This is a genomic window from Microcoleus sp. Pol7_A1 (assembly GCF_036701085.1).
Taxonomy (GTDB): domain Bacteria; phylum Cyanobacteriota; class Cyanobacteriia; order Cyanobacteriales; family Microcoleaceae; genus Microcoleus; species Microcoleus asticus.
Window position 1 is genome coordinate 1 of sequence record NZ_JAUBQD010000056.1, and the last position, 51014, is coordinate 51014.

The 51014-nt window shown below is 42.2% G+C and carries 23 protein-coding genes and 1 pseudogene; 22 read left to right on the forward strand and 2 right to left on the reverse strand.

Going from position 1 to position 51014, the window contains the following annotated elements; all coding sequences use genetic code 11:
- Positions 1-540 precede the first annotated feature (540 nt).
- Complete coding sequence (locus QUA20_RS24680) at positions 541-1305, reverse strand: thioesterase II family protein (protein ID WP_333191950.1); 765 nt, start codon at positions 1303-1305, stop codon at positions 541-543.
- Positions 1306-1913: 608 nt separating this feature from the next.
- Between QUA20_RS24680 and QUA20_RS24685 the strand changes: the two genes are divergently transcribed.
- The 22 genes from QUA20_RS24685 (at position 1914) to QUA20_RS32135 (ending at position 50794) form a co-directional block, all read left to right on the forward strand.
- On the forward strand, positions 1914-2162 hold the full coding sequence (locus QUA20_RS24685; protein WP_333191953.1) for an acyl carrier protein: 249 nt from the start codon (positions 1914-1916) through the stop codon (positions 2160-2162).
- Complete coding sequence (locus tag QUA20_RS24690) at positions 2159-3700, forward strand: benzoate-CoA ligase family protein (RefSeq protein WP_333191954.1); 1542 nt, start codon at positions 2159-2161, stop codon at positions 3698-3700. The genes QUA20_RS24685 and QUA20_RS24690 overlap by 4 nt, the downstream gene beginning before the upstream one ends.
- The gene (locus tag QUA20_RS24695; protein WP_333191956.1) at positions 3700-5070 is read left to right on the forward strand and encodes a salicylate synthase; all 1371 of its coding nucleotides are present in this window, start codon (positions 3700-3702) and stop codon (positions 5068-5070) included. Before QUA20_RS24690 ends, QUA20_RS24695 begins: the two co-directional genes overlap by 1 nt.
- Positions 5071-5169: 99 nt before the next feature.
- Positions 5170-6678, forward strand: coding sequence for a 3-oxoacyl-[acyl-carrier-protein] synthase III C-terminal domain-containing protein (locus tag QUA20_RS24700; RefSeq protein WP_333191959.1), 1509 nt, complete (start codon positions 5170-5172; stop codon positions 6676-6678).
- Between the two features lie 61 nt (positions 6679-6739).
- A complete protein-coding gene (locus QUA20_RS24705) occupies positions 6740-10210 on the forward strand; it encodes an amino acid adenylation domain-containing protein (protein ID WP_333191962.1) in 3471 nt (1156 codons plus the stop codon).
- A 129-nt stretch (positions 10211-10339) separates the two neighbouring features.
- A complete protein-coding gene (locus QUA20_RS24710; RefSeq protein WP_333191963.1) occupies positions 10340-15079 on the forward strand; it encodes an SDR family NAD(P)-dependent oxidoreductase in 4740 nt (1579 codons plus the stop codon).
- Positions 15076-19353: an amino acid adenylation domain-containing protein gene (locus tag QUA20_RS24715; protein ID WP_333191964.1), complete on the forward strand. Its 4278-nt coding sequence runs from the start codon at positions 15076-15078 to the stop codon at positions 19351-19353. The genes QUA20_RS24710 and QUA20_RS24715 overlap by 4 nt, the downstream gene beginning before the upstream one ends.
- Positions 19354-19406: 53 nt before the next feature.
- Positions 19407-24083 (forward strand): SDR family oxidoreductase, encoded by a 4677-nt coding sequence (locus tag QUA20_RS24720; RefSeq protein ID WP_333191967.1) that lies wholly within the window; start codon positions 19407-19409, stop codon positions 24081-24083.
- A gap of 28 nt (positions 24084-24111) precedes the next feature.
- The gene (locus QUA20_RS24725) at positions 24112-24969 is read left to right on the forward strand and encodes a 3-hydroxyacyl-CoA dehydrogenase NAD-binding domain-containing protein (protein WP_333191969.1); all 858 of its coding nucleotides are present in this window, start codon (positions 24112-24114) and stop codon (positions 24967-24969) included.
- Positions 24970-24988: 19 nt separating this feature from the next.
- Positions 24989-25240, forward strand: a complete 252-nt coding sequence (locus QUA20_RS24730; RefSeq protein WP_172187958.1) for an acyl carrier protein — start codon at positions 24989-24991, stop codon at positions 25238-25240.
- A gap of 44 nt (positions 25241-25284) precedes the next feature.
- Positions 25285-26469, forward strand: coding sequence for an acyl-CoA dehydrogenase family protein (locus QUA20_RS24735; RefSeq protein ID WP_333191973.1), 1185 nt, complete (start codon positions 25285-25287; stop codon positions 26467-26469).
- Positions 26470-26473: 4 nt separating this feature from the next.
- The gene (locus QUA20_RS24740) at positions 26474-27544 is read left to right on the forward strand and encodes an HAD-IIIC family phosphatase (RefSeq protein ID WP_333191978.1); all 1071 of its coding nucleotides are present in this window, start codon (positions 26474-26476) and stop codon (positions 27542-27544) included.
- A gap of 53 nt (positions 27545-27597) precedes the next feature.
- On the forward strand, positions 27598-30972 hold the full coding sequence (locus QUA20_RS24745) for an amino acid adenylation domain-containing protein (RefSeq protein ID WP_333191981.1): 3375 nt from the start codon (positions 27598-27600) through the stop codon (positions 30970-30972).
- A 32-nt stretch (positions 30973-31004) separates the two neighbouring features.
- The gene (locus tag QUA20_RS24750) at positions 31005-33857 is read left to right on the forward strand and encodes a type I polyketide synthase (protein WP_333191984.1); all 2853 of its coding nucleotides are present in this window, start codon (positions 31005-31007) and stop codon (positions 33855-33857) included.
- Positions 33858-33910: 53 nt separating this feature from the next.
- Positions 33911-39169 carry an amino acid adenylation domain-containing protein gene (locus QUA20_RS24755; RefSeq protein WP_333191987.1) on the forward strand — a complete coding sequence of 1753 codons (5259 nt, stop codon included), beginning with the start codon at positions 33911-33913 and terminating at the stop codon, positions 39167-39169.
- 70 nt (positions 39170-39239) lie between these two features.
- Positions 39240-40910 carry a pyridoxal-dependent aspartate 1-decarboxylase PanP gene (gene panP, locus QUA20_RS24760; RefSeq protein ID WP_333191990.1) on the forward strand — a complete coding sequence of 557 codons (1671 nt, stop codon included), beginning with the start codon at positions 39240-39242 and terminating at the stop codon, positions 40908-40910.
- A 43-nt stretch (positions 40911-40953) separates the two neighbouring features.
- Positions 40954-41736: a class I SAM-dependent methyltransferase gene (locus tag QUA20_RS24765; RefSeq protein WP_333191993.1), complete on the forward strand. Its 783-nt coding sequence runs from the start codon at positions 40954-40956 to the stop codon at positions 41734-41736.
- A gap of 52 nt (positions 41737-41788) precedes the next feature.
- Entirely contained in the window at positions 41789-45061 is a 3273-nt protein-coding gene (locus QUA20_RS24770; RefSeq protein ID WP_333191994.1) for a beta-ketoacyl synthase N-terminal-like domain-containing protein, read from the forward strand.
- Positions 45062-45238: 177 nt separating this feature from the next.
- Positions 45239-49333: an amino acid adenylation domain-containing protein gene (locus QUA20_RS24775; RefSeq protein WP_333191995.1), complete on the forward strand. Its 4095-nt coding sequence runs from the start codon at positions 45239-45241 to the stop codon at positions 49331-49333.
- Positions 49334-49659: 326 nt separating this feature from the next.
- On the forward strand, positions 49660-49959 hold the full coding sequence (locus tag QUA20_RS24780) for a hypothetical protein (RefSeq protein ID WP_333191996.1): 300 nt from the start codon (positions 49660-49662) through the stop codon (positions 49957-49959).
- A gap of 155 nt (positions 49960-50114) precedes the next feature.
- A complete protein-coding gene (locus QUA20_RS24785; protein ID WP_333191999.1) occupies positions 50115-50438 on the forward strand; it encodes an ISAzo13-like element transposase-related protein in 324 nt (107 codons plus the stop codon).
- A 65-nt stretch (positions 50439-50503) separates the two neighbouring features.
- A complete protein-coding gene (locus QUA20_RS32135; protein ID WP_445304710.1) occupies positions 50504-50794 on the forward strand; it encodes an ISAzo13-like element transposase-related protein in 291 nt (96 codons plus the stop codon).
- Here QUA20_RS32135 and QUA20_RS24790 read toward each other — a convergent pair.
- Positions 50739-51014, reverse strand: a pseudogene (locus tag QUA20_RS24790) (hypothetical protein); the annotation flags it as partial. The gene QUA20_RS32135 and the pseudogene QUA20_RS24790 sit on opposite strands and share 56 nt — an antisense overlap.

Genomic DNA, 51014 nt, shown 5'->3' on the forward strand with positions numbered 1-51014 from the left:
TTAGTCAATATTAAGCACTTTAAAAACTGGTTTACAAGCTGCTGCTACTGTACTTCATGAGCCTGGAATCTGCTGTATATAGCCTTTCTCAGTTAGGTTGAGGTGTTCTCGAGCATAGGGCATAGGGCATAATAAGAAGGAGCCCGCGTACCTCACAACGCTTGAGAAACGCTATAGAACCCATTTGATATCTATTGCTGTTGCTGTAAGCCTTATACTAGATGGATTTCAGCTTTTTTGCCACCATCGCCACATGATTTGTCATCTTGTGGCTATTGAGTTATGCGAGACGGCTTGTTTAGCCGCCTTTTTTTTAAGAAAAGATGTCAAATGGGTTCTATAGGGATTGAGACGATCGTCCGATCGATGCGGACTTAAGGACACAGGATGCGGGCGATCGTACTAATTGAAAATGGGGCAATATCTTCAGTTAAACGAAGAAGGTTTAACGATCCAAGCCTTCGAGATTTCAACAGTTTGATGGCTGCTAAGCAGACTCAGCATAGACCTTGACAGGGCTATATGACTGAGCCTACCAGTTCATGGGAGTTCAACTGCTGAAAGTAATTGTGAAAGGCGCTGTAGCAAAAGTGTTTGGGCTGAGTGCAGGTAGAAATGATCTCCGGGAAACATCTCCAGCGAAAAAGCAGAGTTTGTCTGCTTTCGCCATGCTTCTAGGTCTTCGATACCGACTTTCCAATCTTCTAAGCCACCAAAAGCAGCGATCGGACAATCTAACGGCGCTTCAGGAGTGTAGGCGTAAGTTTCAACCACAGCAAAATCGGCTCGCAGAGTAGGAAGTAGCAGTTCCATCAGTTCGGCATTTTCTAGCACCGCTTTGGGAGTACCGTTATAACGGCACAATTGTCGTAAAAATTCTGGTTCTGGTAGAGCATGAATGGGCGGGTCGCGATCGGGAATTTGAGGAGCGCGATGTCCTGATACAAATAGGTGCAGTGGACTTTGGTTGTACTGTTTGCGGAGTAGTCGCGCCAGTTCAAAGCTCACCAATGCGCCCATACTGTGACCGAAGAAAGCAAAAGGTTTGTTAAGGCTGCTCAGGATGGTAAGAGCAAGAGTATCAATTAGAGGCTCGATCTCGGTGAAGGGAGTTTCCAGCAGTCGAAATCCACGTCCGGGAAGTTCGACCGGACAAACCTCTACATCTGACGGTAGGTTCCCTGGAAAAGCACGATAGCTCAAAGCCCCACCCCCGGCATAGTGGAAGCAGAATAGTCGTAACTTGGCTTCAGGATTGGGTTTCGGATAGGTAATCCAGGAGTTTGCAGTTATGGTAGCGTTCATAAATTAATACTGTTGAAAGACTTGACGCAGCAAGGGTTTGAGTTAATCTATCTCAAAAAAGATATGTGCGGGCGATGCCTGCGGCTGACTGCGCCTACGCGACTTTTTCGGGTTTGGATAACCGACAATAAGCAACTCTGGCGATTGCTACCTATAATTATTATCAATAATTCTGTCAAGAAGCTGCGATCCTTCTCAATGTTAAGGAGCCTCAACGCTTGGCTCATCGAGGTGAGAGAGGCGTTGTCACTCCGTCAGCTTGAATAGACATTTCCGAGAAATAATCTCAAACCCTTGCGCTGTATGAATAAAATCTAAATCTGACCGAGGTCTAATACGTAACCGTTTGTTGCTCTTAATAAAACTTTACAAAAATTTCCTGATTAGGGCTTGCCAAGAATCGAGAATAGGTAATACAATTCATCTAGCTTATTGAAATGAGTTCTCAACAATCAAGCAAACGAAGTCAGTGTGGCTGATGTAGGCTGTTCTTGCCGTTAACGATCGGTTCGCTGAAAAAATCGACATTTTTAAGTGAAAGCCAGGAAAATTAAGTCAAAACATCACTACTATTTATTCCATGACAAGTCCAAAGGATCGTTTATTTCATGAGAAGTCAAAAGGCGATGGATACACTGAAGGAAATACTGGCTAATTTAGGTATTCCCGAAGAGTCCCTTCATCAAGACACTTTACTGCGCGAGAATTTACAACTTGACTCTGTTGAAACAGTACAAGTTGCGCTGGAATTGAAACGAAGATTGGGGGTTAACTTGAAACTTGGAACCCGCCAAGATATGACATTAGCTCAAATCTGTAATGAGATCGAAACGGCGATGCCAGCCGAACATAAATGAGTATTTCTGAAAAATTACCTAGCATCTTCAACGTTGCAGCTTACTTCTTGGAAAGCAATCTGGCACAAGAAGGACGTAGCGAGAAAGTAGCGTTTTACCATCAGGATCGGACTTATACTTATGCCCAATTAAACAGCTTTGTCCGCCGTACAGCTAGATTATTCTCCGAATTAGGATTGGCGCGAGAAAACCGGATAGCCATTCTTTTGTCAGACACTCCAGAATCAGTATTTGCTTTCTGGGGAGCAATTTTCCTCGGTGCAGTACCAGTTCCGATCAATACGGCTTGTACGATCGATGACATCCACTATATCCTGCAAGATTCACGCGCCAAAGTCTTAGTGACTAACCAAGAGTGGCAAGAAAAACTGACTCCCATCCAGTCTAAGTTCTTGCAAAATATTCTCCTTGCAGACGGAGAAAAACCATTTTTGTCTTTGCTGACTCAGCAGACAGACGAACAGCTACCTTACGCCGAGACATCTGGAGATGAACCTGCTTTTTGGCTTTACACTTCCGGTAGTACGGGTAAACCCAAAGGTGTAATTCACAACCACCAAAGCATGGTAGTGTGTGCAGAACTGTACGGTAAAGGTAAACTCGGTTTGCATCAAGATGACATCACCTATTCAGTAGCAAAGATGCCTTTTGCCTACGGTTTAGGGAATAGTTTATATATGCCGATGGCAGTTGGTGCAGCGACAATATTATCAGATGCCAATAATGCTTTTGATATTATCGCGGACATCGATCGCTACCGACCGACAATTTTGTTTGGCATACCCAGCATATATGCGAGCATTCTCTCAGTGCATGAAATTGCGCCTCTAAATACTTCATCTTTAAGGTTGTGCTTATCAGCCGCCGAACAACTACCCAAAACCATTTGGTATAAGTGGCGAGACACTTACGGAATTGAGATTTATGAGGGTATTGGTACGACGGAATTGCTGCATATCTTTCTGTCTAATGCAGAGGGAGAATGTCGTCCCGGCAGTTCGGGTCGTCCACTTTCCGGTTATGATGTGCGAGTGGTTGATGAAAAGGGTTTCCCAGTTCCGGCGGGGGAAATTGGCGACCTAGAGGTGAGTGGAGAAAGTCTCATGCTGGGGTATTGGAATCGCCTGCGGGAAACGCGACAAGCTCTTTACGGGAACGCGATGCGAACGGGGGATAAATATCTGCAGGATGCAGATGGTTATTTCTGGTTTATGGGACGTAAGGATGATTTCTTCAAAGTAAATGGGATGTGGGTATCGCCGTTTGAAGTGGAAGATGTCTTACTCCAGCACGAAGGAGTTCTTGATGCGGCGGTAGTGCCAGAATGCGATCGCGGCGAACAATTAACTGAGATTATCGCTTACGTCAGCCTTAAACCAGACTTTGAGAAATCTCCCGATTTAGAAGAGAAAATTCGACAATTAGCTAGGACTAGATTACCCCATTTTAAGGCTCCTAAAAAAATCCACTTTTTGGAAACATTACCGCGCACGCCCACCGGAAAAATTCATCGCAAATCATTGCTGAAAATGCCTTAATGTTTAACTCCCTTCACCCAAAAATTGACCCCATGTATCAGGTAGCGAGCAACTTATTAACTTATCACGAACTATTCATCCCAGGTCAGAGAGATGCTCTGATTCTGTTGCAGAATCTATTAGATGCTGAGGTTTTTTCCAAATACGTAATGTACAAAAGTGAAAACGAAGTACGTATTGCTGGGAATGTTTTAGCGGAAATATCGGTAAGTTCTGACGATGTTTCGCTCGCTTTTATGGGTGAGATTAAGTCAGAACCGATTGTCGATCCGCTCAAGCAAGTAGAATCAGCCTTAGCATCTTTGCCGATCGAGAATTGGACTGCTTATGGTTACATCGGCTTTGATGTGGCTCGCTTCTACTACTCCTACTCCAAGGCAATTGAACAACCTCTGCTCTATTTTTTAGTTCCAGAAATCGAACTTTTTATCGCTCCTAGAGGAGTTCATATCAGAAGCATCAAGTCGCCAACAAAAGTTTTGGAAGCGTTATCAATAAATAGCGAATTGAGAGACTATGTAGCGACACCACCAGTTGTAGATTTCGCCGATCGAGAACAGTATCAAAACCATGTAGGCGAGCTGATTCAAGCCATCCAAAGCGGCGATTTACATAAAGCGATTATTTCCCGATCCGTGAAAGTGAAAGCGGAGATGGATTTGCTGGGAACTTATGCTTTAGGAGCGAAAAACAACAACTCAGCGCGATCGTATTGTTTGCACGCTGGCGAAGTAAGTGCGGTAGGCTTCAGTCCTGAAATTTTAATGGAAGTTAATGCTGATGGCTTTGTAGTTACTAATCCATTGGCGGGAACTAGACCGAGATCGGAAAATTTGGAAGAAGATTTACAATTGGAAAGTGAGTTATTTACTGATGCTAAAGAGGTAAAGGAACACGCGCTTTCGATCTGGCTGGCGCAAAGTGAGATGGCTGACGTTTGTCTACCAGAAACTCTTCGGATTTTTGACTTCATGCAGGTGAAGCAATACAGGTGCGTGCAGCATCTATCATCGCGAATTGGCGGTCAGCTAAAAGGAGAAAAAACTTTATGGGATGCTTTGAAAGTGTTATTTCCGGGTGTCACCGTATCCGGGATTGACAAACACAAAGCTCTCCAATGGATTGAGCGACTGGAAAAAGAACCGAGAGGAATTTATGCTGGGGGTATCGGTTGGGTTAATAGCAATGGCATGGCAGATATCGCGATCGCAATTCGCTCGGCTTATCAATATGGCGATTGGGTTTACTTAAATGCTGGTGCAGGAATTGTGGCAGAATCTATTCCTGAAAACGAGTATGTGGAGTCTGTTAACAAGATGAATACGATGTTAACAAATCTGGTTTTTAAATCTGCAAGCAAAGGTACTTAGTTGCGCTTCAGCGCTTCGGGAGGGCTAAAGCCCAACTACTTATCTAAGAGGGCTGAAGCCCAACTACGTACCTAAAAATTACTCCTAGTTTTAATGGTTATGATGAATCCTTCAGTCGGTATTCGATCGCTTGCACTCAGTTTTCCCAGCCTCATTCGGACTAATGATTATTGGTTGGAAAAGTTCCCTCATTTGTTTGCTGTAACTTCGCCAAGAAGAACGAGGTTATCTCAGTCTAATGAATTCACCTCCGACGATGATGGATTCGCTATTTGGTCGCAAGAAGTAGCACCATATTTATCAGACCCTTTTCGGGGTAATGTCGAGCGACGGGTGCTGGGTGCAGGCGAATCGTCGCTGATGCTGGAATGTCGCGCTGCTAGGGAGGCGCTGGATGCAGCAAAACTTTCTACTGATCAAGTGGAATTGGCGATCGTTGCTTCTATTTTCCCCGAACAACTGGTTCCTGGCAATGCCTCTTATCTCGCAGGTGAATTGCAATTGCAATGTCCGGCGTGGAATCTGGAATCGACTTGTTCGAGTGCGTTAGTTGCGCTGCAAAATGCGCGTGCGTTGGTGCAAACGGGAGAGTATCGCAATGTTTTGGTGGTTGTTTCTCACATTGAGTCTAACTCTGTAGATGAGGAAGATACTTTATCGTGGTCTATGGGAGACGCTGCTGGAGCTTTTGTGGTGGATTCGCTCAAACCCGATCGAGGAGTTTTGGGCACTAAAATAATTAACACTGCTGCTACTTGTGGTGCGTATTTACACGAACTGATAACAGACGCGCAAGGTAAGCCTGGAATGCGTACTCGGACAGGTGAGAACGCCAGCAGCTTCGCCGAAACAAGTGTGGAGTTCGTTCGTACTTGCTGTGAGGGCGCTGTGGCGGCGGCTGGCGTGACTCTCGAACAAATTGACTTTTTTGCCTTCAATACTCCGACAGCGTGGTATGCGAGGCTTTGTGCTAGGGCATTGGGCATCGATCCAGAACGCACCATCGATCTTTATCCTTGGTATGCAAATATCGGTTCTGTATTTGCGATCGCTAATTTATATCATGCTGCTCTTGCAGGTAAAATTCGCGAAAATGATTTAGTTCTCGTTTACACCAACGGCGCGGCTGCAACTGCGGCTGCAACGGTAATGCGCTGGGGTGATGTAGCGCTAGGAACTGCTCCTGCTCCCCCAATTAATGTTAATCGAGAAGAAGAGAAGAGCGCAGTTAATCTTTTCGATGTCCAAAAAGCTGTTCTATCCAAGGAAAAACTATTCGCCGCTGCACCGAGAGAACAGCAGCAAATATTGGAAACTTATCTAATAGAATGGCTCACCAATTCTTTACAAGTGCCTTTCGATAGTCTAACTCCCCAGCATTCTCTGGCTTTACTGCTTGATTCCTTAATGGCTTTTGAACTAAGGAGTCGAATCGAGACGGATCTACAAGTGCGAGTGCCAATAGAAAGATTCTTTGGGGACAACAACATAACTCAATTAGCCGAACTCGTACTTAATCAATTAGCTTTAGCGAACTTAACGGCATCAGAATCGGGTTTTGTTACCGAATTCAAAGCAGAGGAAGAAAGGGAAGTATTAAGTATTTGATTTGAACATCTAAGAAACAAACGATTGTCAATTGGTGCAATACTAACTTCAAGCTAAAAATATGAATTTACATTTACTTTTAAACACTTTATCTAACCAAGGCGTAAAACTTTCTAGCAATGGAAGTTCGCTAGAAATTGATGCGCCGAAAGGAGCAATTACTCCCGAATTGCGTAACTCATTAATTGAACATAAAGCAGAACTTATCCTGTTATTGCGCCAGAACAGCATGAGTGCGAGTTCTACTTCTTTACCAATAATTAAGCCAGCACCAGATTTGCGCTACGAACCTTTTCCCTTGACTGATATGCAGCACGCATTTTGGGTGGGTCGTAGTGGGGTATTAGACTTAGGAAATGTCGCAAATCACGGTTACTACGAGATTGAATGTCACGCCTTAGACGTGGAAAGATTGAACGCGGCGTTGCCCAAATTAATCGATCGCCACGATATGCTGAGGGCAATAGTATTGCCGGATGGCCAGCAACAAGTTCTCAAACAAGTTCCTACATATCAAATGGAGGTTTTGGATCTGAGGGGACAGGAGAAAGAAGTTGTAACCTCTGAGATTGAAGCAATTCGCGATCGCCTATCCCATCAAGTTTTACCTGCTGACCAATGGCCTTTATTTGAGTTTAGAGCAACGCGGTTAAATGGGGATGTAGTTCGGCTGCATATCAGCTACGATTTGCAAGTATTTGATGCTTGGAGTTTGTTTCGGTTATTTGATGAGTGGTTTCAACTGTATCAAAATCCTGATGCGATATTGCCACCGTTAGAAATAACATTTCGAGATTATGTTTTGGCAGAACAAGCATTGCAAGATACGGAATTATATAAGCGATCGCACGAATATTGGTTGAGTCGTCTGGATACTCTATCTCTAGCACCGGACTTACCTCTCGCCAAAAATCCTAAAGAACTCAAAGAGCATCGCAACAGGCGCTACGAAAGCGGACTGGAACGAACTGATTGGCAACAGTTAAAGTTGCGATCGGCGCAAGCGGGTGTGACTCCTTCTGGGCTATTACTGGCAGCTTTTGCTGAAATTATCGCGCTTTGGAGTCAAAGCCAAAAATTTACAATTAATCTGGCTTTATTTAATCGTTTACCGCTACATCCTCAAGTTCATGACATCTTAGGAGACTTTACCTCCGTCACTCTTTTAGCAGTAAATAATTCCGCTTGTGAGTCGTTTATCGATCGAGCCATTCGCCTTCAGAAACAACTGTGGCAAGATTTAGAACATCGCTATTTTAGTGGAGTCAGTGTGACGCGGGAATTGGCTCGCCGCAGAGGAACAACTCCTAGCGCGATGCCAATTGTTTTTACGAGCACTCTCGGCTTCCGTTCTCTGGGACAAGAAACTTTAACGTTCAGTCATTTTGGGGAATTGGTATATGGAATTAGTCAAGCATCCCAAGCTTGGATGGATATTCAAGTTTGGGAAGAAAAAGAAGCATTGACATTTAATTGGGACGTAGTTGAAGAACTTTTCCCGGAAGGTGCGATCGCAGATATGTTTGAGGCATATTGCCGTTTTCTCAAGCAACTTGCTAAGTCTGAATCTGCCTGGGTGGAAACGAATCGGCAACTTTTACCTCCGGCGCAATTAGCGCAAAGAAATGCGATTAATTCTACAGACGCAGCGATTCCAGATGATTTACTGCATAGTTTATTTGCCGCGCAAGTCCGGGAAAGAGGAGGTGAAAAGGCGGTCATTTCATCCGCACGAACATTAACTTATCAGGAATTATTCGATCGATCGAATCAAGTCGGTCATCGATTGCGCCAATTAGGGGTTATTCCCAATCAGCTAGTCGCTATAGTAATGGAGAAAGGATGGGAACAAATTGTCGCAGTTATGGGTATTTTGGCTGCAGGTGCTGCTTACCTCCCCATCGATCCAGGATTACCTGAAGAACGCTTATTTTATCTGTTAGAAAATAGCGAAGTTCAGATAGTTTTAACTCAATCTCGGTTGAAAGAAAAGCTTACTTGGCGCTCGGTAATTCAACTAATATGCGTAGATAATGAAGACTTAGCCGGAGAAAGCAAGCAAGCATTAAATCCCGTTCAAACACCAGACGATTTAGCTTATGTTATCTATACTTCTGGGTCTACAGGATTGCCAAAAGGGGTGATGATTACTCATCGCAATGTGGCGAATGTTGTTGTTTATACGAATCAGCGTTTTAATGTTAGTTCGCAAGACCGAATTTTAGCTTTGACCGCTCTCAATCACGATTTGTCCGTTTACGATATCTTCGGTCTTTTGAGTGCTGGCGGCGCGATCGTTTTGCCGGATGCTGTTGCTGTGAAAGATCCCCGTCATTGGGTAGATTTAATGATAAGAGAAGGGGTAACATTATGGAACTCAGTTCCGGCGATGATGGAGATGTTGGTAGATTACATGGAGGGTGAATCTGGAGCGATACTAAAAAGTTTGCGACTGGCAATTTTAGGAGGAGATTGGCTGCCGATTTCTTTACCAACTCGCATAAAATCCCTAGTACCAAATACCCAAATTCTCAGCATTGGCGGCCCGACTGAAACTACTATTTGGAATATTGGCTATCTCATTGAAAAAGTCGATCCAAATTGCAAGAGCATTCCCTACGGTCAACCGATGGCGAACTCGAAATATTATATTTTGAACGACGCTTTAGAAGACTGTCCGATGTGGGTTACGGGACAAATGTACTGTGCTGGGGTGCAGTTGGCAAAAGGCTATTGGCGCAATGAAGAAAAGACTGGCGACAGTTTTATTACTCATCCGCGCACGGGAGAACGTCTGTATCGGACAGGAGATTTAGGTTGTTATCATCCTGATGGCAACATTGAATTTTTAGGACGAGTTGATTTCCAGATTAAGATTCGGGGACACCGCATTGAAGTCGGAGAAATTGAGGCGGCTTTGACACAGCATCCTAATGTGAAAGCTTCGGTAGTGGCAGCAATTGGGGAACAGCATAAACAGCAGTTGGTAGCATACCTTATTTCCGACAGAAAACCAAATCCTACTATTGAAGAAGTTAGCGAATTTCTTAAAAAGAAGTTACCCGATTACATGATGCCATCAGCTTTTACATTTCTTGATGCTTTACCCCTTTCTGCTAATGGGAAAGTAGACCGTCGTGATCTGCTTATTCAAGATAGTTTTTTCCAAAAAGTAGAAGTTGCTTACGTTCCCCCAAAAAGCGAAGTTGAACAAACAATTGCTACTGCTGTAAGAGAGATTTTGGAACTAGAGAAGGTAGGCATTAACGATAATTTCTTTGACTTGGGTGGCAATTCATTACTAATCACAAAATTTTACAGGAGGCTGCGAGATTTGCTGCCAGACATGGTACAATATATTGCATTGACTGATTTGTTTAAATACTCAACAATTAGTGCTTTAGCAAAGCACTTAAACCAAAAATCTGTCTCCTTATTGCACGAGCCCAAAGCTGAAGCGGAAGAGAAAATCCAACAAGGAAAAAATCGCCTCCAGCAAAGATTTCAAAAATCCCGGCTTATGAATCTTTGAAAGTTATTTACTCCACTTTAGGAGTATAAAGATAAGCATTAACTTTATTTGTGGTTATGGATATTACATAAGTGCCGGGTTAAATTTTTACGACAGATGAACATAGATATTGAGAGGAAATAGAAGCCGATGAGTTACGAAAAAAATGGATTAGAAATTGCGATCGTAGGTATGTCTGGAAGATTTCCAGGAAGTAAAAGCATTGATGACTTTTGGGAGAATTTGAAAGCTGGGGTAAATTTAACTTCAACCTTTCCAAATCCAAGACCAAATAAATTAGCCGATGGCACAACAAAAGTAGGCTCTATTCTCGATAATATAGAACTATTCGATGCTTCTTTCTTTGGCTTTAATCCTAGAGAAGCAGAAACGATGGATCCCCAACACAAAATGTTTTTAGAGTGTGCTTGGGAAGCGCTGGAAAATGCTGGCTATGACTCTGAAATCGAACAAAGACCGATCGGAGTTTATGCGGGAACGGGAATTAGCACTTACTTGCTTTATAACCTTCATCCCAACCGAGAATTGATGGATTCAATGAGTTTCTTGCAAACTCTGGTTGGAGTCGATAAGGATTACGTTCCTACTCGCGTCTCCTACAAATTGAATCTGAAAGGGCCGAGTGTTAGTGTAGGAACAGCTTGTTCTAGTTCATTAGTGGCAGTTCATTTAGCTTGTCAAAGCTTATTAAGTGGCGAATGCGATATGGCTTTGGCGGCTGGTGTTGCTGTCAAAGTTCCTCAAAACGAACTAACACTATCGCCAGAAGGAATTATTTCTCCTGATGGCAAGTGCAGAGCTTTTGATGCCAAAGCAAACGGTACAATTGGCGGTAATGGAATTGGTGTTGTTGTTCTCAAGCGGTTGGATGATGCGATCGCAGAGCGAGATTGCATTTATGCTGTTATTAAAGGATCGGCTATTAATAATGATGGTGGATTAAAAGTTGGCTATACTGCTCCCAGTGAAGAGGGTCAATCGAGGGTAATTCGCTCGGCTCAAATTATGGCGGAAGTTGAGCCAGAAACAATCAGTTATATAGAAGCTCACGGAACCGGAACTCCTTTAGGCGATCCGATCGAAATCGCGGCGCTGACACAAGCTTTTCGAGCAAATTCTGATAAGAAAGGTTACTGTGCGATCGGCTCGGTCAAAACAAATGTAGGGCATTTAGATGCGGCCGCTGGAATTGTAGGTTTAATTAAAACTATTTTGGCACTGCATCACAAATTACTGCCTCCCAGTATAAATTTTGAGACACCAAATCCGCAGATAGACTTTGAAAATAGTCCGTTTTATGTCAACAGTAAACTTTCAAAATGGAAAGCTAACGGTAATCCTCGCCGTGCTGGAGTGAGCTCTTTTGGGATTGGCGGTACTAATGCTCATCTAATTCTCGAAGAAGCTCCTACATCAGAAGCGTCTAGTCCTTCTCGCGCCCAACAATTATTAATACTGTCAGCTAAAACTAATTCGGGATTAGAAACAGCTACAACTAATTTAGTTAACTATTTAGAGAAGTATTCCGATGTCAATCTTGCCGATGTAGCTTACACCCTGCAAGTCGGTCGTCGAGCATTCAATTATCGCCGGACGATCGTAGCAGAGAACGTTGAGGATGCAGTAAAAACTCTCACATCGAACAATCCCCAGCGAGTATTTACTAATTTTATCGAATCAAGCGATCGCGCCGTCGTTTTCATGTTTACAGGACAAGGCTCGCAATATGTCAATATGGCGCGGGAACTTTATCAGAGCGAATTAATATTTCGAGAAGAGTGCGATCGGTGTTTTAAATTACTTCAACCTCATTTAGGGTTAGATTTGGGTATGTTGATTTACCCCAGTAAGGAAGAAACCGAAAAAACAACGCAACAATTACAGCAAACTGCTATTACTCAACCCGCGCTATTTGTTATTGAATACGCGCTCGCCAAATTATTGATATCCTGGGGAATACAGCCCCAATCGATCATCGGTCACAGTATTGGCGAATATGTAGCAGCTTGTATCGGTGGCGTGTTCTCTTTAGAAGATGCTTTGTTGCTGGTAGCTACTCGCGGAAAAATGATGCAACAGTTACCTGGCGGGGGGATGATTTCCGTAAGTTTATCTGCGGAAAAAGTTCAATTATTTTTGAATGAAAACCTCTCTTTAGCCGCCAGTAATAGTCCATCTTTGAGCGTGGTTTCAGGAACGATAGAAGCGGTAGAAAACCTCGAACGTCAACTAGCAGAAAAGGGGATAGAATATCGCCACTTGCATACCTCTCATGCGTTTCATTCCGCAATGATGGATTCGATTATCGAACCGTTTGTGCTAGCACTTAAAAAAGTAAAATTCACTCCTCCTCAAATTCCCTTTATCTCCAATTTTACTGGTACTTGGATTACCGCTGCTGAAGCTATCGATCCGAATTATTGGGCGCGACATTTGCGGGAAACCGTGCGATTTTCTGAAGGAATTGCCGAGTTAATTAAAGATTCTCAACTCATTTTCCTCGAAGTTGGGCCGGGAAGAACATTAACTACGCTGGCTAAACAGCAAGCATCTGGACGAATCGTACTTTCTTCGCTTCCTCATCCCAAGGATAAAGAGTCAGATTCAGGATTTTTACTGAATACTCTGGGTAAACTTTGGCTAGCAGGAGTGCGGGTAGATTGGTCGGGATTTTATGCAAGTGAAAAACGCGATCGCATCCCCCTACCAACTTATCCTTTTGAGCGCCAACGTTATTGGATAGATCCACCAGCAGAATCAGCTACTAATCCTCAAGTAAAGTTGGATAGAAAACCAGATATTGCAGATTGGTTTTATATTCCCTCGTGGAAACGTTCTCTTCTCTCAACGCATAAATCGAATACCGTGCAAGTTCAGTCATGCTATCTGGTATTTATCGATGAATGCGGTTTGGGTGTTGAATTTTTGAAACGATTGGAGCGGCAAAATCAAGAAGTAATTACAGTCAAAATTGGGTCAGAATTTGCCAAATTTGGGGAAGATGTATATACTATCAATCCTCAACAACCCCAGGACTACAAGGCTTTGGTTAAAGCACTTTTTGACAGAGAGAATATTCCCAAAACGATCGCGCATTTGTGGACTGTGACGGGCGAAACTCAACAATCGGGCTGGGAATGGATTGACAGAGCGCAAGAAACAGGATTTTATAGTCTACTATTTCTAGCGCAAGCTTTGGGGGATGAGAATTTAACTAATGAGTTGCAAATTGTGGTTTTTTCTAATAACCTACAGGAAGTAACTGGAGATGAATTGCTCTGTCCAGAAAAAGCAACTTTGCTGGGAACTGTGAAAGCGATCGCGCAAGAATATCCAAATATCAATTGTCGCAGCATTGATGTTGTGCTTCCATCTTCGGGAAGTTGGCAAGAAAAACTCCTAGACCAACTATTGACAGAGATCGTAGCTGACAACCCCAAATCTAATGATGCGATCGTTGCTTATCGGGGCAATAATCGCTGGTTACAAAGTTTTGAGCCAGTTCAACTAAATGAAGCACTAGAAGAAACACCAGTTTTGAGGGAAGGAGGAGTTTATTTAATTACAGGTGGACTGGGGGGAATTGGTCTTGTTTTAGCAGAGAATTTGGCGAAAACAGTCAGAGCAAAACTGGTTTTAGTAGGACGTTCTGCGTTTCCCGATCGCAACGAGCGCTCGCAATGGTTAGCTACTCACGATGACCAAGATAACATTAGTCGCAAGATTCGCAAATTACTCGAATTTGAAGAGTCTGGTGCAGAGGTTTTGGTAGCTACCGCTGATGTTACTAATTTAGAACAAATGCAGGTTGCGATCGAGATTGCTCAAAAACAATTCGGTCATATCGATGGCGTGATTCACGCTGCTGGGGTTCCTGGAGGCGGTATAATTCAACGCAAAACGCGGGAGGAAGCTGAACGTATTTTAGCTCCTAAAGTAAAAGGTACTTTGGTGCTCGATCTTCTACTCAAAGATGTCGAGTTAGATTTCTTTGTTTTGTTCTCTTCTCTCGCTTCGGTGATAGGCGGAGTTGGACAGGTGGATTATGCTGGAGCTAATGCTTTTATGGATGCTTTTTCTCACTATAAAAACTCCACAAATGGCACGTTCACCACTTGTATTAACTGGGATGCTTGGCAAGAAGTGGGAATGGCTGCTGAAGAGGTGAAACAGTTCGAGCGAAATCAAGTATTTCCAATTTCGGAAATAGTTGGCGCCTTTGAATACATGACAGCAGCCAAAGATATTAGCAAAATTGCGCTCCCCTGGCATGAGAAAAGGGAAGCGGAAGAGGTAAAATATAATGTATTAGCTTCTCCCAATCTCCAGTTTCCTGCAAAAGGATTGCCAACAAAATTTACCGAAGATGGATTATTACCGTCAGAAGGTATTAACGTTTTTCGACGAATTTTAGAGAGGAAATTGCCCCAAGTTTTAGTATCGACCCGCGATTTGATGACCTTAATCGCTCGGCATAATTCGGATAGCATACTAAGTTTTTCAGAAACCGGAGAAACGACTAATTTATCCCAACCAAGACACCCTCGACCCGAATTAAGCAATGCTTATATTGCTCCCCTCAACGAGCTCGAAGAAACGATCGCTAACATTTGGCAAAAGTTTCTAGGTGTTAAGCAAGTAGGTATCCATGACAACTTTTTTGAATTAGGCGGACATTCCTTATTAGCCACCCAAGTTATTGCTCAGATGCGCCTAGCCATCAAGATGGATTTGCCGTTAAGCATCCTCTTTGATGCACCCACTGTAGCCGATATTTCCCAGTACATCGAGAAGATTCGTTTGACTACTGAAAAATTCCAAGCGCCTATTAATACTGAATTAGATGACAGAATGGAGATCGAATTATGAAACAATCAATTGACGAATTTTTATTCAACCTCAGCGAACTCGGTATCAAACTTTGGGTAGATAACGATCGCCTGCGCTGCAATGCTCCGAAGGAAATTTTGACACCTGCGTTGCGCGAACAATTGACCGATCGCAAAACTGAAATCCTGACATTTCTAAATAAATTTAGCGAACATTCCAGCATTCAAGACCAAACATTGCCTTTGATTTCACCAGACCTAAAAAATCGGTATCAGCCTTTCCCGCTCAACGATATGCAGCAGGCTTACTGGATCGGTAGAACGGATTCTTTTGATATGGGGAATGTGTCGATCCACAGCTATACAGAAATCGAGATCGTCGATCTAAATATAGACCGATTAAATTTAGCTTGGCAGCAGTTAATTAACCGTCACGATATGCTGCGAGCGATCGTTTTGCCGGATGGACAGCAGCAAATTTTGCCGCAAGTACCGCCTTATGAAATTCAGGTATTAGATCTGCGGGGAAAAGACGCTGAGGCTGTAGCTTTTCAAATAGAAATGATTCGCGATCGCCTCTCGCACCAAATGTTACCTCTCGAACAGTGGCCTCAATTTGAAATCGTCGCATCTCAATTAGATGAAAATAGCAGCAGGCTTCATATCAGCATCGATGGCTGGTGTCTTGATGGTAGGAGTTTACAGCTTTTATTCCGAGAGTTAAAAGAACTCTACGAAGCTCCCGATCGCTTCCCCTCAACCCTAGAACTTTCATTCCGAGACTACGTTTTAGCTGTGATAGATCTCGAAAATTCACCCCTCTATCAAAAATCTTTAAAATATTGGCTATCTCGTATCCCCACGTTACCACCAGCACCGGAATTACCCCTAGCACAAAATCCCAGCAATCTCAAAAACCCTCGATTTGTTAGTCTCAAATACAAAATAGAATCTCAAGCGGTACAAAGACTAACAAATCGAGCTGCTAAAGGAAGTTTAACCTTAGCTGGAACATTGCTTGCTGTCTACGCGGAAGTGATAGGACGGTGGACTAAAAACCAGAGATTTACTATCAACGTGCCGCGATTCAATCGCCTACCATTGCATCCTCAAGTCTACGATATTATGGGAGAATTGGTATCATTTACTCTCCTAGAAATAGACAACTCAGGAAATGAATCATTTGAAGTGCGATCGCAGCGCATTCAGTCGCAACTTTGGCAGGATTTAGAACACGACTATGTAACTGGCGTGCGAGTCCTGCGGGAATTAGCTAAGGTTCAAGGCAAGGCGGGAGGAGTCGCAATGCCGATCGTATTTACGACTACTCCTCAAGATGTGGATGGTAATAATGCGATCGGAGATATTCCTCTGGGAAAAGTGGTTTATAACGTCTACCAAACCCCGCAAATTTGGATAGATAATATCTATTTCGTGGAGTCGGATGGCTCTCTAACCTACACTTGGCAAGTTGTAGACGAACTATTCCCAGAAGGGATGATCGATGATATGTTCGACGCAGCTTGTAGTCTCCTGCAACGCTTAGCTGATGAAGAAAACACTTGGCAAGAAACAGCGCCGCAATTAATACCACCCGCACAATTAGAACAACGCGCAGCTATCAACAATACTGCGGCTGAAGTATCAGATACGTTACTCCACAGTTTGTTTTCAACTCAAGTTAAACAGCGACCAGAAAAAACGGCTGTGGTAACTTCCACTAGCAGCTTAACCTATCAGGAATTATTCGAGAGATCGAATCAAGTCGGTCATCAACTGCGGCAATTAGGAGTTCTTCCCGGTCGGTTAGTCGCCATAGTAATGGAGAAAGGATGGGAACAAATTGTTGCAGTTATGGGCATTTTAGCTGCCGGTGCTGCTTACGTACCCATCGACCCCGGATTGCCGGAAGAACGCTTGTTTTATCTCTTAGAAAACAGCCAAGTTGAAATTGTTTTGACTCAATCGAGGTTAAAAGAAAAACTTACTGGGCGTGAAGGAATTCAACTACTCTGTTTAGACAATGAAGACTTAGCAAAAGAAAGCAAACAAGCATTAGATCCAGTTCAAAAACCAGACGATTTAGCTTATGTAATTTACACCTCGGGTTCCACAGGCAAACCCAAAGGAGTAATGATTACTCATCGCAACGTGGTGAATGTGGTTGTCCACACTAATAGACGCTTTAATGTCAGTTACCAAGACTCTATCCTAGCTGTAACCGCGCTCAATCACGACTTATCTGTTTACGACATTTTTGGTCTTTTAAGTGCTGGAGGTAGCATTGTCATGCCAGATGCTGAAGCGGTCAAAGATCCATCGCGCTGGGTAGATTTAATGGTGCGAGAAAAAGTGACTTTATGGAATTCAGTCCCGGCGATGATGGAGATGTTAGTTAGTTATGTCGAACAGCAATCGGCAACTATTCCTTTAAGTTTGCGTTTGGCAATTTTGGGTGGAGATTGGCTACCGATTTCTTTGCCAGAACGACTAAAATCTTTACTGTCAAGTATCCAAATCCTTAGTATTGGTGGTCCGACTGAAACTACAATTTGGAACATCGGTTATCTCATCGAAAAAGAAGACCCAAACTGGAAAAGTATTCCCTACGGTCAACCGATGGCTAACGCCAAATATTACATTTTGAACGAATCTTTAGAAGATTGTCCGGTGTGGGTTCCGGGTCAAATGTACTGCGCTGGCGTACAATTAGCAAAAGGTTACTGGCAGGACGAAGAAAAGACTAAAACTAATTTCATCACTCATCCGCGCACGGGAGAACGGATTTATCGCACGGGAGATTTAGGTCGCTATTTACCAGATAGCAACATCGAGTTTTTAGGACGAGTAGATTTCCAGATCAAGATTCGAGGACAGCGCATTGAGACCGGAGAAATCGAAGCGGCTTTAACCCAACATCCCAATGTAAAAGCTTCTGTAGTTACAGTTGTGGGTAACGAGTCTAACCAACAGCGCTTGGTGGCTTACATCGTCCCCAAACAGAAAATTTCTACCGAAAATAAGCTGGCTGAAGCTTATGAGCCGGGTCAACTTGAAGGAGTATTAATCGATCCGGCAGAACGCATTGAATTTAAGTTCAAACAACTAGGACTGCGACAGCTTCAACCCACTCAACCCAGTATTGAGTTGCCAAAACCTGAGTTTGATGAAATTATGAACCAGGCTTATTTGCAGCGTCAAAGTTATCGGCAATTTTTAGATAAAGCCATTTCTTTGAAACAGTTAGGTGAGTTTTTAAGTTGCCTGCTACCAATAACGCTGGATAGTTCCCCTTTACCTAAATATCGCTATGCTTCCGCTGGTGGGCTCTACCCCGTGCAGGCATATTTGTATGTTAAACCCAACCGAGTGGAAGGGTTAGAAAGTGGATTTTACTATTACAATCCTACTTACCACCGTTTGGTATTTGTGAGTGCTGCTAGTAATATTAACAGCAGGATCTATCAAAAAAATCAGCTAATTTTTGAGGAATCGGCTTTTTCTCTATTTTTGATCGGGCAACTGAGTGCGAGCGCGCCGATGTATGGAGAAGTGACGCGAGATTTTTGTATGTTGGAGGCGGGTTATATCAGTCAGTTACTGATGGAAACCGCGCCAAAATATGAAATTGGTTTGTGTCCTATTGGTTCGATAGAATTTGACCAATTGCGAGATTTATTGGCACTCGAATCCAGTCAAATTTTACTTCACAATATGGTAGGCGGAGGAATAGATCCAAGTTGGACTAAGCAGTGGTTGGAGGAAAAACCTGCAACATTTCAGAACGATCGATCAGAATCATTAACTGATGAATTACGCGATTTCTTGCAGCAGAAACTTCCCGAATATATGGTACCTTCTGGTTATGTGCTACTAGACGACTTACCATTAACACGGAATGGTAAAGTCGATCGCCTCGCCTTGTCTGCGCTAGAGAGTCTGCTTCCCCAGCAGAGTGCGGCTTACGTTGAGCCAGTAACTGATTCCGAACAACTAATTGCAGGGGTTTGGCAACAGCTACTTCAACTCGAAAAAGTGGGAATTCATGACAATTTCTTTGAGTTGGGGGGTAATTCGTTACTCATGGTCAAGACTCAACTCAAATTGCAAGAAATATTGGGTAAAAAAATACCGATAGTTGATATGTTTAAAGCCCCAACTATTTCTTCTTTGCTCAAATATTTAAATCAAAATGAAACTACAAAAACCTCGACCGAACAAGGTCAAGAGCGAGGCTCAATACGGAGCGATCGCCAAACTTTACGAGGTCAACAACAACAATCCAGACAGAAGCATCGGGGGAGGATAAATTAGATTTTGGAGTTGCGATTTTAAATTATCAATGATAAATAAGAAAGGAGGTTAAGATGAGTGAAGTGCATTTACAGAATGATATGAATGGGTCGGAAATAGCCATTATCGGAATGGCAGGTCGTTTCCCTGGTGCAAAAGATATCGATGTTTTCTGGCAGAATCTGCGAGACGGTGTAGAGTCAATTGCATTTTTTTCAGATGAAGAACTACTCTCTTCAGGTGTAGACTCAACTTTGCTGAACAACCCTAATTACGTTAAAGCTAATGCTGTCCTGGCAGGCGTTGAAGGATTTGATGCTGAGTTTTTCGGCTTCAGTCCGAAAGAAGCTGAAATTTTAGATCCCCAACATAGATTATTTATGGAATCTGCTTGGGAAGCACTAGAAAATGCAGGTTACAATTCGGAAACTTACCAAGGTTCGATCGGTGTTTACGCAGGTTCAGAAACTAACACTTACCTGCTCAACAATATCTATCCTAATTTTGGTCTATCAGATTTACAAACGCTGCTAGGAAATGATAAAGATTATCTATCTTCCAGAGTTTCTTATAAATTGAACCTCAAAGGGCCGAGTGTCAGCGTTCAAACCGCCTGTTCTACTTCACTGGTGGCTATTCATATCGCTTGCCAAAGTTTATTGAATGGCGAATGCGATATATCTTTGGCTGGTGGCGTTGCAGTTCGCGTTCCACAGAAGGTTGGGTATTTGTCTCAAGAGGGATTTGCTTCTCCCGACGGACATTGCCGAAGTTTTGATGCTAAAGCGCGGGGAAGTATTTTCGGTAGCGGTGTAGGAGTTGTGGTTCTCAAGCGGTTAGATGATGCGATCGCAGATGGAGATTCCATTCACGCAATTATCAAAGGTTCGGCAATTAATAATGACGGCGCGTTGAAAGCTGGCTATACTGCTCCGAGTCCAGATGGTCAATCAGCAGTGATTTCCGAAGCTCAAGCGATCGCGGGAATTGAACCGGAAACAATAAATTATATTGAAGCTCACGGAAGCGGAACACCTTTAGGAGATCCGATCGAAATTGCTGCGCTAACCCAAGTTTTTCAAAATCGTACTACACAAAAAGCTTTCTGTGCAGTTGGTTCCGTTAAAACTAATTTCGGACATCTCGGTGCTGCTGCTGGCGTAGCAGGTTTAATTAAAACAGTTTTAGCCATCGAACATCAGTTAATTCCACCAAGTTTGCATTTTGAAGAACCCAATTCCAAGATTGATTTTGCTAACAGTCCGTTTTACGTCAACACCAAACTTTCACAGTGGGAAACGCACCAAAATCCTTGCCGTGCTGGGGTTAGTTCTTTAGGAATTGGAGGTACAAATGCTCACGTAATTCTCGAAGAAGCGCCGCCTGCTCAAACTTCTGAAACATCTCGTACTTGGCAATTACTAATGTTATCTGCCAAAACTAACTCAGCTTTGGAAACGGCGACGGCAAATTTAGCCGAACACTTAAAACAGCATCCTGACCTCAACTTAGCTGATGTCGCTTACACCTTGCAAGTAGGTCGTCGATCTTTTGAGCATCGGCGAACGGTGGTTTGCAAAGATATTCAAGATGCGATCGCAGCACTTCAAAATCCCAAACGAGTTCTCAATAATATTCAGGATGGAATCGAACGTCCAGTCGCTTTTATGTTTACAGGACTGGGAACTCAATATGTCAACATGGGTTGGGAATTATACCAAGTTGAACCGACATTTCAAGAGACAGTCGATCGCTGTTGCGAATTTCTAATACCTCTGCTTGGTTTGGATTTACGAGATGTAATGTATCGCGATCGCAACGAGCAGAAAACCACCTCTCCATCAGGTTTCGATCTGCGAAAAATGCTCGGTCGCGGCGAACAAAAGGTAGATGAAACTACTCAAAAACTAAATGAAACTCGTCTCACTCAACCCGCTATTTTTGTTGCCGAATATGCTTTAGCTCAGTTGTGGATTTCCTGGGGAATTCATCCTGTGGCAACGATCGGTTACAGCATCGGTGAATATGTCGCCGCCACGCTAGCAGAAGTGTTATCTCTAGAAGATGCTCTTACTCTCGTCGCCAAAAGAGCGCAGATGATTCAAGAGTTACCAAATGGAGCGATGTTGGCGGTTCCTTTGGGTGAGGAAAAGGTACGTCCTTTGCTGAATAAAAACCTTTCTTTATCGGCAATTAATGGTTCTGCTTTTTGCGTAGTAGCGGGAACTACAAACGCTATAGATGAATTGGCTGCTCAACTAACTGAAAAAGGTTTAGCTTGTCGGCGCTTGCAAAGTTCCCATGCTTTCCATTCTCAGATGATGGAAGCGATCGCTCAACCATTCACCGAATTAGTGAAAACCGTCAATCTTCAAGCACCAAAAATTCCTTATATATCAAACGTCACCGGAACTTGGATTACCGCAGAACTTGCTACCGATCCTAATTATTGGACTCAGCATTTGTGTCAACCCGTGTTATTTGCTGATGGGATGCAAGAGTTGTGGAAAAAACACAAACCGATTCTATTAGAAGTCGGGCCGGGACAGACGCTGTGCAGCTTGGCGTTACAGTGTTTAGAAAATGTGGCGATCGCGGATAAAGTCGCGTTACCCTCGCTGCGAGATGCTTACAATCAACAGTCAGATTTGGCTTTCTTGTTCAATACTTTGGGTCAGCTTTGGCTTTCAGGAGTCAAGATAGATTGGTCGGGATTTTATACTAGCGATCGCCGTTCTCGAATTCCATTACCGACTTATCCGTTCGAGCGTCAACGTTACTGGATCGAACCTCCCAAAAATACGCCAAATCTCCATCATGTTCGGAAAGATTTAGAACACAAACTTGATATTTCCGATTGGTTTTACATTCCATATTGGAAACAATCTCCGTTATCGATATCGTTGCAAACCGATAAATTAATTGCTCAAAAACAATCGTGGCTGGTGTTTATCGATCGCTGTGGGGTAGGCTCTCAACTCGTAGAAAGACTTGAGCGCCAGAATCAAGATGTAATAGTGGTGAGAAGTGGTGAGCAATTCGATAAGATAGGCGATCGCGAATACGCGATTAACCCTGAAAAGAAAGAAGATTATGATACTTTATTGAATGAGATTCAAAGCTTGGGTGAACTTCCGCAAATTATTGCCCATTTGTGGAACGTAACACCGAGCGATCGCATCCCTAAAAGACTTGATGATTTTGATAAATTTCAACAGCTTGGTTTCTATAGTTTACTGTTTTTGGCAAAAGCACTGGGAGAACGTAATCTGACTGACTCTCTGCAACTTTGTGCGATTTCCAATAATATGCAGGAGGTATTTGACGAAGAGGAGTTGTATCCAGAAAAAGCCACGATTTTAGGAATATGCAAGGTAATTTCCCAGGAATATTCAAACCTTGCCTGTCGTAGCATTGACATCGCGCTTCCACGAACGGAAACTCGGAAATGGCAGCAATTAATAAACCAATTGTTAGTAGAATTGACTGCGGAAACTCCCGATCGTGTTATCGCTTATCGCGGCAATCATCGCTGGGTACAAGACTTTAAAACTTTGCCCATGAAAGGTCAAACTCTACCTACGACTAGATTACGGAAAGGAGGAGTATATGTAATCACAGGAGGATTGGGGAAACTCGGACTAATTGTGGCAGAATACTTAGCAAAAACAGCCCAAGCTAAGTTAGTATTAATTGGCCAATCTGGATTACCCTCAAAAGCTGAATGGCAACATGACGAACAAAACAGATTGAAGGTTGAAAAAGTTAAGTTTTTAGAAGATTTGGGCGCAGAAATTCTCACCGTCAAAGCAGATGTTTCCAACTTTGAACAAATGCAAGCGATGGTGAATCAGGTACGCGATCGATTTGGTAAAATTAATGGAGTAATTCACGCCGCCGGAACGGCCAGTGCCAGTTTTATTCAGCAGAAAGATCCCGAAGCAGCCAAAAGTGTTTTTGCACCTAAAGTGAAAGGAACATTGGTAATAAATGAGGTATTGAAGGATGAAAAGCTAGATTTTTTCGTTCTATTTTCTTCAATTTCTTCAATTGTCGGTGGATTAGGTCAGGCAGATTACTGTGCAGCAAGTTCTTTTCTCGATGCCTTTGCCCATTATAATTTCTTCAGGCACGAAATGCTGACAGTTTCTATTAATTGGGATGGCTGGCAAGAAAACAACTTGCAAGATGAATGGCTTTCATCATTGCCTCCAGAAGTACAAGTTCAGATTAAGCAGGCGCGAGAGAAATACAGCATTACCTCTCAAGAAGGTGTAAAAGCGTTAGACTATATCTTGTCTAATACATTTCCTCAAGTCATTGTCTCAACGCGAAATCTCCAAACTGTCATCGAACACGACCAGATTTCTACGCTAGCAAATGTACTGGAAAATTTAGAAACTTCTAGTACCAAATCAACCCACAAACGACCGATTCTAAAAACTGCATATGTCGCACCTAGCAATGATACTGAGTACAGAATTGCTGGCATTTATCAAGAGTTGCTGGGAATCGATGGCGTAGGCATAAATGACAGCTTTTTTGACTTGGGAGGAAACTCTTTGATCGGGATTCAGTTAATTTCTCGGCTTCGCCAAGACTTCCAGATAGAACTATCTATTCCTTCCCTTTTTCAGTCACCATCTGTAGCTGAATTAGCTTTTGTTATTGAGGAAATCATCATCAACGAATTAGAAAGATTAACTGAAGATGAAGTTAGCGAACTTGTACCAGTTAACTCCATGATATGACCAATGACCAATGACCAAAGGATTAAGTATGAACATTCAAACAGTCGGTGTAATCGGAGCAGGTGTTATGGGAGTTGGGGTAGCGCAAAATCTAGCCCAAACCGGACATCATGCGGTGCTTTTAGATATTTCGGATGATATTCTGGAACGAGCGAAACAGGAAATCAAAAATAATATCCGTTTTCAAGGGTTTTTCAACAAAAATGAGAAAGCCGATAGTCCAAATGACATTTTGGATAAAATTACTTTTTCCACTAACTATCAGTTCCTAGAAAAAGCGGAATTCGTAGTTGAAAATGTTACTGAAAAATGGGATATTAAAAAGGAGGTATACAGTAAAATAGACGCAATTTGCCCGGAAGAAACTATTTTTGCCGCCAACACATCGGCCATTTCCATTACTCGGATCGCTTCCGCTACCAAGAGGGCCGATCGAGTTATTGGCATTCATTTCATGAACCCCGTACCGATGAAGCCGATGGTGGAAATGATTCGCGGCTATCATACTTCTGAGCCGACGATCGAAACCGCCACAAAATTATTAGCGAAGATGGGGAAAGAATCTATCTTAGTTAATGATTCGCCTGGTTTTGTTTCCAATCGGGTGCTAATGTTAACCGTTAATGAAGCAATTTTTCTGTTGCAAGAGGAAGTAGCTTCAGCCGAACAGGTTGATAAAATTTTTAAATCTTGTTTCGGTCACAAAATGGGACCATTAGAAACAGCAGATTTAATCGGATTAGATACAATTCTTTTATCGATCGAAGTATTGTACGAAAGCTTCAATGACAGTAAATATCGCCCCTGTCCTTTACTCAAAAAAATGGTAGATGCTGGATTGCACGGGCGAAAAAGCGGAAAAGGTTTCTATACCTACAATCATTAGTCATTAGAAATTACAGAACATGAAAGCAGCTAAAGACAAAATCAAAAAATTCCTTTCTCAGTTTTTCGGCAACCATGACTTGCAGGATGATGAAGACATCTTTGCTTTGGGATTCGTCAATTCCATGTTTGCCATGCAATTGGTGTTGTTTATAGAAAAAGAGTTTGAAGTGACGATCGAAAACGAAGACCTGGAATTTGCCAACTTCAGGAGTATCAACTCGATGGCGGCGTTACTAGAACGGAAAACTACCGTACTGGCGAGAGAGTAAAAAATGTGATTTAATGTTGACCTTTGGAGGAATTAAGTGATACAATGAAAATAGAATTAAGTTTTCAGCAAAAAGAAAAACACTCCACTTTTAGAGCTTTCGTAGATGAAGAAATAGTTCCTCATGCCGCTCGCATCGATCGCGAAGAAAGAACGCCGCCCGAAATCATCCAAAAGTTAGCTCAAAAAGGATATTTAGGAGCCATATTACCCGAAGACTGGGGCGGCATTGGCATGGATGCGATCGCCTACGGTCTCCTAAACGAGGAAATCGGACGGGGATGTTCTTCGCTAAGGTGTTTGCTAACAGTTCATTCTATGGTCGCTCATGCTATTCTCAAATGGGGAAGTAAATTTCAAAAAGAGCATTGGCTGACTAAATTAGCATCCGGCGATGCGATCGCAGCTTTCGCATTGAGCGAACCTAACGTAGGTAGCGATGCCAAAGCCGTAGAGACGACAGCAACACTTTCTGGCGACTCTTATATCTTAAACGGGCAAAAAAAATGGATTACTTACGGACAAATTGCCGATGTTTTCTTAGTTTTTGCCAAGTGGGAAGGTAAACCCTCTGCTTTTTTAGTGGAAAAAAACAGTCCGGGACTCTCCATTAAACCAATTTTTGGAATGTTAGGTGTCAGAGGTTCGATGTTAGCAGAACTGCACCTAAATAATTGTCGAATTCCCCAAGAAAATCTCGTGTGCAGACAAGGTTTTGGTTTCTCGCACGTAGCATCTTCTGCACTTGATTTGGGACGATACAGTGTCGCGTGCGGTTGTGTAGGAATCGCTCAAGCTTGCTTAGAAGCCTGCATTGAATATACAAGTAAACGCAAGCAATTTGATGTTTATCTCAAAGAGCATCAACTAATTCGACAAATGATTACTGAGGCGCTCGCGAATATCAAAGCCGCCCGATTACTATGTTATCAAGCAGGTTATCTCAAAGATATTGGCGACCCCAACTCAATTATGGAAACCTCGATCGCCAAATATTTTGCTTCTACGATCGCAACCAAAGTAGCCAATGATGCCGTCCAAATTCACGGCGGAAATGGTTGCAGCAGCGAATACCCAGTTCAACGGTATTTACGGGATGCAAAAATCATGGAAATCATCGAAGGTAGTACCCAAATTCAAGAAATTACCATCGCTGAGTACGGTTATCAAGAATATAAATTCTCACAAAATCGCAGTTCGATAGCTCAAGAATTAGTAGCAAGGACGTGAAAAAATGATTAGTTTAAATTCTGCGCCAACAGACAACAAACAAGAAAAAACACGCTCCATCAAATGTGTCGTTTGGGATTTAGATAACACCATATGGAACGGCATATTGTTAGAAGGAGATCGAGTTTGCTTGCGACCCGATATACTCGACATCATCAAAACTTTGGATTGTCGAGGAATCTTACAATCCATCGCTAGCAAAAATGAATATAGTAGTGCGAGCGAGAAACTTGAAGAACTAGGATTGCACGAGTATTTTATCTATCCTCAGATCCATTGGAATTCTAAGGTTTCTTCGATTAAAGAAATTGCTAAATTAATTAATATCGGTACGGATGCGATCGCTTTTGTTGACGACCAAATTTTTGAACTCGAAGAAGTAAAATTTTCACTCCCTGAAGTCCTTTGTATTAATGTCGATCGCCTAGAATATCTACTAGAAATGCCAGAAATGAATCCTCGTTTTATCACAGAGGATTCCCAAAAAAGAAGGCAGATGTATATCAGCGATATCCAGCGAAATCAAGCTGAATCAGAATTCATCGGTTCGCAAGAAGAATTCTTAGCTACCCTAAATATGCACTTGACGATTTCTGCAGCTAAAGAAGAAGATTTACAGCGAGCCGAAGAACTAACAGTACGCACCAATCAACTAAATACAACAGGTTACACATATTCCTATGACGAACTGAATATGTTTAGTCGATCGGATAACCACAAACTGCTGATCGCCAGTTTAAATGATAAGTATGGAAATTATGGGAAAATCGGCTTAGCTCTCCTCGAATATTCCGAGAGCTTCTGGACTATAAAACTCTTCCTGATGTCCTGTCGCGTCATGTCTAGAGGTGTCGGCACAGTTATGCTAAATTATCTGCTCGAACTCGCTAAAGACAATAACGTTCGATTGCGTGCAGAATTCCTTTCAAACAATCGAAATCGGATGATGTACATCGCTTATAAATTTTCCGGATTCAAAGAAATTGACAACAACGGCGCTCTGGTAATTCTCGAAAACGATCTAAAAACAATTCAACCTTACCCCAAATATATGAACATCGAAATCATCAATTAGAAAAATCTACAATCATCTGCGATCGAAAAAACTTACCAGGAGATTATAAAAAAATGGACATAAACAAACAACAAATACTAGCAAGACGCCATCAACTTTCCCCCAGCAAACAAGCACTTCTCGCCAAACGCTTGCGGGGTGAAATTCAGTCTGATTTCCCCATAAACCTTATTCCCAAACGCGATCGTACAGACCCTGCGCCGCTATCCTTTGCTCAACAAAGACTGTGGTTACTCCAACAAATCGATCGCACCAATTCTTCCTACAACGAACACGGAGCAATCCAACTCAAAGGTTCGCTCAATATACCAGCACTAGAGCGCAGTCTCAACGAAATTATAGAACGCCACGAATCCCTGCGAACTACTTTCACAATGATGGAAGGACAACCAGTCCAAATCATTTCTCCATCTCTAACTATAAAGTTGCCAATAATCAATTTATCAGATTTATCAATAGCAGAACAAACAAAACAAATTCAGCAACTCGCGATCGAACAAAGCCAATCCCCTTTTGACTTAGATCGAGGGCCATTATTGCGTTGGATGCTGTTACAAATCGGCGAACAAGATTACGTGCTGCTAGTTACCATGCACCACATTATTTATGATGGCTGGTCTTATGGCGTACTGATGCGCGAATTAGCAGCACTTTACGAAGCATTTTTTAATAGCAAATCATCCCCTCTTAGCGAACTACCCATCCAGTATGCCGACTTTGCTTTATGGCAGCAACAGTCCCTAAAAGGAGAGGCGCTGGAAACACAAATCGCTTATTGGAAGCAGCAGTTGGGTAAAACTCCTCCCGTGCTACAATTACCAACAGATTATCCTCGACCAGCCGTACAAACCTTCCGAGGTGCGAGAAAAACCTTCTCTCTGACGGCGGAATTAACTAAAGCACTCAAGGCGCTAAGTCAGAACGAAGATGCGACTTTTTTCATGACCTTGTTAGCCGCTTTCAAAATCTTGTTGTATCGCTACACGGGAATTGAAGATGTCGCGATCGGTTCCCCCATTGCTAACCGGAACATGAGCGAAATAGAACAATTAATTGGCTGTTTTGTCAATACTTTAGTGTTGCGAACTGACTTATCTGGCCATCCTACTTTTCGGGAGTTGTTAAGTCGAGTACGTCAAGCGTGTGTAGGAGCATACGCTCATTGCGATGTGCCATTTGAAAAGTTGGTAGAGACACTGCAACCGCAACGCTCTTTGAGTTATACGCCTTTATTTCAGGTGATGTTCACACTTCAAAATACTCCCATGCCAGCGTTAGAGTTATCGGGGTTGACGGTGAGTAGTCTGGATAGCGATAGAGGTACTGCGAAATTCGATTTGAGTTTGTATATCGAAGAAAGAGGGGAGGAATTCATGGCAACTATAGAATATAATACCGACATATTCGAGGCAGCTACGATCGCCAGAACGAGCGAGCATTTTCAGCAGTTACTCGCAGGAATTGTCGCCAATCCCGCTCTGCGTCTTAATGAATTACCACTATTAACATCATCTGAAAAACAGCAGTTGTTAGATTGGAATAGCACTCAAGCAGATTACCCCAAAGATGCTTGTATTCACCAGCTATTTGAAGCGCAAGTACAAAAAACGCCAGATGCAGTTGCGATCGTATTTGAATATCGACAGCTAACGTATCAAGAATTAAATCAACAAGCCGATCGCTTGGCGGATTATCTGAGAAAATTAGGAGTGCGATCGGAAGTTTTGGTAGGGATTTGTGTAGAGCGATCGATCGAAATGGTAGTCGGACTTTTAGGCATTCTCAAGGCTGGTGGAGCTTATGTACCGTTAGATCCCGCCTATCCCCAAGAGCGTCTGGCTTTCATATTATCTGATGCTCAAGTTTCAGTATTATTAACTCGGGAATCTTTAATTAAAAAACTACCAGCTTTGAGTGCAAACGTAACTCCAGTAGTTGTTTATTTCGATCGCGAATGGGACACGATATCTAATCCCAAATCCCAAATCCCAAATCCCAAATTGTCTGACCAGCTCGCCTACGTCCTCTACACTTCAGGTTCTACCGGGACACCCAAAGGCGTACTCGGTCGCCATCGCAGCGCGGTCAATCGCTTGAATTGGAATCCTTATCCTTTTGAACAAGGAGAGATTTGCTGTCAGAAAACATCATTAAATTTTATAGATTCAGTTTGGGAAATTTTTGCCCCATTGCTGCACGGACTGAAAACTGTCATCATTTCCGATGAAATAGTAAAAGACCCTTATCGGTTGGTTCAAACTTTATCTCAGCAACAGGTTACGCGCCTTGTTTTAGTGCCATCATTGTTGCGCGTCTTATTAGAAACTTTTCCAGATTTACAAAGCAGACTTCCCAAACTCAAGTATTGGGTTAGCAGTGGAGAAACTTTATCCGTGGAACTATGTCAGCGCTTCCAAGAAAGGATGGCTCAAAGTATTTTAATTAACCTTTATGGCTCCTCCGAAGTATCCGCAGATGTGACTTGGTACGACACGAGCAAAAACCAATCTCTTTCTTCAATTCCGATCGGTCGTCCCATTTCTAATATGCAAGTATACGTGCTGGACGCGCACCTGCAACCCGTTCCGATCGGCGTTCCGGGTGAACTGTGTATTGGCGGCGATGGTTTAGCGCGAGGTTATCTCAATCGCCCAGAACTAACAGCAGAAAAGTTTATCCCTAATCCTTTTAGCAGTGAAGAGGGCGCTTATCTTTATCGAAGTGGAGACATCGGTCGTTATCGATTTAATGGGGAAATCGAGTATTTGGGACGTAGCGATCGCCAAATCAAACTTCGCGGTTTTCGCATTGAATTAGGGGAGGTTGAAAAGGTACTTACCCAACATCCAGCAGTAAAACAAGCTGTGGTTCTTCTCAGAGAAGATGAAGTAGATAACAAGCGCTTAGTTGCTTATATTGTCTCAGATAATATTAGCCTAGAACTACGCAGCTTTGTAGCAGAAAAGTTACCGGATTATATGGTGCCATCCGTTGTCGTACAGTTGGAGGCATTACCTTTAACACCTAACGGTAAAGTAGACTATCTCGCCCTACCAGTACCGGAAAATCGCCGGGATTTGAAACGGGATGATGCGATGCCTAAAACTGAAGCAGAGCGACTGATTACTGAGGTTTGGCAAGAGATATTGCAATTGGAAAAAGTGGGGATTAATGATAATTTTTTTGAAATTGGCGGGCATTCTTTACTTTTGGTCAAAGTTCAAGCAAAATTGCATAAGGTTTTAGATCGAAATATTTCTGCTATCGACTTATTTAAGTATCCTACTATAAAGATGTTTGCGGAATATTTGAGTCAAAAACAGGATGGGGAGCAACCAATGTTTGAAGAAGTTAATAGCTATGTCAGGAAGCAAGAACAAGCGGCAGCCAGACAAAAAGAACTGTTTAAACAAGCTAGGAATCGGTAAGAAAATTAAGATATTTTTTAGGAGAGGTCGCAATGGATAACTGGGAAGGAGAGGGTATGTTGGAACCAATTGCTATTATTGGGATGGCGGGTCGTTTTCCTGGCGCTAAAAATGTCGATGAATTTTGGCTAAATTTGTGTGATGGAGTGGAGTCGATTTCATTGTTTAGTGATGAAGAGTTAAGGGATGGGGGAGTAGAAAAGAGTTGGCTGAATGACTCGAATTATGTGAAAGCTGGGTTTGTCTTGGATGATATCGAAATGTTTGATGCTTCGTTTTTTGGTATGCTGGCAAAAGAAGCTGAAATTACAGATCCGCAACATCGTCTTTTTTTAGAGTGTGCTTGGGAAGCTTTGGAAAATGCGGGGTATGACCCGGAACAATACGAAGGTTTGGCTGGTGTTTATGCAGGTGCTAACCAGAGTACATACCTGCTGAATAATATTATTTCAAATCGCGATTTATTGCAATCAATGGGTTATTTGCCGCTGGGAATTGGCAATAACCAAGACTTTTTAGCTACTAGAATTTCTTATAAGTTGAATTTGAAAGGACCGAGTATTAATGTTAATACGGCTTGTTCTACATCATTAGTTGCCGTTCATTCGGCTTGTCGGGGATTGTTGAGTTACGAATGCGATTTAGCTCTAGCTGGTGGTGTTTCAATTCAAGTTCCCCAAAAACAAGGTTATTTTTATCAAGAAAGTGGGATATTTTCTACCGACGCTCGCACTCGCGCTTTTGATGCAAAAGCAGGAGGAACTACTTTTGGCAATGGGGTGGGTATTGTTGTACTTAAGAGATTAGAAGATGCTTTGGCGGATGGCGATCGCATTTATGCGTTAATTAAAGGTTCAGCTATTAATAATGATGGTTCTGCGAAAGTTAGTTATACAGCACCCAGTGTTTCGGGTCAAGCTAAGGTAATTGCTCAGGCGCAAGCGATCGCTCGTTTCGCTCCTGAAACTATCACTTATATAGAAACTCACGGAACAGGTACTTCTTTGGGAGATCCCATCGAAATTAGAGCGCTGCAAGAAGTTTTTGAATCGCAAACTAAGAAGAAAGGTTTTTGTGCGCTCGGCTCTGTAAAAACTAATGTCAGTCATTTGAATACAGCCGCCGGAATAACGGGATTAATCAAAACTGTTTTGGCGCTCAAACATCAGAAAATACCAGCCAGTTTGCACTTTGAAAAACCAAATCCCGAAATTGATTTTGCCAAGAGTCCGTTTTATGTCAATACAACCCTCCGTGAATGGAAAACAGACGGAATGCCTCGTCGTGCGGGCGTCAGTTCTTTCGGCATTGGCGGTACTAATGCTCATGTCGTTTTGGAAGAAGCTCCAAATCAAGAGCGTGGGAGAAAGGTAGGAGGGGACAAAGGGAGAAAGTATCAATTGTTGATACTTTCTGCTAAAACAAGTTCGGCTTTGGAAACAGCAATGGGAAATTTAGCGACACATTTAAAACAACATCCAGACCTAAATTTAGCTGATGTGGCTTACACCCTGCAAGTGGGTCGTAAAGTATTCGATTATCGCCGAATGTTGGTATGTCAAAATATTGACGATGCTGTACAATTGCTGACTCTAGAAAGTGAGCAAAAAGAAAATACAAAAATATTAATTTCCGATATTTCCCACTCCCATCACGAGGATTCTGGTAATCGTCCTGTCGTGTTTATGTTTTCCGGTCAAGGGGTGCAGTACGCGAACATGGCGCGGGAACTTTACCAGACTGAATCTACTTTTACTCGTGCTATTGATGATTGTTGCGAACTCCTAATACCGCACTTGGGAATAGACTTGCGTACCGTTTTGTATCCAAGTGAAGTAGGGGAAGAAGAAGCCGCACAACAACTGAAAAAAACTTATATTACTCAGCCAGTATTATTTATAATTGAATACGCTTTAGCTCAGTTGTGGATGTCGTGGGGCGTGCTTCCTGAAGCTGCGATCGGTCACAGTATTGGAGAGTACGTTGCAGCAACTCTTGCTGGTGTGTTTTCCCTGGAAGATGCGTTGATATTAGTTGCTACTCGCGGGAGATTGATGCAGCAACTTCCTGCTGGTGCAATGCTGGCTGTACCTCTATCGGAAAAGGAAATTGAACTAAGTGAAGAACTTTCTCTGGCTGTAATTAATACACCATCTTTGTGTGTAGTTTCTGGTTCTATAAAAGCTGTTGACGAGCTGCAAAATCGTTTGATTGAGCTCGGTTTAGATTGTCGTCGTTTGCATACTTCTCATGCTTTTCATTCTGATATGATGGAACCCATTCTCGAGCATTTCATCGCCGAACTTAGAAAAGTCAAACTAAAGGCTCCTCAAATTCCTTTCATGTCCAATGTAACTGGCACTTGGATTACTGAAATCGAAGCAACAGACCCGAATTATTGGGGGAAACATCTACGCCAAACGGTGCGTTTTGCTGACGGGATTGCTGAGTTGCTAAAAGAACCAAAGCGAATCCTGTTGGAAGTTGGCCCTGGACGCACTTTGAGTACCTTTGCTAGAGATTGTTTGGAAGAAAATACTCAAACAATTGTACTTTCTTCGCTGCGTCATCCGAAAGATCGAAAGTCAGATATAGCATTCTTGCTGAACGCATTGGGAAAACTTTGGTTAGCTGGCGGATCGGTCAATTGGTCGGAATTTTATCGCCACGAGCGACGAGATCGCATTCCTTTACCCACTTATCCTTTTGAGCGAAAAAGATATTGGATTGAACCTTCTAATCCAGCAGTTCATGACCATAAATTCACAGAAGTAGATCGTACAATCGAGGAGGAAAATGTAGGCGATCGCGAGATTGAAGAAATAATGGCTCAACAAGTTGAGATCATGTCTCAACAACTGGAGATACTGAGAATGTATGGCTAGCATTCATGCTTCATCGTTCATCTGACTAATGACTAATAATTAAGGAAATTCCAATGTCTGACTCCCAACTCAACCTAAAACTAAATTCATCAATACATCCCTCGCCAACTGACAAAATCCTGTCAGTATTAAAAGAAATTGTCGGTAAAGCAATGGGAGTAAGCTCATCTGAAATTGACGAGCGGACTAATTTTCTCGAACTCGGTTTTGAGTCCCTGCAATTACTCCAAATAAATGGCGCAATTAAAAAAGCATTTGGTGTCAATATTTCTTTAAAATTATTAATTGAAAATAGCTCTACGATTAACGAATTAGCCGTCTACATATCTCAGCAAATCCCGTCGATAGAGCCAACATTAACGCCCGATCGGCCCGAAACAAATAACTCAAAACCAAAGAAAAAAGAATCGCTATTGCCAGAAAAGCATCTCGATCGACAAACCGATAATACAGCTATCAAACGTTTGATGGCGCAGCAACTTGAGGTAATGTCCAAACAACTGGACTTTCTGCGCGAAAACATTTCACCAAAGAAGAAACAACCTACACGCATACCTACCGAAACTATCGAACAGGAACGCCCGAGTGAAATTCCAATCCAAAATCCAAAATCCCAAATCCAAAAATCCCCCAGTTCCGCCAATTTAACTCCACGCCAACAAGAACATTTAGACGCATTAATGGCACGGGTGATCGAACGCACTCAAGCATCGAAAAACTTGACGCAAAACGATCGCGTTCATCATGCTAATTCCAGATCTGTATTGGGATTTCGTCCCTCAATCAAAGAAATGGTATATCCCATCTATCCCCAAAGAAGTTCGGGTGCGAGAATTTGGGATATTGATGGGAATGAATATATAGATATGTCAATGGGATTTGGCGCACTTTTATTCGGTCATTCTCCATCTTTTATTATTAATGCAATTCAAGATTATGTTCACCAAGGAATACAACATGGCCCACAATCAGCAATTGCCGGTAAAGCTGCTCAGTTAGTTTGCGAATTAACAGGTCAAGAAAGGGCTTGTTTTTGTAATGACGGCAGCGAAGCGGTAATGGGAGCAATTCGCATCGCTCGCGCCATTACAGGGCGCGAAAAAATTGCTTTTTTTGGAGGTTCCTATCACGGAACTTTGGATGAAGTTTTGGTCGCCGGAGTACCGAGTGAAGAGGGAAATTTGCGTTCGATCGCGATCGCTCCTGGTATTCCGCAACATAAAGTCGAACAAGTAATAGTTCTAGATTACGGAAATCCCAAATCGCTAGATATTATCAGAGCTCACGCCAGTGAATTAGCTGCTGTTTTGGTAGAGCCAATCCAAAGCGCCAAACCGGATTTGCAACCTAAAGAATTTTTGCATGAATTGAGACAATTAACCCAAGAAACGGGAATAGTTTTAATTTTTGATGAAGTGATTACTGGATTTCGGATGCACCCAGGCGGGATACAAGCGTTGTGGAATATTCGAGCCGATATCACAACCTATGGTAAAGCAATTGGTGGTGGGATGCCGATCGGAGTAATTGCTGGTAAGGCTGCTTTTATGGACGCATTAGATGGTGGATTTTGGAGTTATGGAGATGCGTCTTATCCTGAAGTCGAAATTACTCACTTTGCAGGTACTTTTTTCAAGCATCCTCTCGTGATGGCGGCTACTTTGGCTGCACTCACCCACCTTAAAAATAGCGGCGCAAAACTGCAAGAAGAGTTAAATGCGAAAACCCTAAAATTAGCCAACACGCTCAATACTTACTTCGAGCAAAAACAGTTACCGATTCAGGTAGTTCATTTTGGTTCTCTATTCCGCTTTGCTTATTCTCCCACCCTCAATTGGATGGATTTATTTTTCTATCACCTGCTCGAAAAGGGAGTTTTTGCTTTAGAAAACCGGAGACTTTTCTTATCTACCGCTCATACTGATGCAGATATCGATCTGATGATTCAAGCAGTCAAGGAAAGTATAAGCGAAATGCAAGAAGGTGGATTTTTACCAGGGGAATCGGGAGTGGGGACTGGGAAAAAATCTTCCCGATCGCCGATCGCCAATCGCCAGTCTTTAATCCCCTTAACAGAAGCGCAAAAAGAACTTTGGGTAATGGCAAAAATGGGAGAAAATGTCTCCCGTGCTTATAACCAATCAACGACAATTCATCTGCGCGGTTCGTTCAATTTGGCAGCAGCGCGTAAAGCAATTCAAGAAGTAGTCGATCGCCACGAAGCATTGCGAGCAACCTTTCGTCCGTCAGGAGATTGTCAACAAATTAATTCTACTCTGACTATCAACATTCCGGTAGTGGATTTCTCGACTTTAGATAACAGCGAGCGCGAAACACATTTAGAGGAATTTTTAGCAACAGAAGCACGACAAACTTTTAATCTTGAAACTGGGCCTTTAGTCCGCACCCAAATCGTCAAATTAGAAGAACAACATCATCTTTTAGTTCTTACAGTTCATCATATTATTGCTGATGGTTGGTCGTTGGGAGTTTTCCAACAAGAACTAACAGCAATTTACACAGCAGAATGTCAAGCGATAGAGCATCAACTCCCACAACCAATGCAGTTAAGCGAATACGTTGAATGGGAAGCAAGCCAGCAGGAAAGTCCAGAAATGGCAAAAGCGGAGGCTTATTGGTTGCAGCAATTTTCCAGTTCAGTTCCGGTATTAGAATTGCCAACCGATCGCCCTCGACCATCACTTAATCGCTACGTCGGTACTCGACAAACTTTCACGCTGGATAAAAATTTTTATGGCGCTTTGAAACACGAAAGTATCAAGTTTAAAAGCACCTTATTTACAACAGTTTTGGCTGGATTTTTGGCGTTACTTCACCGATTGACAGGTCAAGACGATATCGTTATTGGTATCCCTTCAGCCGGACAATTATCTGTTGAAGGTGAATATCTTGTCGGTCACTACGTAAATTTATTGCCAATCCGCAGTCAAGTTGTGGAAAACCAGACATTCACGGAATATTTAAGTTCATTAAAACAGGTGTTATCCGATGCTTATGACCATCAAATTTATCCGTTTATTAGGTTGGTTAAAAAACTAAATCTGTCAAGAGATACAAGTCGTCCACCTTTAGTGACAATACTGTTTAATTTAGACAGACCTCTGGCTACCTCAGAGTCTTTTAGCAGAAAATTCGAGTTTGTCAGAAATCCTACCAATTCTTCCATCTCGGATATTTTTTTGGATATTCACCAACAAAATGACCAACTTGTAGTCGATTGTGAATACAACACCGACTTATTTGACTCGCAAACTATTGAACGGTGGATGAAACATTGGCAAACTTTGTTAGAAAGCATTGTTGCTAATCCAGAACAGCGAGTTGGGGATTTACCTTTACTGAAGCCAGCCGAACTAAAAGAGTTGTTGGTGGAATGGAATGATACCGAAACTGACTATCCTCAGCACCAGTGCATTCACGAACTTTTTGAAGCGCAAGTGGAACGCACGCCTGATGCTGTGGCGGTAATGTTTGGAAACCAAAGTTTGACCTATGGTGAATTGAATGTTAAGGCTAATCAACTAGCACATCACCTGCAAAAATTGGGGGTAAATTCAGAAGTAATGGTGGGGATTTGTTTAGATAGATCCCTCGATCAGATTGTCGGAATTCTGGGTATTCTCAAAGCAGGTGGCGCATACCTACCTCTCGATCCGAATTATCCCCAAGAACGACTGGCTTTCATGTTGTCGGATAGTCAATTGTCTGCGGTGATTACTCATTCGTCATTAGTTAAAAACTTTGCCAAAATGACTGTCATCTGCTTGGATACTGACTGGGAAATTATCCAGCAAGAAAGTCGAGAAAATCCTGTCAGTCGTTCTACAATTGATAATGTGGCTTATGTCATTTATACCTCTGGTTCGACGGGGAAACCTAAAGGAGTTTTAGGTTTGCATAGAGGCGCTGTCAATCGTTTTCATTGGATGTGGCAAACTTATCCTTTTAAAGGAGAAGATGTTTGCTGTCAGAAAACATCGTTAAACTTTGTAGATTCTGTTTGGGAGATTTTCGGACCGTTACTGCAAGGAATACCGACGATTATTGTAAGCGATAGCATTCTCAAAGACCCTCACCAGTTCGTAGAAACTCTCGCTAACAATAAAGTGACGCGACTTGTCTTGGTTCCTTCTTTACTGCGGTTACTTTTAGATACGTTTGCTGACTTGCAAAAACGGCTACCAAAATTGAATTTTTGGGTAACGAGTGGAGAGGCACTTTCGGTAGAATTATTGCAAAAGTTTCGGCAGATTTTACCTGAGAGTACGCTGTTAAATCTTTACGGTTCCTCGGAAGTTTCTGCTGATGTCACTTGCTACAGTATCAGTCCGCAAGATCGAGCTAATTCGCACGTTTCTATCGGCCGTGCGATCGCGAACACCCAAATCTACGTCCTCGACCGAAACTTACAACCTGTTCCCATTGGCGTACCTGGTGAACTGTATGTCGGTGGCGCAGGATTGGCGCGAGGTTATCTCAATCGTCCCGAATTAACATCGGAGAGATTCATTCCTAATCCATTAGCGCTCGTTCACGATCAACGATCGAAACTATACAAAAGTGGCGATCGGGTTCGCTATTTACCAGATGGCAATTTGGAATTTCTCGGACGCATCGATAACCAAGTCAAAATTCGCGGTTTCCGGATAGAATTAGGAGAAATTGAAGCGGTACTAGCTCAACATCCATCTGTGCGACAGGTAATCGTTTTGGCTAGGGAAAATGAAACCGATAATCAGCAATTGGTGGCTTATATCATATCCGATCCAGAACAGCCGATCGCAGTCAGCGAACTTCATCGCCTGCTGCAAGAAAAGCTGCCTAACTATATGATACCATCTGCTTTCGTGATGTTAGAAAATCTGCCATTACTACCCAATGGTAAAGTAGACCGTCGAGCGCTACCAGCACCAGAACAAGCACGTCCTAAATTGGAAGCAGCCTATCAATCACCCCGAACAGAAATAGAACAAAAAATTGCGGCTATTTGGCAAGAATTCCTTCATTTGGAGGAAGTAGGTATTCACGATAACTTCTTCGATTTGGGCGGTGATTCATTGCTCTTAGTTCGTGTTCACAGCCAAATGCAAAAAATATTTCAGCGAGAGTTCTCTTTAGTTGGAATGTTTCAATATCCAACGATCGGCTACTTAGCTGAATATTTAATTCAGGAGGAAAACAAACCGCGATCGCCTGCAAATAATTCTCAACCATCTATAACGCCAACAGATTCCATCAACCGCCGCCGACAAGTTAGACAAGAACATCGAGCAGCAAGACAAAGCAGATAGCAGTCTTAAAAGCTAATTTTAGATGTCGAATTTCCAATACCTTTCAACCCAAATAAAGTAGGAAAAAGTGATGTTAAACCAACAAAAAATGCTGAAAATCAAAACCTCCTTTGACACCGAAAACACGAGCCAATACAATGTCAAACAAAAAACGATCGAACTATTTGCTCCATCCACGCTTACTGCCTCTATAGAAGAAACGATCGAGATGCAAATTAACGCTGTAACTCGCGATTTCTTAGCCGACATCAAAACTAACAGCGATATTGATTTGCAAGCGTTAACACAAAACTTTTGCGATCCTCAAATTCCCATTGAGCCAGCTAATTTTGAAAGCTACCTGGAATATTTATCCAGCAACGTAATTAACCATTCAATCCACACATCATCGCCGCGATTTATCGGTCACATGACTGCCGCACTTCCCCATTTCGTGCAGCCTCTAGCTAAACTGATGACGGCGATGAATCAAAACGCCGTAAAAATAGAAACTGCTAAAGCTTTCAGTCCTTATGAACGTCAAGCTTTGGCGATGATTCATCAACTGATTTACAACTTGGGCGATCGCTTTTACGCCCAGCATATTCAAAACAGCGAGAGTACATTAGGAATTTTGCTTTCTGGAGGTACTACAGCGAATATCACCGCACTTTGGTGCGCCAGAAATAGTTCTTTAGGGCCAAAAGATGACTTTCCCGGTATAGAAAAGGAAGGTTTAACAGCCGCCTTAGATTATTATGGCTACAAAGGTGCGGTAGTAATCGGTTCGGATTTAATGCACTACTCGTTTGAAAAAGCCACCGACTTGTTAGGTATCGGTACGAGAGGTTTGATTAAAATTAAGAGCGATCGCAACAATCGGATTGACATCGAAGCGCTTCGTCAAGCCGTTGCAGATTGTCGCAACCAAAACAAACATATTATCGCGATCGTGGGCATTGCTGGCACTACAGACTCAGGTGGAGTCGATTCTCTTTCCGATATGGCGGAGATTGCGCGAGAAGCTAAAGTTCACTTCCACGTAGATGCCGCTTGGGGTGGGCCAGTGATTTTTTCCCAACAGCATCGGCATAAACTTATTGGGATCGAACGGGCTGATTCGGTGACGATTGATGGACATAAACAAATGTACTTGCCAATGGGTATTGGGATGGTCTTTTTGCGCGATCCGATCGTGGCACAAGCGATCGAAAAAAATGCCAGTTATACCATGCGTAAAGGTTCATTCGATTTAGGTAAACGCGCTTTGGAAGGTTCTCGACCGGCAATGGCATTATTTCTTCATGCTGGGCTAAACTTAATTGGGGTAAAAGGATATGAATTTTTGATTGATGAAGGAATTCGCAAGACTCAATATATGGCAGATCGCATCCGCGGTCTAGCTGAATTTGAGTTGTTAGCAGCACCGGATATTAACCTTTTAATTTACCGTTATATACCGGAGTCATTGCGAGAGAGTGCGGCTAAAAATCAGTTAACTGAAAGTGAAAATCAGCTAATCAATCGATTTAACGAACGACTTCAAAAAGCCCAGCGCCAAGCAGGTCGTACTTTTATTTCGCGGACAACTAAAACCACCATATGTTCTGGAAAAGAAATTCCGATGATCGCATTGAGGGCGGTGATTGCTAATCCACTTACCACTGAAGATGATATCGATGCTGTTTTAAACGACCAGATCGAGATTGCTTTAGAGATTTCGATGTCTAATTCTGTAGAAACTACAGAAAATATAGCCTAGAAATTGTTTGAAAATTTATTCCAAATAGAACACCAATCAACTTATGTATTCAGCAAATTCACCTTTGGCAGAAAATTCTCGCTCTCTTTATAATAATTGGGCTTTTGCTTACCCAGTAAGCAAAGAGGGGATAGAACTTTGGCTAGATTTTATGCAGGAACATATCCTCAAGCATCTTCCAAAGGAAGCGCACATTTTAGACATTGGCTGTGGAAAGGGAGAAATAGTAAAAAGTCTGATTGAAAAAGGTTATCAAGTAACCGGATTAGATATCTCCGAGGAAATGTTACGTTATGCTAGCGAGAATGTACCTAATGGTACATTTATCCGAGATGACATCCGCTTCTGTAAATTGCCTCCTAACTTTGATGCAGTTCTTTCATCAAATAATGTTTTCAGCTATATATTGAGTTTGGAGGATTTGACAAAGGCTTTCCAAAACGTTTATTCGGCACTTGGAAAAAACGGTTGGTTCGGGTTCGATTTGAGTGAGGGAGAACAAGCTTCAGATTCTAGCAATTCAATTGAAGCTCCTGAAGATAATTTTTTTGGTGACATAGCAGATGATTATGTTTGGCTTCAGCATTCCAGTCATTCTCCAGATGGTAAATCATGCCAAGTCAAGCACGTAACATTCCAATTGCTGAATGGAAGCTGGCAACGTTCAGAGGTCAATTTTGCACAACAAGGCTATTCCCGATCGGAAGTTCAATCTGCTCTAGAAAAGGTAGGGTTTGAAAAAGTTACAATCTACGATCTAACCAAAGACTTTCCAATAAATGTAGTCGAAGACTCAAGGATAATATACGTTTTTCGCAAGCCCTAGTTTCAGAGCGTCTTTTTTTATTTACCTGGGATAATGAGGAGCAGTAATATCGATGAATAATTCAACTGAAATCAATCGTTTTGATGGCAAAGATGAAATCGCAATCGTCGGCATGGCAGGTCGTTTCCCTGGTGCAAAAGATGTCGAGATTTTTTGGCAAAACCTGCGTGACGGCGTGGAATCAATTTCTTTTTTCACAGATGAAGAACTCATATCTACAGGTACAGACCCAGCCGTATTCAATGATCCCAAATATGTCAAAGCAGGCACCGTACTGGAAGATATAGAACTATTTGACGCGGCATTTTTCGGCTTTACACCTAGAGAAGCTGAAATAGCAGATCCCCAACAACGTCTGTTCCTAGAATGTGCCTGGGAAGCGCTAGAAAATTCTGGCTACAATTCAGACACTTACCCCGGTCAAATCGGTTTGTTTGCGGGTGTAACTCTGAGTAGTTACTTATTTTCCAATCTATATCCCCATCGAGATTTAATAGGCTCGGTAGATTTATTCCAAGTATTGATAGGAAATGATAAAGATCACATAGCCACGCAAACTTCTTACAAATTAAACCTTAAAGGGCCGAGCATTAATATTCAAACCACCTGTTCCACCTCATTAGTTGCTGTTCACTTAGCTTGCCAAAGTTTGCTGAATGGCGAAAGCGATATCGCGTTGGCTGGTGGTGTTTCAATTCAAGTCCCACAAAAAACAGGTTATCGCTATCAAGAAGGAGGAATTAATTCTCCTGATGGACATTGCCGAGCCTTCGATGCAAATGCTGGAGGAACTATTTTTGGTAGCGGTTTGGGTATTGTAGTATTGAAACAATTAGAAGCTGCTGTAGCCGACGGGGATTGTATTCACGCGGTCATTAAAGGTTCCGCAATTAATAATGACGGTTCTTTAAAAGTTGGTTACACAGCCCCCAGTGTAGAAGGTCAAAGGGAGGTGATTTTAGAAGCACTTGCTTTAGCTGGAGTGGAGTCCGAAACTATTAGTTATATTGAGGCGCATGGAACGGGAACAGCCTTGGGAGATCCGATCGAAATTGCAGCTCTCACCCAAGCTTTTCGTACCAACACTGCTCGGAATAGTTTTTGTGCGATCGGTTCGGTTAAAACTAATGTCGGGCATTTGAATACGGCTGCTGGCATAACAGGTTTAATCAAAAGTATCCAAGCACTTAAACACAAACAAATACCTGCCAGTTTGCATTTCCAAGAACCAAATCCTCAGATAGATTTTGCCAACAGTCCCTTTTACGTTAATACTACGTTGTCGGAATGGAAAACTAACGGCAATCCGCGTCGTGCTGGAGTCAGTTCTTTCGGAATTGGTGGAACAAATGCTCATATAATTTTAGAAGAAACTCCTGCCCTTGAAGCTTCTAGTTCCTCACGTCCTTGGCAGTTATTGCTACTATCAGCAAAAACCAATACAGCATTAGAGACTGCAACTGCGAATTTAGCCAAACATTTACAACACCATCCCGACTTAAATATTGCTGATGTTGCCTACACATTGCAAGTCGGTCGTCGGACTTTTGAACATAACCGAATGGTAGTTTGTCACGATATTGAAGATGCCCTGAATGCGCTAACTAATGTAGATACGCAACGAGTTTTCACGCACTACCAAAAGCCCTCTCACCGTCCGATCGTATTCATGTTTTCTGGACAAGGCGCACAATATGTAAATATGGGGCGAGAACTTTACGAAGTTGAGCCGACATTTAGAGAACAAATAGAGATCTGTGCGGAAATTCTCAAACCTCATTTAGGTATCGATCTGCGTTCAATTCTATATCCCAGCGAAGCACAAATCGCAGAAGCTTCTCAGCAATTACAACAAACTGCAATTACCCAACCCGCTATGTTTGTTGTTGAATACGCGATCGCCAAGTTATGGATAGAATGGGGAGTGAATCCCGTAGCGCTAATTGGACACAGTATTGGCGAATATGTAGCTGCTACTTTAGCAGGGGTTTTCTCCCTAGAAGATGCCTTATTTCTAGTAGCAATTAGAGGTAAATTGATGCAGAAATTGCCGTCTGGAAGTATGCTCGCCGTGCCACTTCCAGAACATGAGGTTCAGCCATTCTTGAGCAAAGAACTTTCTTTAGCAGCAATTAACGCGCCATCCTCGTGCGTCGTTTCAGGCTCGACAGAAGCGATCGAAATATTGCAAAAGCAGTTAAATTCCCAAGCTATAGACTGTCGCCGTCTACATACATCTCATGCCTTTCATTCTGAGATGATGCAACCGATTGTGGAACAGTTTGCACTTGCTATTAAAAAAGTGAAGCTCAATCCGCCCCAAATTCCCTTTATTTCCAACGTCACTGGCACCTGGATTACAGAAAATGAAGTCAAAAATCCCAGCTATTGGAGCAAACATCTGCGCCAAACAGTGAGATTTTCTGCCGGAATTTCCGAGTTGTTGAAACAGCCGGAAGCAGTATTTTTGGAAGTAGGGCCGGGACGGACGTTAAGCTCGTTAACTAAGCGGCATTTAGAACCTGATGCCAAACATCTGGTGGTAACTTCCTTACGCCATCCTCAAGAACAACAATCCGATGTTGCCCTATTATTAAACGCATTAGGTCGGCTTTGGATGGCAGGTGTAAAGATAGATTGGTCGGGTTTTTCCACCCACGAATCGCGTTATCGTCTTCCCCTACCGACCTATCCTTTCGAGCGCCAACGTTACTGGATCGATGCCAAATCGCCATCCTTATCTGGGACTAACAACTCAACAACATCCGACCAAAAAGATCGATGGTTAGTGTTTGTTGATGAATCTGGTGCAGGTTCCCAATTACTTAATAAATTGGAACAAAAAGGTCAAAATGTAATTACGTTAAAGTTAGGAGAACAATTTGCTAAACTCAGCGAAGGAATTTATACCATTAATCCCCAAAAGCAAGACGATATTGATGCTTTACTTGCAGAACTAATACCGGATACAAAACCATCTCAACAAACAGATTCCTCCCCACGCTATTTAAGACCCAGCCTTGGTAATTCGTATGTTCCTCCTACTAACGACTTAGAACAACAAATTGCCGAAATGTGGCAAGAAGTTCTCGGTATTAAACAAGTCGGTATTCACGATAATTTCTTCGAGTTAGGAGGAGATTCACTCATCGCCACCCAATTAGTTTCGCGATTGCGATCGAACTTCCCAGTCGAACTACCACTGCGCGACCTTTTACTTCAAGCATCCACTGTCGCCAAACAAGCAGAAACGATCGACCAACTTCTCCTAGAAAAAATTGCCGAATTATCTGACGAAGAAGTTGAAGCTCTTTTGGCTAATTGATAAAAGTCTATACAGCCCTTCTCAGGTATATAAGGTATGACTGGTAAATTGGTAATTAGAGTTGTGAGGCGCTTACCTCATTTACTACATGAACACGATAAGAGGGCTAAAGCCCAACTACGTACCTTTCTAAACATCTGCGTTCATCTATTCTTCATCTACGCTTAAATAAAAATCATGGAAAACCAAACCTCTAATCTATCAGCAACCAAAAAAGCCCTTCTGGAAAAGTGGAAGACAGGAAAATCTAAAAGTTCTGCTATTCCTAAGCGATCGGACTCTAATCGTATTCCCTTATCTTTTGCCCAGCAAAGACTCTGGTTTATCGATCGACTTTATCAAGGAAGTTCCTTCTATAATATTCCGACAGCCATTCATTTAAAGGGAATGCTTGATGTGACGGCGCTTAAGCAAAGTCTTAACGAAATTATGAAGCGTCACGAAGCTTGGAGGACGAGTTTTGTAATAGTAGATAAGCAACCATTTCAGGCTATCGCATCTGAATCAACCTGGGAATTACCTATCGTCAACCTCGAACATTTATCTGGCAAAAATTGGGATGTTGAAGTTCAAAAAGTAGCGATAGAGGAAGCTAAAAAACCCTTTAATTTATCCCAAGCGCCTCTGGTACGGGCAACTTTGCTGCGTCTAGGGGAAGCAGAACATATTTTCCTTTTGACGATGCACCACATCGTCTCCGATGGATGGTCTATATCAGTTTTCGCGGGGGAATTGGCAGCGCTGTACGCGGCGTTCTCAACAGGTCAATCTCCGTCATTACAGGAACTCCCTATCCAGTATGCAGATTTTGCAATTTGGCAGCGCGATCGCTTGCAAGGTGAAATACTCGCTACCCAACTCAATTACTGGAAGCAACAACTAGGCGGTGATTTACCTGTATTGCAATTGCCTGTCGATCGTTCCAGACCTACTATTACCACCTTTAATGGTACAAAGCAATACTTTACTTTTTCCAAAACACTAACAGAGGCCCTAAGTAAATTAAGTCAGCAAGAAGAAGTCACTTTATTTATGACTTTGCTAGCGGGATTTAATACTTTACTTTACCGCTATACAGAGCAAGAAGATATCCTCATAGGTTCTTCAATTGCTAATCGCAATCAAGCCGAGTTAGAAGGAATACTGGGCTTATTTGTAAATACATTGGTAATGCGAAATGACCTCAGCGGCGACCCAAGTTTTCGCACGCTTTTGAGTCGGGTACGCGGGGTAACTCTCGACGCTTACGCACATCAGGATTTGCCTTTCGAGAAGCTAGTAGAGGAATTGCAACCAGATCGAGATTTAAGCCGAAATCCTTTGTTTCAAGTCATGTTTGTGCTGCAAAATACGCCGAAGTCCGAGCAAGAGATTGCTGGGTTAACTTTGCGTAGTTTAGAGTTCGATAGTGGCACGTCTCAGTTTGACATTTTTCTATCGCTCGGCGAATCTAAAGAAGGATTAACTGGATTTTTAGAGTACAGTACCGACTTATTTGATGCGGCAACAATTACAGGACTAATCGACAATTTTCAAACCTTACTGGAAAGCATCGTTGCTAATCCCGACCGCCAAATTTCTGAATTACCAATCCTAACTGCAAAACAGCGAGAACAACTGTTATTGGAGTGGAATAACACTCGAACGACTTATCCGCAAGATGCCTCTCTCCATCAATTATTTGAACGGCAAGTAGAGCATTTTCCCGATAGTTTAGCATTAATCGATCGCTCGGAAAAAGTAACCTATCGACAACTGAACCAAAAGGTCAATCAACTTGCCCATTATTTACAAAAATTGGGAGTAACAACCGAAACTTGCGTCGGCATTTGTCTGGACAGATCGGTGGAAATGATAGTTGGAATTCTGGCAATTTTGAAAGCGGGTGGTGCTTACATTCCTCTCGATCCAAATTATCCAGTCGATCGTCTTTCTTTCATGGTTTCTGATTCCCCAGTTTCATTAGTCATCAGTCATTCATCATTAATAGATCGCTTTCAACAAATACAAGTTATCTGTCTAGATAATGACTGGGAAATTATCAATAGAGAAAGTCAAGCAAATCCTGCCACCACATCTAGAAGTGACAATCTTGCTTACGTAATCTACACTTCTGGTTCGACTGGAACTCCCAAAGGCGTTCTCGGTACTCACCGAGGTACAGTTAATGGGTTAGACTGGTTGTGGAAAACTTATCCGTTTGAAAGTGAAGAGATTTGTTGTCAGAAAACAGCTATTAGTTTCGTAGATTCAGTCTGGGAAATTTTTGCTCCCTTACTCCAAGGAATTCCAACCCTTATCATTCCCGATCCCATTGTCAAAGACACTAAACTATTCCTAGAAACGCTCGATCACTATCACGTTACGCGAGTCATACTTGTTCCTTCCTTGCTGCGGTTAATTTTAGATACTTACGGTAATTTAACCAAGAAATTGTCGAACTTGAAACTTTGGATAACCAGTGGAGAAGCACTACCTCTCAACTTAGCGCGATCGTTCCAAAAATTGCTCCCATCAGCCAAATTGATTAACTTTTACGGTTCATCTGAAGTTTCTGCCAACGCTACTTACTACGATACGAGTTTATTACCAGAAAAAGCAACTAGCATTCCCATAGGGTGTCCAATTGATAACACTCAAGTTTACATATTCGATCGTCATTTACAACCAACTCCAGTAGGAGTCTGCGGTGAATTGTACGTCGGTGGCGATGGATTGGCGAAAGGTTATTTGAATCGTCCCGAACTAACCGAGGAACGGTTTATTTTAACTCCCAATTCAAAACTATATAAAACTGGCGATCTAGCGCGTTATTTGCACGATGGCAATCTCGAATATTTAGGTCGCCGTGACGAACAAGTAAAAATCAGAGGTTTCCGAGTTGAATTGGCCGAAATTGAAAGTGCGATCTTGCAACATCCAGATATTCGAGAATCTGTTGTCATTATTCGGGAAGATACACAAGGCGATAAACATTTGATTGCTTACATAGTAACAGATGAACCAGACTTAGTGCCACAAATAAGCAGCTACTTGCAAGAAAAACTACCGGATTACATGATACCATCTGCTTTTGTGGTGCTAGATGCGATACCGCTAACACCAAATGGCAAAATAGATAAGCGATCGCTTCCAACTGATAATCTGATCCGATCGAACTCCACAAAATCCTTCGTTTCGCCCAGAAATATTTCCGAATTAGGTTTGGTAAAAATTTGGGAAAATCTTCTAGCTATTAACTCAATTGGAGTTACAGATAACTTCTTCGAGTTGGGAGGTCACTCCTTTTTAGCTGTACGCTTAATGGCTCAAATTTACGAGCGATTTGGACACAACCTTCCCCTATCTATTTTGTTTGAAAACCCAACAATTGAAAAACTCGCTAAAATTGTCAGCCAGCCAACAAATTTGAGTTCTGGTTCCCCGCTTGTAGCCCTTAATTCTTCCGGTTCGAGGACTCCTTTCTTTTGCGTACACGCCGCCGGAGGAGACATCCTTGCTTACCTGAACTTGGCAGACCAAATCGGTGGAGAGCAACCATTTTACGCTTTAGAACAGTCCCCCACCTCGCTCGAAGTTGAAGCTAAATCAGTAGAAGAAACAGCAGCTTATTACCTCCAAGAAATTCGTTCACTGCAACCGGAAGGGCCATATCTTTTAGGAGGTTGGTGTTTTGGTGGTGTGGTTGCTTTTGAAATGGCACAACAACTACAAAAACAAGGTCAAAAAATAGACTTGCTAGTGGTAATTGACGCGATATTGCCAGAAACAGTTATTAAATCAACAAAAGATGATGACGCTAAATTTTTAATCCGGTTAGCTGAGTCAATTAAAAACTGGTTCGGCATCGATTTTTCAGTCTCCTACGACGAAATGCGATCGCTATCGTTGGATGAGCAATTTCAGCTATTGAATAGGAAGGCAAACTTCATCGTGAGCGACACGGAGATGGCGCAGTATATTCGCGATTACAAGGTTTTTAAATCTCACGTTCAAGCCATGCGAGATTACCTTCCCCAGGTTTATCCCCACAAAATTACACTGTTTCGAGCTAGCGATAAAATTGCTCATGATTTTGAGAGTACAGAGTTTCATAGCGATGACTTATTGTTAGGTTGGGGCAAATGTTCCCAGCAAGCGATCGAAGTTATTGAAGTTCCGGGCAATCATTTCTCCATGTTTACTGAACCTCACATACAAAAATTATCCCAACATTTGAAATGTTGTTTCGATCAAATGGTTAATGGCGAAATTAACTTGAATGGGACTTAAAAAAATGCTGTATAAAGCTATGATTTTTTTAGGCTTGCTATAAAAAATCCACTGACGGGGTGACAACCCCGTTAGAAGCCCCACCAGTGGCGGATTTACCGAACTCGCAGCTCTCAAAAGATGGGTCAAAATTGTTAAGCTGCCACGCAGCTAAACCATACAAACAGCATTACTTGTATTTTTAATTTTTCTGTACCCGTTAATAATAAGGAATGAAAAATGAATAAGTTGATCAATTATCGGTTATACCGAAAAAAGTGCTAGATTGCAATTTTAACTCCTACAGAGATTAACTTTCAACGGATTTTTATACTCAACTACTCTAATTGGCATTTAAACCCATGTTTTATCCTAATTCAATTGAGTCAGAAATGAAAAAATTTTATAAATTCTTATCAAAAAAGGATAAAAAAAGGTATGGAGCTAGAGAATCTCAAAAATTAGGATGGGGTCGAATTAGCTATGTAATGCAACTTTTGGGATGCAGTCGAAATACCCTTATTAAGGGATTGGAAGATTTAGAAAAAATCGACGAACAGACACTAAATAGTTCCAGGAGCAGAAAGAAACGAGGGGAAGAAAAAGTATTCTGTCTACTAAAATCGGCATTAATGCAGCATTTCTAGAAGTTTTAAAAAATCACACAGTCGGATCCCCAATGAATGAATGAGTTAATCAAATAAACTAATTTGACGCATAAAGAAATAGCTTCTGGACTACGAGCGGCAGGTTTTACCATTAGTTCCCCTTAGTTGCAAAATTTTAAAAAAAGCATGGATATGTGATACGAAAAGCTGAAAAAAAACAAACAATAGGAATTAATGAAAATCTGGACGCTCAATTTAAAAACATGGCGAGACTTGATACAGAGTATAAAGAAGCAAACAATCCTATTATTAGCTTTGACACCAAAAAGAAAGAAGTTTTAGGAAATCTGTATCGTCCGGGAACTCTCTATACAAAGGAACCTGTCACCACTTTCGATCGTAATTTTTGGAGTTTAGGTCACGGAAAATTGAGCCCACATGGGGTTTATGATTTTAAACAAAACCGAGAATATATAACATTAATAAACAGTAAAGATACCAGTGAATTTGCGTGTTAGGCTTTAACAAACTGGTGAAATAATTATTGTAAAGCCACCTACCCTACCCTAACGCTAATTCTATATTGGCTAAATGTGATGGTGGAGGTAGTAATAATGCTAATCATTATATTTTCACAGATAATTTGCACAAATTAGTTAATGAAATAGGAATTGAGATCGGAATTGCTCATTACCATCGTTATACATCTAAATATAATCCCAGAGAAAATCGACTTTTTCCTCATATTACTAGGTCTTGTCAAGGAGTAATTTTTACAAGTTTAGAATTAGTCAAAGCTATCGTGGAAAAAACTCAAACTAAAAGGGAGCATCCCAGTTTGGCAGAAACACTCTTATCGCGAGTAAACCATTGAGGTAAGCACAACGATTTGAAAGCACCTGATTTACACTCTCTGCGTTCCACGCTCGCCCCAGAGATTTTAATCCTTGCTCCAATCTGCTTAATTGCCGACTCGACTGCTCCTGAACCAATTGAACATAGTTGCTCAGCTTGGTAATATAGCAATCCTAAATGATTTATGAGATAATAGCCAAAATCACTACATAATTTATCTATGTTAGAAGAATTAACGG

What these genes read in the sequence shown, in the direction of transcription:
- QUA20_RS24690 (WP_333191954.1), top strand. Translation starts at nt 2,159, where the DNA reads ATGAGTATTTCTGAAAAATTACCTAGCATCTTCAACGTTGCAGCTTAC.
- QUA20_RS24740 (WP_333191978.1), top strand. Translation starts at nt 26,474, where the DNA reads ATGATTAGTTTAAATTCTGCGCCAACAGACAACAAACAAGAAAAAACA.
- QUA20_RS24685 (WP_333191953.1), top strand. Translation starts at nt 1,914, where the DNA reads ATGAGAAGTCAAAAGGCGATGGATACACTGAAGGAAATACTGGCTAAT.
- QUA20_RS24755 (WP_333191987.1), top strand. Translation starts at nt 33,911, where the DNA reads ATGTCTGACTCCCAACTCAACCTAAAACTAAATTCATCAATACATCCC.
- QUA20_RS24730 (WP_172187958.1), top strand. Translation starts at nt 24,989, where the DNA reads ATGAAAGCAGCTAAAGACAAAATCAAAAAATTCCTTTCTCAGTTTTTC.
- QUA20_RS24770 (WP_333191994.1), top strand. Translation starts at nt 41,789, where the DNA reads ATGAATAATTCAACTGAAATCAATCGTTTTGATGGCAAAGATGAAATC.
- QUA20_RS24735 (WP_333191973.1), top strand. Translation starts at nt 25,285, where the DNA reads ATGAAAATAGAATTAAGTTTTCAGCAAAAAGAAAAACACTCCACTTTT.
- QUA20_RS24695 (WP_333191956.1), top strand. Translation starts at nt 3,700, where the DNA reads ATGTTTAACTCCCTTCACCCAAAAATTGACCCCATGTATCAGGTAGCG.
- QUA20_RS24715 (WP_333191964.1), top strand. Translation starts at nt 15,076, where the DNA reads ATGAAACAATCAATTGACGAATTTTTATTCAACCTCAGCGAACTCGGT.
- panP (WP_333191990.1), top strand. Translation starts at nt 39,240, where the DNA reads ATGTTAAACCAACAAAAAATGCTGAAAATCAAAACCTCCTTTGACACC.
- QUA20_RS24700 (WP_333191959.1), top strand. Translation starts at nt 5,170, where the DNA reads ATGATGAATCCTTCAGTCGGTATTCGATCGCTTGCACTCAGTTTTCCC.
- QUA20_RS24725 (WP_333191969.1), top strand. Translation starts at nt 24,112, where the DNA reads ATGAACATTCAAACAGTCGGTGTAATCGGAGCAGGTGTTATGGGAGTT.
- QUA20_RS24680 (WP_333191950.1), bottom strand. Translation starts at nt 1,305, where the DNA reads ATGAACGCTACCATAACTGCAAACTCCTGGATTACCTATCCGAAACCC.
- QUA20_RS24775 (WP_333191995.1), top strand. Translation starts at nt 45,239, where the DNA reads ATGGAAAACCAAACCTCTAATCTATCAGCAACCAAAAAAGCCCTTCTG.
- QUA20_RS24750 (WP_333191984.1), top strand. Translation starts at nt 31,005, where the DNA reads ATGGATAACTGGGAAGGAGAGGGTATGTTGGAACCAATTGCTATTATT.
- QUA20_RS24705 (WP_333191962.1), top strand. Translation starts at nt 6,740, where the DNA reads ATGAATTTACATTTACTTTTAAACACTTTATCTAACCAAGGCGTAAAA.
- QUA20_RS24720 (WP_333191967.1), top strand. Translation starts at nt 19,407, where the DNA reads ATGAGTGAAGTGCATTTACAGAATGATATGAATGGGTCGGAAATAGCC.
- QUA20_RS24710 (WP_333191963.1), top strand. Translation starts at nt 10,340, where the DNA reads ATGAGTTACGAAAAAAATGGATTAGAAATTGCGATCGTAGGTATGTCT.
- QUA20_RS24765 (WP_333191993.1), top strand. Translation starts at nt 40,954, where the DNA reads ATGTATTCAGCAAATTCACCTTTGGCAGAAAATTCTCGCTCTCTTTAT.
- QUA20_RS24745 (WP_333191981.1), top strand. Translation starts at nt 27,598, where the DNA reads ATGGACATAAACAAACAACAAATACTAGCAAGACGCCATCAACTTTCC.